The 53,213-nt window shown below is 57.6% G+C and carries 46 protein-coding genes and 1 rRNA gene (1 of these 47 running past the window's edge); 25 read left to right on the top strand and 22 right to left on the bottom strand.

Annotated features, from left to right (window positions below):
• The first annotated feature begins 137 nt into the window (after positions 1 to 137).
• Together rrf and tcdA are read left to right on the top strand one after the other, a co-directional pair.
• Positions 138 to 252 (top strand): 5S ribosomal RNA (gene rrf / locus AB5Y83_RS08420).
• 193 nt (positions 253 to 445) lie between these two features.
• Entirely contained in the window at positions 446 to 1,282 is an 837-nt protein-coding gene (tcdA, locus tag AB5Y83_RS08415) for a tRNA cyclic N6-threonylcarbamoyladenosine(37) synthase TcdA (protein ID WP_031227701.1), read from the top strand.
• A gap of 21 nt (positions 1,283 to 1,303) precedes the next feature.
• Here the strand turns inward: tcdA and AB5Y83_RS08410 are convergent, their stop codons facing one another.
• Together AB5Y83_RS08410 and AB5Y83_RS08405 are read right to left on the bottom strand one after the other, a co-directional pair.
• Positions 1,304 to 1,738: a SufE family protein gene (locus AB5Y83_RS08410; RefSeq protein ID WP_368175001.1), complete on the bottom strand. Its 435-nt coding sequence runs from the start codon at positions 1,736 to 1,738 to the stop codon at positions 1,304 to 1,306.
• Positions 1,739 to 1,751: 13 nt separating this feature from the next.
• Positions 1,752 to 2,972 carry an aminotransferase class V-fold PLP-dependent enzyme gene (locus AB5Y83_RS08405; protein WP_368175000.1) on the bottom strand — a complete coding sequence of 407 codons (1,221 nt, stop codon included), beginning with the start codon at positions 2,970 to 2,972 and terminating at the stop codon, positions 1,752 to 1,754.
• A gap of 181 nt (positions 2,973 to 3,153) precedes the next feature.
• Here AB5Y83_RS08405 and rep point away from each other — a divergent pair, with 181 nt between their 5' ends.
• A complete protein-coding gene (rep, locus tag AB5Y83_RS08400; RefSeq protein ID WP_368174999.1) occupies positions 3,154 to 5,166 on the top strand; it encodes a DNA helicase Rep in 2,013 nt (670 codons plus the stop codon).
• Between the two features lie 2 nt (positions 5,167 to 5,168).
• On the opposite strand, the gene AB5Y83_RS08395 is transcribed toward rep, so the two are convergent.
• The 5 genes from AB5Y83_RS08395 to AB5Y83_RS08375 form a co-directional block, all read right to left on the bottom strand.
• A complete protein-coding gene (locus tag AB5Y83_RS08395) occupies positions 5,169 to 7,445 on the bottom strand; it encodes a bifunctional diguanylate cyclase/phosphodiesterase (protein WP_005355671.1) in 2,277 nt (758 codons plus the stop codon).
• A gap of 84 nt (positions 7,446 to 7,529) precedes the next feature.
• Entirely contained in the window at positions 7,530 to 7,985 is a 456-nt protein-coding gene (locus AB5Y83_RS08390) for a cytochrome c5 family protein (protein WP_368174998.1), read from the bottom strand.
• A gap of 197 nt (positions 7,986 to 8,182) precedes the next feature.
• A complete protein-coding gene (tdh, locus tag AB5Y83_RS08385) occupies positions 8,183 to 9,211 on the bottom strand; it encodes an L-threonine 3-dehydrogenase (protein WP_005340852.1) in 1,029 nt (342 codons plus the stop codon).
• 55 nt (positions 9,212 to 9,266) lie between these two features.
• Positions 9,267 to 10,457, bottom strand: a complete 1,191-nt coding sequence (locus AB5Y83_RS08380; protein WP_113740206.1) for a glycine C-acetyltransferase — start codon at positions 10,455 to 10,457, stop codon at positions 9,267 to 9,269.
• Positions 10,458 to 10,572: 115 nt separating this feature from the next.
• A complete protein-coding gene (locus tag AB5Y83_RS08375) occupies positions 10,573 to 11,217 on the bottom strand; it encodes a TetR/AcrR family transcriptional regulator (RefSeq protein ID WP_005340848.1) in 645 nt (214 codons plus the stop codon).
• Positions 11,218 to 11,375: 158 nt separating this feature from the next.
• On the opposite strand from AB5Y83_RS08375, the gene rfaD reads away from it, so the two are divergent.
• From rfaD to AB5Y83_RS08345, 6 genes are all read left to right on the top strand, one after another.
• Entirely contained in the window at positions 11,376 to 12,335 is a 960-nt protein-coding gene (rfaD, locus tag AB5Y83_RS08370; protein WP_021230709.1) for an ADP-glyceromanno-heptose 6-epimerase, read from the top strand.
• Positions 12,336 to 12,399: 64 nt separating this feature from the next.
• Complete coding sequence (locus AB5Y83_RS08365; RefSeq protein WP_368174997.1) at positions 12,400 to 13,581, top strand: glycosyltransferase; 1,182 nt, start codon at positions 12,400 to 12,402, stop codon at positions 13,579 to 13,581.
• Positions 13,578 to 15,344, top strand: a complete 1,767-nt coding sequence (locus tag AB5Y83_RS08360; RefSeq protein WP_368174996.1) for a polysaccharide deacetylase family protein — start codon at positions 13,578 to 13,580, stop codon at positions 15,342 to 15,344. The genes AB5Y83_RS08365 and AB5Y83_RS08360 overlap by 4 nt, the downstream gene beginning before the upstream one ends.
• Positions 15,341 to 16,543, top strand: coding sequence for an O-antigen ligase family protein (locus AB5Y83_RS08355; protein WP_368174995.1), 1,203 nt, complete (start codon positions 15,341 to 15,343; stop codon positions 16,541 to 16,543). The genes AB5Y83_RS08360 and AB5Y83_RS08355 overlap by 4 nt, the downstream gene beginning before the upstream one ends.
• A 2-nt stretch (positions 16,544 to 16,545) precedes the next feature.
• Positions 16,546 to 17,211: a glycosyltransferase family 25 protein gene (locus tag AB5Y83_RS08350; RefSeq protein WP_021230713.1), complete on the top strand. Its 666-nt coding sequence runs from the start codon at positions 16,546 to 16,548 to the stop codon at positions 17,209 to 17,211.
• A 14-nt stretch (positions 17,212 to 17,225) separates the two neighbouring features.
• Positions 17,226 to 18,293, top strand: coding sequence for a glycosyltransferase family 9 protein (locus AB5Y83_RS08345; protein ID WP_234880018.1), 1,068 nt, complete (start codon positions 17,226 to 17,228; stop codon positions 18,291 to 18,293).
• A 27-nt stretch (positions 18,294 to 18,320) separates the two neighbouring features.
• Here AB5Y83_RS08345 and AB5Y83_RS08340 read toward each other — a convergent pair whose 3' ends face one another.
• On the bottom strand, positions 18,321 to 19,382 hold the full coding sequence (locus tag AB5Y83_RS08340) for a glycosyltransferase (protein ID WP_021230715.1): 1,062 nt from the start codon (positions 19,380 to 19,382) through the stop codon (positions 18,321 to 18,323).
• A 236-nt stretch (positions 19,383 to 19,618) separates the two neighbouring features.
• Here AB5Y83_RS08340 and AB5Y83_RS08335 point away from each other — a divergent pair, with 236 nt between their 5' ends.
• A complete protein-coding gene (locus AB5Y83_RS08335) occupies positions 19,619 to 20,818 on the top strand; it encodes a 3-deoxy-D-manno-octulosonic acid transferase (protein WP_368175004.1) in 1,200 nt (399 codons plus the stop codon).
• Between the two features lie 46 nt (positions 20,819 to 20,864).
• Here AB5Y83_RS08335 and AB5Y83_RS08330 read toward each other — a convergent pair whose 3' ends face one another.
• Positions 20,865 to 21,401, bottom strand: coding sequence for a hypothetical protein (locus AB5Y83_RS08330; RefSeq protein ID WP_368174994.1), 537 nt, complete (start codon positions 21,399 to 21,401; stop codon positions 20,865 to 20,867).
• Positions 21,402 to 21,700: 299 nt separating this feature from the next.
• Here AB5Y83_RS08330 and AB5Y83_RS08325 point away from each other — a divergent pair, with 299 nt between their 5' ends.
• From AB5Y83_RS08325 to AB5Y83_RS08295, 7 genes are all read left to right on the top strand, one after another.
• Entirely contained in the window at positions 21,701 to 22,417 is a 717-nt protein-coding gene (locus tag AB5Y83_RS08325) for a substrate-binding periplasmic protein (protein ID WP_368174993.1), read from the top strand.
• Positions 22,418 to 22,477: 60 nt separating this feature from the next.
• Positions 22,478 to 23,299 (top strand): AraC family transcriptional regulator, encoded by an 822-nt coding sequence (locus AB5Y83_RS08320; protein WP_005357044.1) that lies wholly within the window; start codon positions 22,478 to 22,480, stop codon positions 23,297 to 23,299.
• A gap of 40 nt (positions 23,300 to 23,339) precedes the next feature.
• Positions 23,340 to 23,975, top strand: a complete 636-nt coding sequence (locus AB5Y83_RS08315) for a LysE family translocator (RefSeq protein WP_058059345.1) — start codon at positions 23,340 to 23,342, stop codon at positions 23,973 to 23,975.
• 57 nt (positions 23,976 to 24,032) lie between these two features.
• The gene (locus tag AB5Y83_RS08310; RefSeq protein ID WP_368174992.1) at positions 24,033 to 25,163 is read left to right on the top strand and encodes a PotD/PotF family extracellular solute-binding protein; all 1,131 of its coding nucleotides are present in this window, start codon (positions 24,033 to 24,035) and stop codon (positions 25,161 to 25,163) included.
• Positions 25,164 to 25,553: 390 nt separating this feature from the next.
• Entirely contained in the window at positions 25,554 to 26,210 is a 657-nt protein-coding gene (locus tag AB5Y83_RS08305) for a DUF3313 domain-containing protein (RefSeq protein ID WP_100644777.1), read from the top strand.
• 100 nt (positions 26,211 to 26,310) lie between these two features.
• Positions 26,311 to 26,673: a cystatin domain-containing protein gene (locus AB5Y83_RS08300; RefSeq protein WP_026034886.1), complete on the top strand. Its 363-nt coding sequence runs from the start codon at positions 26,311 to 26,313 to the stop codon at positions 26,671 to 26,673.
• Positions 26,674 to 26,798: 125 nt separating this feature from the next.
• A complete protein-coding gene (locus AB5Y83_RS08295; protein ID WP_019445003.1) occupies positions 26,799 to 27,311 on the top strand; it encodes a cupin domain-containing protein in 513 nt (170 codons plus the stop codon).
• Between the two features lie 101 nt (positions 27,312 to 27,412).
• Here AB5Y83_RS08295 and AB5Y83_RS08290 read toward each other — a convergent pair whose 3' ends face one another.
• Positions 27,413 to 27,913 (bottom strand): DUF1993 domain-containing protein, encoded by a 501-nt coding sequence (locus tag AB5Y83_RS08290; protein ID WP_368174991.1) that lies wholly within the window; start codon positions 27,911 to 27,913, stop codon positions 27,413 to 27,415.
• Between the two features lie 311 nt (positions 27,914 to 28,224).
• Here AB5Y83_RS08290 and ydfZ point away from each other — a divergent pair, with 311 nt between their 5' ends.
• Both ydfZ and AB5Y83_RS08280 read left to right on the top strand, forming a co-directional pair.
• Entirely contained in the window at positions 28,225 to 28,422 is a 198-nt protein-coding gene (gene ydfZ, locus AB5Y83_RS08285) for a putative selenium delivery protein YdfZ (RefSeq protein ID WP_005342516.1), read from the top strand.
• Between the two features lie 203 nt (positions 28,423 to 28,625).
• Entirely contained in the window at positions 28,626 to 29,063 is a 438-nt protein-coding gene (locus AB5Y83_RS08280; protein WP_064339120.1) for a DUF2846 domain-containing protein, read from the top strand.
• Positions 29,064 to 29,186: 123 nt separating this feature from the next.
• Here the strand turns inward: AB5Y83_RS08280 and AB5Y83_RS08275 are convergent, their stop codons facing one another.
• On the bottom strand, positions 29,187 to 29,450 hold the full coding sequence (locus tag AB5Y83_RS08275) for a hypothetical protein (protein ID WP_368174990.1): 264 nt from the start codon (positions 29,448 to 29,450) through the stop codon (positions 29,187 to 29,189).
• On the bottom strand, positions 29,447 to 29,926 hold the full coding sequence (locus AB5Y83_RS08270; protein WP_368174989.1) for a hypothetical protein: 480 nt from the start codon (positions 29,924 to 29,926) through the stop codon (positions 29,447 to 29,449). The genes AB5Y83_RS08275 and AB5Y83_RS08270 overlap by 4 nt, the downstream gene beginning before the upstream one ends.
• A 14-nt stretch (positions 29,927 to 29,940) precedes the next feature.
• On the opposite strand from AB5Y83_RS08270, the gene AB5Y83_RS08265 reads away from it, so the two are divergent.
• Positions 29,941 to 30,231, top strand: coding sequence for a DUF2396 family protein (locus tag AB5Y83_RS08265; protein WP_368174988.1), 291 nt, complete (start codon positions 29,941 to 29,943; stop codon positions 30,229 to 30,231).
• 1,154 nt (positions 30,232 to 31,385) lie between these two features.
• Here the strand turns inward: AB5Y83_RS08265 and uvrD are convergent.
• Positions 31,386 to 33,557: a DNA helicase II gene (uvrD, locus tag AB5Y83_RS08260; protein WP_041209786.1), complete on the bottom strand. Its 2,172-nt coding sequence runs from the start codon at positions 33,555 to 33,557 to the stop codon at positions 31,386 to 31,388.
• 507 nt (positions 33,558 to 34,064) lie between these two features.
• On the opposite strand from uvrD, the gene AB5Y83_RS08255 reads away from it, so the two are divergent.
• From AB5Y83_RS08255 to AB5Y83_RS08240, 4 genes are all read left to right on the top strand, one after another.
• Entirely contained in the window at positions 34,065 to 35,063 is a 999-nt protein-coding gene (locus AB5Y83_RS08255) for a BMP family protein (RefSeq protein WP_005340803.1), read from the top strand.
• Between the two features lie 85 nt (positions 35,064 to 35,148).
• Positions 35,149 to 36,714, top strand: a complete 1,566-nt coding sequence (locus tag AB5Y83_RS08250) for an ABC transporter ATP-binding protein (protein WP_368174987.1) — start codon at positions 35,149 to 35,151, stop codon at positions 36,712 to 36,714.
• A complete protein-coding gene (locus tag AB5Y83_RS08245) occupies positions 36,714 to 37,832 on the top strand; it encodes an ABC transporter permease (protein ID WP_005357011.1) in 1,119 nt (372 codons plus the stop codon). Before AB5Y83_RS08250 ends, AB5Y83_RS08245 begins: the two co-directional genes overlap by 1 nt.
• Positions 37,833 to 37,834: 2 nt before the next feature.
• Positions 37,835 to 38,800: an ABC transporter permease gene (locus AB5Y83_RS08240; protein ID WP_005340795.1), complete on the top strand. Its 966-nt coding sequence runs from the start codon at positions 37,835 to 37,837 to the stop codon at positions 38,798 to 38,800.
• 266 nt (positions 38,801 to 39,066) lie between these two features.
• Here the strand turns inward: AB5Y83_RS08240 and AB5Y83_RS08235 are convergent, their stop codons facing one another.
• Positions 39,067 to 41,058, bottom strand: coding sequence for a bifunctional 2',3'-cyclic-nucleotide 2'-phosphodiesterase/3'-nucleotidase (locus tag AB5Y83_RS08235; protein ID WP_107683294.1), 1,992 nt, complete (start codon positions 41,056 to 41,058; stop codon positions 39,067 to 39,069).
• Between the two features lie 348 nt (positions 41,059 to 41,406).
• Between AB5Y83_RS08235 and AB5Y83_RS08230 the strand changes: the two genes are divergently transcribed.
• A complete protein-coding gene (locus AB5Y83_RS08230; RefSeq protein ID WP_368174986.1) occupies positions 41,407 to 42,348 on the top strand; it encodes a hypothetical protein in 942 nt (313 codons plus the stop codon).
• 81 nt (positions 42,349 to 42,429) lie between these two features.
• Here AB5Y83_RS08230 and mgtE read toward each other — a convergent pair whose 3' ends face one another.
• The 8 genes from mgtE to AB5Y83_RS08190 form a co-directional block, all read right to left on the bottom strand.
• Positions 42,430 to 43,854 (bottom strand): magnesium transporter, encoded by a 1,425-nt coding sequence (gene mgtE, locus AB5Y83_RS08225; RefSeq protein ID WP_123172126.1) that lies wholly within the window; start codon positions 43,852 to 43,854, stop codon positions 42,430 to 42,432.
• 146 nt (positions 43,855 to 44,000) lie between these two features.
• Complete coding sequence (gene cysG, locus AB5Y83_RS08220) at positions 44,001 to 45,401, bottom strand: siroheme synthase CysG (RefSeq protein ID WP_368174985.1); 1,401 nt, start codon at positions 45,399 to 45,401, stop codon at positions 44,001 to 44,003.
• Between the two features lie 12 nt (positions 45,402 to 45,413).
• A complete protein-coding gene (gene nirC / locus AB5Y83_RS08215) occupies positions 45,414 to 46,226 on the bottom strand; it encodes a nitrite transporter NirC (protein WP_368174984.1) in 813 nt (270 codons plus the stop codon).
• Between the two features lie 57 nt (positions 46,227 to 46,283).
• Positions 46,284 to 46,601 (bottom strand): nitrite reductase small subunit NirD, encoded by a 318-nt coding sequence (gene nirD, locus AB5Y83_RS08210; protein ID WP_236297635.1) that lies wholly within the window; start codon positions 46,599 to 46,601, stop codon positions 46,284 to 46,286.
• Entirely contained in the window at positions 46,601 to 49,147 is a 2,547-nt protein-coding gene (gene nirB, locus AB5Y83_RS08205) for a nitrite reductase large subunit NirB (protein ID WP_368174983.1), read from the bottom strand. Before nirB ends, nirD begins: the two co-directional genes overlap by 1 nt.
• Positions 49,148 to 49,441: 294 nt before the next feature.
• Entirely contained in the window at positions 49,442 to 50,530 is a 1,089-nt protein-coding gene (locus AB5Y83_RS08200; protein WP_368174982.1) for an ABC transporter permease, read from the bottom strand.
• A 3-nt stretch (positions 50,531 to 50,533) separates the two neighbouring features.
• Positions 50,534 to 51,643 carry an ABC transporter permease gene (locus AB5Y83_RS08195; RefSeq protein WP_368174981.1) on the bottom strand — a complete coding sequence of 370 codons (1,110 nt, stop codon included), beginning with the start codon at positions 51,641 to 51,643 and terminating at the stop codon, positions 50,534 to 50,536.
• Positions 51,640 to 53,213 carry the 3' portion of an ATP-binding cassette domain-containing protein gene (locus AB5Y83_RS08190; RefSeq protein ID WP_368174980.1) on the bottom strand. 181 nt of this gene lie beyond the right edge of the window, so only the last 1,574 of its 1,755 coding nucleotides appear in the window; the start codon falls outside the window, past its right edge; it ends in the stop codon at positions 51,640 to 51,642. The genes AB5Y83_RS08195 and AB5Y83_RS08190 overlap by 4 nt, the downstream gene beginning before the upstream one ends.

Raw genomic sequence — 53,213 nt, 5'->3', positions numbered from 1 at the left:
TACTAATTACCCGTGAGGCTTAACCATACAACACCCAAGAAGTGTTCTAAGGCTTGTAACAAACCTAAGCGAACTACTAATTCAGTGATAATGACCAAGTCGTTATTCACATCAGCTTTCCAAGATTGAAGAATTTGCCTGGCGGCCATAGCGCCGTGGAACCACCTGATCCCATGCCGAACTCAGAAGTGAAACGCGGTAGCGCCGATGGTAGTGTGGCATTCGCCATGCGAGAGTAGGACACTGCCAGGCACCCAATTTAAGAACCCCGCTCGATGAGCGGGGTTTTTTATTGCCTGCAATTCAGAAAGTCGTCTGATAACTGACCTTTTATTCCCTCTTCTCTGCCGTTTTCCCTGTTTTTCCTCCCCGATTTTCTCCGGTTATGCCATCGCGGCTGGCGGTGGTTGTCGCTATAATGGCCGCCCTCAAGCAAGGTGGTGGTATGAAAGCAGAATATCTACAGCGATTCGGGGGCATTGCCCGTCTTTATGGTCAGAACGCCCTGCGTTCCTTTAGCCAGGCCAAGGTCTGTGTGGTGGGGGTTGGCGGCGTGGGCTCCTGGGCTGCGGAGGCGCTGGCACGCGCTGGTATCAACCAGATCACCCTGATCGACATGGACGATATCTGCATCACCAACACCAATCGCCAGATCCACGCCATGAAGGGGACGGTTGGTCGCCTCAAGACCGAGGTGATGGCAGAGCGCATTCGCGCCATCAATCCGGATTGCGAAGTGATCGAGGTAGACGACTTCGTCACCGCCGACAATCTGGCCGAGCATATCAAGCGGGAGTTTGACTATGTGGTGGACGCCATCGACTCGGTCAAGGCCAAGGTGGCGCTGATTGCCTTCTGCAAGCGCAACAAAATCCCGGTGATTGTGGCGGGTGGTGCTGGCGGACAGATGGATCCGACCCAAATCACCGTGGCCGATCTGGCCAAGACTATTCAAGACCCGTTGGCGGCCAAGGTGCGCTCCGACCTGCGCCGGTTACACAACTTCAGCAAGAATCCGGCGCGCAAATTCGGGGTGGAGTGTGTTTTCTCAACCGAGCAGCTGAGCTATCCAGATGGCAATGGTGGCACCTGTCAGGCCAAAGCGGCCAGCGATGGCACCATGAAGATGGATTGCGCCTCCGGCTTTGGCGCCGTGACGCCGGTGACGGCAACCTTTGGGCTGGTTGCCGCGTCCCGGGTATTGAAGAAGATTGCCGAGCGGGGTGCCCGCGCCGAGAAAGAGGCAGGGAATGAAGATGTTGGGTCGATTGGCGAAGCCTAATCGACCACTGAACAAGGCGGGTTAGACCGCTTGTTCCCGGATCGCCAGCACGATCGCTCTGAGCCCGTTACCTCGTGACGGGCTCAAGTGTTTCTCAAGTCCCAGTTCGCTGAAATACCCTTCCATATCAAAAGCCTGGATCGCCGCAGAAGATTGGTGGTTGAGTGCCGCCAGCACGATGACGATAAGGCCCCGCACGATGCGAGCATCGGAATCACAGGCAAAGTGCCAGCAGCCATCCTCGCTTTGTTCTCCCTTCAGCCAAGCCTGGCTTTCACACCCCTTGAGGCGAAACTCCTCCTGCTGCCATTCGCCGGGTAGCTCCGGCAGCTGCTTGCCGAGCTGGATGATGAGCCGGTACTGGTTCTCCCAGCCGTGGGCGGCGGCAAACAGTTGGCGGATTTTGTCGGCGTTGGGCTCAAGGCCAATCTGGGTATAGCTTGCGAGGTCACTCATTCGGTTATCTGCCTTAGAAGAAGTCACTGAGTTTGTGCAGGGCGGCCAGCAGGGCGTCGACATCATCCCGATTGTTGTAGCAAGCCAGCGAGGCACGCATGGTACCGCCGATCCCGAGCGATTCCATCAGTGGCATGGCGCAGTGATGGCCGACTCGCAGGGCGATCCCCTGCATGTCGAGCAGGGTAGCAGCATCTTGCGGGTGGATGTCGTCGAGCAAGAAAGAGACAGCACCGGCGCGTTGGCTGGGTTCGCCGACCAGACGCAGCCCCGGCACCTGTTGCAGGCCAGCGACCAGATAGTCGGTCAGTGTCTGCTCATGGCTGGCGAGCCATTGCCGATCTTGCGCCATCACAAAGTCGATGGCGGCGGCGAGGCCGATTGCGCCAGCGATATGGGGGGTGCCCGCCTCGAATTTGAAGGGCAGGCTATTGAAGGTGGTGCCGCTGAAACTGACCCGGTCGATCATTTCACCACCTGCTTGCCAGGGCGGCATCAGCTCCAACAGCTCGGTGCGGCCCCATAACACGCCGATGCCGGTCGGGCCATAGAGTTTATGACCGGAGAAGGCGTAGAAGTCGCAGCCGATGGCTTGCACATCCACCTCGAGATGAGCCACCGCTTGGGCGCCGTCGATCAGTGTCACGGCGCCAACCGCTTTGGCGGCAGCCACCATCCAGGTGACCGGATTGACAGTGCCGAGGGCATTGGATACGTGGGCCACGCTCACCAGCCGGGTGCGTGGTCCCAGCATGGCGTGATAGGCGGCCAGATCGAGATCGCCCCGCTTATCGAGTGGGATAACCCGGATCACCGCGCCGGTACGCTGGGCGACCAGCTGCCACGGGACGATATTGGCGTGGTGCTCCAGCGTGCTGAGGATGATTTCGTCCCCTGTCTTGAGTTCGTTCATCCCCCAGCTCTGGGCTACCAGATTGATCGCTTCTGTGGTACCACGGGTCCAGATAACTTCGTGGCTGCGGGGCGCATTGATAAAGCGGGCGACCGTTTCGCGGGCGGCCTCGAAGGCGCGGGTCGCGCGGCCACTCAGGGCGTGGGCGGCACGGTGCACGTTGGCGTTGTCGACCCGATAGTAGTGAGTGATGGCATCCAGTACCGCTTGCGGCTTCTGGGTGGTGGCGGCGTTGTCCAGATAGACCAGAGGGTGGCCGTTTACCTCCTGCGCCAAGGCCGGAAACTGGCTGCGCAGTTGGTCATGCTGTTGCTGATTCATGCTCCCCTCATCATCTGGAAAAAGTCATCATCTCGAAAGGTCGGTCATGATCCTGAAAATAGCGCCCGAACACAAGGCGCGATAAGCCCGATTGGCGGTTGCCTGCCGTGCAGCAGGTACGGCTCGTCGGGTGATTTCTGGTACAATGCCGCCCCTCATCATAAGCCAAGAGATCCGGCCCATGAAGCTCAACCCCAATCAGAACGAAGCGGTCAAGTATGTCTCCGGCCCTTGCCTGGTGCTGGCGGGTGCCGGATCGGGCAAGACCCGCGTCATCACCAACAAGATTGCCTATCTGGTGCAGCAGTGCGGCTACAGTGCGCGCAACATCGCTGCGGTCACCTTTACCAACAAGGCGGCGCGGGAGATGAAGGAGCGGGTCGGCCAGACCCTGGGACGTAAGGAGGCGCGGGGGCTGATGGTCTCCACCTTCCATACCCTGGGTCTCGATATCATTCGTCGTGAGCACAAGAGTCTGAATCTCAAGGCCAACTTCTCCCTGTTCGATGACACCGACCAGCTGGCGCTGCTGAAGGAGTTGACTGAAGACGAGCTCGACAACGACAAGGACAAGCTCTCGGCCCTTATCAGCCAAATCTCCAACTGGAAGAATGACCTTATTCTGCCTGCCCGTGCCATGCGTATCGCCCGCGGGCCCGAAGAGGTACTGATGGCTCAGCTCTATGAGCGCTATCACCGCCAGATGGTGGCCTATAACGCGCTGGATTTTGACGACCTTATCGTGATGCCGACCCTGCTGCTCAAGAGCAATCAGGAGGTGCGTGAGCGCTGGCAGAACAAGATCCGCTACCTGCTGGTCGATGAGTATCAGGATACCAACACCAGCCAGTACGAGCTGGTGAAGCAGATCGTCGGCGAGCGGGCCCGTTTTACTGTGGTGGGGGATGATGACCAGTCCATCTACTCCTGGCGAGGTGCCAAGCCGCAGAATCTGGTGCTGCTGAGCGAAGATTTCCCCTGCCTCAAGCTGATCAAGCTGGAGCAGAACTACCGCTCCAAGCGGCGGATCCTCAAGTGCGCCAACATCCTGATCGCCAACAATCCGCACGTCTATGACAAGGCGCTCTTCTCCGAATTGGATGAGGGGGTGAAGCTCAAGGTGCTGTTCGCCAAGAACGAGGAGCACGAAGCGGAGCGGATCGCCGCCGAGATGATGGGCCACAAGTTTATGAACCGCACCCGGTTCAAGGATTACGCCATCCTCTATCGGGGCAACCATCAGTCGCGCATCTTCGAGAAGGCGCTGATGACCAACCGGATTCCTTACCGCATCTCCGGCGGCACCTCGTTCTTCTCCCGCACCGAGATCAAGGACATCATGGCCTACCTCAAGCTGCTGGTGAATCCGGATGAGGACACCGCCTTCCTGCGGGTGGTCAACCTGCCGCGCCGCGAGATTGGCCCCTCCACCCTCGAAAAACTGGGTCAGTATGCCAACCAGCGCGGCAAGAGCCTGTTTGCCGCCAGCTTCGAGCTGGGGCTGGAGCAGCACCTCTCTGGCCGTGGCCTCACTGCATTACAGGCCTTCACCAACTGGTTGGTACGCCTTGGCGATCAGGCGTTGCGCGGTAATCCGGTAGAAGCGGTGCGGGACATGATCAAGGAGATCCACTACGAAGAGTGGCTCTACGAGACCTCCCCCAGCCCGAAAGCGGCCGAGATGCGGATGCAGAATGTCTCCACCCTCTATCGCTGGATCACCGAGATGCTGGAAGGGGATGAGCTGGAGGAGTCGATGACGCTGGCTCAGGTGGTCACTCGCCTCACCCTGCGCGACATGATGGAGCGCAACGAGGGGGAAGATGATGCAGATCAGGTACAGTTGATGACCCTGCACGCCTCAAAGGGGCTGGAGTTCCCCTATGTCTACATGGTGGGGATGGAGGAAGGCTTGCTGCCTCACCAGACCAGCATAGATGAAGACAACGTGGAGGAAGAGCGGCGTCTCGCCTACGTGGGGATCACCCGGGCTCAGACCGAACTGACCTTCACCCTCTGCAAGGAGCGGCGTCAGTTTGGCGAGTCGGTACGTCCGGAGCCGAGTCGCTTCCTGCTGGAGCTGCCGCAGGATGACCTTGAATGGGAAAACCAGAAGAAGGTGACTGCCGAGGAGCGCCAGCAGAAGGGGCAGGTCGGTGTTGCCAACCTGCGGGCGTTGTTTAAGAAGGATTAACCCTAAGGATTGGCCGGGGTCAGTAGCGGCACTATGTCTGCTCCCGGCATGGGCGGAGAGATATAGCGCCCTTGCCCCATCCGGCAGCCGATATCAATCAGCTTCTGCAACTGCTGCTGGTTCTCGATCCCCTCGACGACCAGGGTGTAATCGAGATCCTGACAGATATCCCGCATGGCGCGGATCAGCGCCAAATCTTTGGGCGATTGCAGCATCCGCTGGGTAAAGCTGTCATCCACCTTGATGTAATCCACCGGGAAGTGGAACAGAGCGTTGAGGGAGGAGAAGCCGGTGCCGAAATCATCGAGGCTGATCTGGATACCCTTGGCCCTCAGGTCATGCAGGGATGCCAGCGCATCGGAATCTTGCCGCGACAGCTCCCGCTCGTTGAATTCAAAAATCAGATAGCCGGGGGCGACCCCTTCCTCTTCGATGATCCCCATCAGTCGCATGATGTGGTCATGGTTGACCAGATGCTTGCCCGACAGATTGATGGCGACCTTGAACTTGCCCTGCCCGGAGATTGGCAGCCAGTTCTTCAGTTGCTGACAGGTGTGGCGCAGGATCTGGTAATCCAGCTCCAGAATCAGGCCGCACTGCTCTGCCAGCGGAATAAAGTCGAACGCATCCTTCAGAATCCCCTCCTCGGTCAGCCAGCGCGCCATCACCTCCAGTCCGGTCAGGCGGCTATCCTGCAGCCGGATCACCGGCTGGAAGTAGGGGACGATACGCCCCTCCCGCAAGGCTCTGGCCAGCATCTCTTCCGGCGAATTCCAGTTCTGGTTGATGCAATCATCCGAGTAGCTGACGATGCGACTGCGACCATTGCGTTTGGCCTGATACATGGCCAGATCGGCCTGATGGAGCAGCTGGCTGATATCTGAGGTTTGCTCGGAGACGCTCGATACCCCAAGGCTGACGGTAATGCTCAACTCGTTGCCGAGTAGCCGGAACGGGTAGGAGAGACGGCTGATAATGCGGTTGAGCACTGGGCTGATGTCATCGTCGCTCTTGCTGCTGTCCAGATAGATGACAAACTCGTCGCCCCCCAGTCTGGCCACCAGATCGTTTTGCCGGATGCAGGTCTGCAGGCGGCGGCTCACCTCCTTGAGCAGCTGATCGCCAGCACTGTGGCCCAGGGTGTCATTGATCTGCTTGAAATGATCCACATCGATAAAAATCACCGCGAATCCCGGTGACTTGTAGCGGTTGTAGTGGGTCATGGCGTGGTTGAGGTGGTTCATCAACAGTGCGCGGTTGGGCAGCTGGGTCAGCGGGTCGTGAAGCGCATCGAATTGCAGCCGCCGTTCCAGCTCCTGATGCTGCTTGAGCTGCTTTTGCAGCCTGAGGTTGGTCTGACGCAGCTGTTGCAGCCGCTGGTTGATGGAGTCTTCGGTATTGATGTCGTTGAGCTGCTGGCGGATCCGTCTCAGCTCCAGCAGCAGGGTGAGCTGGCCACGCAGGAAGTCGAGAAACAGCTTGTCGTCGGTCTCCAGCGGTTGAGCCGTGCTGATGATGAAGTGGGCGAAGTACTGTTGTTGCAGCCGCAGCGGCATGCTGTGCCAGTAGCGTGACTCCCTGCTCACCTCGATATTGCTGGTGCTGTGGCACAAGCCGCTGATGAACTCGTCTCCTTGATGGGGATGGGCAGGGTAGATCTTTTCCAGCTTCTGACTGGTTAGCCTGACCAGCAGCATGTCCTCGATGGTGAGCATCTGACGCAGTACAGCTTCCAGTTGGGAGAAGAGCGCCTGGGCCGGCAGGGTATTGGCGAGCCGCATGATGCGGCTGATGCTCTCGATTTTCTTTTTCCAGTTCGGGTCTTTGCGGATCAGCGGTGAAGGGAGCTCGGTGAGATGGGATCCCGCCTGGGTTTCGGTCAGCCGCTTGGCCAGACACTCCAGCAGCAGACGCAGGGTCGGCAGGTCGGCGGGGGTGCCACGCGCCAGTAACCACTGTATCTGGCCATGCTCGATGGGGAAGACGCACCACCCTTCGGCCTCATCCAGCTGGGTGAGTTGATCGGTGATGCGGGACTGCTCACGGCCCAGCTGTTGCTTGAAGATATCGCTGACCTTGTAGGCGTAAAGCCAGTTTAGACCGGTATCGGAGAGGCCCAGCATGCCGAAATGTTGCAGCGGGCAGAGTTGGTCAATCTGCTGGATCAGGGCATCGTAATCGTCAGACGTGGCGGTTTGTGGCGCCGGGAAGTCCATAATGGCAGAGACCAACGCCAACAGAGGAGTTGAGTAGTGGGGTTCGATGGATTGGGCCGACATGTGCAACTCCCGATATGTCTACCTTACAAGAGTAGTCGGAAGCCGATAGATTGAAAGGGCCGCAATTGCGGCCCTTTCAAATACTTACAGCTTGTCGATCATGTAGTGGATGGCGTTTTCAATCTCTTCATCACTACAGTTCGCACAGGTGCCGCGTGGAGGCATCATGCCGGACTTGCCGGTAAAGCCTTCAATGGCATGTTTCTTGAGAGTATCAATGCCCTGGGTGATGCGAGGATCCCAGGCGGCTTTGTCACCCCGTTTGGGGGCACCGGCGGCGCCGGTGTCGTGACAGGCAAAGCAGGCGCCCTTGTATACCGTTTCGCCATCGCGGGGACCGGAAGAGGCGGCCGCCGCCGGAGCAGCACTCGCGCCGGCAATACCTTCCAGATCCTTGGCGGTATAGACCTGACCGATTGGTTTGATCCGCTCGGCAATGGCTTCCGGTGACATCTCATCGGCAGCAAGCACTGCCCCAGACAAGCTGGCGGCCGTCATCCCGACAGCCAGCAAATAGCTCAGTTTTTTCAACACGCTCATATACTCCCAGCAGTCTTTTATTATCCATGTAAACGACGGGATTATAACCGAATAGTTACAGCCATTTAAACGCTTGTGTGTGAAGTGTTAAACACTCTGCGTACAAAGTTTTGGGCGATATCACGGCAATTCGGGCGGTGGAGATAAAAAGAAACCCGACATTCGCCGGGTTTCGAGTAACCAAGGGGTGAAATGGGTTATTTATCCCAGCTCAGGATCACCTTGCCGGAGTGGCCGGAGCGCATCGCATCGAACCCTTGCTGGAATTCGTCGATGTGGAATCTGTGGGTGATGATGGGGGAGAGATCCAGCCCGGACTGGATCAGGCTGGCCATCTTGTACCAGGTCTCGAACATCTCGCGGCCATAGATCCCTTTGATAAACAGCCCCTTGAAGATCACCTTGTTCCAGTCGATGGCCATGGTGGAGGGGGGAATGCCGAGCATGGCGATCTTGCCGCCGTGGTTCATCTTGTCGAGCATCTCCTGGAAGGCGCTCGGGACGCCGGACATCTCCAGCCCCACATCGAACCCTTCGGTCATGCCCAGCTCGCTCATCACGTCGGCCAGCTTCTCCTTGGCCACGTTGACCGCGCGGGTGGCGCCCATCTTGCGGGCCAGCTCCAGCCGGTATTCGTTGACGTCGGTGATTACCACGTGGCGCGCACCCACATGGCGGCAGACCGCGGCGGCCATGATACCGATGGGGCCTGCCCCGGTGATGAGCACATCTTCACCCACCAGATCGAAGGAGAGGGCGGTGTGTACCGCATTGCCGAACGGGTCGAAGATGGCGGCCAGCTCGTCCGGGATGTTGTCCGGCAGCTTGAAGGCGTTGAATGCGGGGATCACCAGATACTCGGCAAAGGCGCCCGGGCGGTTGACGCCAACACCAATGGTGTTGCGGCAGAGGTGAGTGCGGCCAGCGCGGCAGTTACGGCAGTGACCGCAGGTGATGTGCCCTTCGCCGGAGACCCGATCGCCGATGGCGAAGCCGCGCACCTCCTGACCGATGGCGACCACTTCCCCAACATATTCGTGGCCGACCACCATGGGTACCGGAATGGTCTTCTGGGACCACTCGTCCCAGTTGTAGATGTGGATATCGGTGCCGCAGATGGCGGTTTTGCGGATCTTGATCAGCAGGTCGTTGTGGCCGAGCTCGGGGGCCGGCACATCCGTCATCCAGATGCCGACCTCTTTGTGCAGTTTGGAGAGTGCTTTCATGGCTGTTCCTTCAATATGAATGCAGAAAAAAGGGGCTGCAGCCCCTTGATTCAAATCAGATAACGCCGAGTTCACGGCCGATGCGGATAAAGGCGTCGATCGCCTTGTCCAGCTGCTCGCGGGTGTGAGCGGCAGACATCTGGGTACGAATGCGCGCCTGACCCTTGGGCACGACCGGGAAGGAGAAGCCCACCACATAGATGCCGGCTGCCAGCATGCGGCTCGCCATTTCGGAGGCCAGTTTGGCATCCCCCAGCATCACCGGAATGATGGCGTGGTCGGCGCCAGCCAGAGTGAAGCCAGCGGCGCTCATCCGCTCGCGGAAGTAACGGCTATTCTCTTTCAGGCGGGCGCGCAGGTCGTGACCTTCCGCCAGCATGTCGATCACCTTGATGGTGGCAGAGACTATGGAGGGGGCCAGCGAGTTGGAGAAGAGGTACGGGCGGGAGCGCTGACGCAGCCAGTCGATCACCTCTTTCTTGCCGGAGGTATAGCCACCGGACGCGCCGCCGAGCGCCTTGCCCAGGGTGCCGGTGATGATGTCGACCCGATCCATCACGCCGCAATATTCGTGGGTGCCACGACCGTTTTCGCCGATAAAGCCGACGGCGTGGGAATCATCCACCATCACCAGCGCATCGTATTTGTCGGCCAGATCGCAGATGGATTTGAGGTCGGCGATGACCCCATCCATGGAGAAGACGCCGTCGGTGGCGATCAGCTTGAAGCGGGCGCCATCGGCGTCAGCCTGCTTGAGCTGGGCTTCCAGCTCGGCCATGTCGTTGTTGGCGTAGCGATAGCGCTTGGCCTTGCACAGCCGCACGCCGTCGATGATGGAGGCGTGGTTGAGGGCATCGGAGATGATGGCATCTTCGGCACCGAAAAGGGTCTCGAACAGGCCGCCATTGGCGTCGAAGCAGGAGGAGTAGAGGATGGTGTCTTCAGTGCCGAGGAAGGCAGACATCTTCTGCTCCAGCGCTTTGTGCTGATCCTGGGTGCCGCAGATGAAGCGTACCGAGGCCATGCCGAAGCCGTGGCTGTCGAGTCCCTGATGGGCGGCGGCGATCAGATCCGGGTGGTTGGCCAATCCCAGATAGTTGTTGGCACAGAAGTTCAGTACCTGCTCACCGCCGACGGCGATGCTGGCCTGTTGGGCGGAGGTGATGATGCGCTCCTGCTTGTACAACCCTTCAGCTTGCACCTGGTTCAGTTGCTCGGTCAGGTGACGATAGAATCCGTTAGACATCCTCGATCCTTATTGGCTATTTCAGCTGCGTATCAACAGAGGGCGACATTTTACTGCAATCTGTTGCGGTAAATTCAAATGATTGTGCTGATATTCAACAAATGTGAAACAGATCTCACCCAGCTGGTTGGGCCAGCTGACGGTAGTGCTGTTCCAGTTGCTGGATCTGTCCGGCCACCTGGGGTTGCACATAGGGGCGCAGCAGGAACAGCACCTTTAATACGCCCTGATAGAGCAGCGGTTTGGTGATGCGAGTGTTGGGGGCCTGAGCGATCTGGAACGGGATCCAGCAGGTCACCACCATCTTGATGGTCTGGCCCAGATCCGGCAGGTCTTCATCGCTGACATCTATGATGCCCCCTTCGCGCAGGCTTCTGAGCAGGGCGACCACGGAGGAGCGCATCTGCTCTTGGGCCTTGAGGTACTTCTGTTGCAGTGGTTCGTCACGGCTCAGGATGTCCGGCAGATTGGCGTAGAAGAAGCGGAACTGCCACATCAGATAGAAGATGGCATCCAGATAGCCCATCAGATCCTGCAGGGTGATTTCACGGTTGCGGGTCGGCACGAAGCTCTCGCTCAGGTGACGGGCATACTGGTCGAAGATGGAGTGGATGATGTCTTCTTTATTGCGGAAGTGGTAGTAGAGGTTGCCCGGGCTGATACCCATGTGCGCCGCAATATGGTTGGTGGTGATGTTGCGTTCACCCTGATCGTTGAACAGCTCGGTCGCGCTGTGAATGATCCTGTCTCTGGTTTTCATCACTCATTCCTCCAACAGGTTCCGCTCGGGGCAGTTTTGAACAAGGTCGAATCCCCAGACGGCCCGTGATAAACTTTTCGGCAATTTCAAATTGGCTCACTATACACAGCTTTAACAAGCAGTCACATGTAGCCATCAACGTACGAGAGGCAAACTCCATGATCGTAGTAACTGGCGGTGCTGGCTTTATCGGCAGCAATCTGGTCAAGCAGCTGAACGCTCAAGGACGGACCGATATCGTGGTCATTGATGACCTGACCGACGGCACCAAGTTCGTCAACCTGGTCGATCTGACCATCGCTGACTACATGGACAAAGACGAGTTTCAGGCGCGCATCGTCTCCGGCGACGAGTTTGAAGAGTGGGACAACGGCATCGAGGTGATCTTCCACGAAGGTGCCTGCTCTGCGACTACCGAGTGGAACGGCAAGTTCATCATGGAGGTCAACTACGAGTACTCCAAGGATCTGTTCCACTACTGCATCGAGCGTGAAATCCCGTTCATTTACGCCTCTTCTGCCGCGACCTACGGTGGCCGCAACGACAACTTCATCGAAGATCCCAAGTTCGAACAGCCGCTCAACGTCTACGGCTACTCCAAGCAGCTGTTTGACCAGTACGTGCGCCGCTGGATGCCGGAGATCAACTCTCAGGTCGTTGGCCTCAAGTACTTCAACGTCTACGGCCCGCGCGAGCAGCACAAAGGCTCCATGGCTTCCGTCGCCTTCCACCTCAATACCCAGGTGAAGAAGGGTGAGAATCCCAAGCTGTTCGAAGGTTGCGATGGCTTCCCGAACGGTGGCCAGATGCGTGACTTCATCTATATCGACGATGTCTGCAAGGTAAACCTCTGGTTCTGGCAGAACCCGCAGCACTCCGGCATCTTCAACTGCGGTACCGGCCGTGCCGAGCCGTTCCAGAACGTGGCCGAAGCAGTGATCAAGCATCATCAGAAGGGAGCCATTGAGTACATTCCCTTCCCGGATCACCTCAAGGGTCGCTACCAGAGCTTCACCCAGGCTGACATGACCAAGCTGCGCAGCGTGGGTTATGACGCCGAGTTTAAAACCGTTGCCGAAGGGGTAGCGGATTACATGGCCTGGCTCAACCGGGCTTAATTATTCGCTCTTGCGGAATGGCCGCCAATCAGGCGGCTTTTTCATTATTTTCTATGTGGTAAGCATGAAGAAAAAAGTTTTATTTATAATGGAAACATTGGGCGGAGGAGGCGCCGAAAAGGTCCTTATTGAAACGCTTAAGCGTTTGGATTTTAGTAAGTACGCTATAACTTTGCTTTTATTGAGGCGTGAGGGTGTATATTTATCTCAGGTTCCCCAAAATGTAACAGTAAAATTTCTGTTGCCGACCGAACCATCGGAGTGGTTTCAGCGGAAAATTTTATTTTCTATTAAAAAACGTTGGTGGAATTTTGTTGTCAATACCAAATGGTTGGCCAGTGTCATATTTAGCGAACGATATGATGTCGGTGTGGCATTTTTGGAAGGGAATAGCTCTCTGTTGTTATCGCACCTGAATTCTGTTGTTCGAAAGATAGCATGGGTCCATATAGACTTGTTGTGCCATCAAATTCTTTCCAGAAAAGTTGAGCGTACCGTTTATAAAAAAATGGATAACATTGTCTGTGTCTCTAAAGGTGCACAGAATGCATTGTTGAAATTGTATCCTGAAGTAAAACCATATACTCAAGTGGTTTATAACCCTGTTGATATAGAAGGCATAATGCGGAAAAGTCATGAGCCTATTACGAGTGAGGGGAAAGTAAAAGTTATTGCTATTGGACGGCTATGCAATGCCCAAAAAGGATTCGACATCTTACTGGCTGCTCATAAAATAAATATTGATGCAGGGGTTAAATATCACCTTACTATTTTGGGAGAAGGTGATGATAGAGCTGGGTTAGAGTCATTTATCAATATTAATAATATTGGTGATAGTGCTAAATTACTTGGATTCAAGGAAAATCCATATCCATATCTTGCTGATGGCGATCTATTCGTTATGTCCTCACATTATGAGGGTTACCCAGTTGTACTCGTAGAAGCAATGGCGTTGGGGAAGGCCATTGTATCGACAGATTGTACTGGGCCTAATGAAGCTCTCGATGGCGGGAAATATGGTGTTCTCGTTCCTGTCGGGGATGCAAATGCGCTTGCATTGGCAATACGAAAAATGATTGATAATCAAAAAATGCTATCAACATATAGTTCCTTATCGAAGGAGCGAGCCAAGATTTTCAATCTCCGAGAGAGTATGAGGCAGATCGAGCAATTATTAGATGGGGAGAGCAAACATCCTTCCAGTTGCTCTCTTCATTCGAGTCTTGTTAACGGAGGTCTAGGGTGAATATATTGATGGCACTCTCCCAGCTCGAGGTAACGGGAGCTGAGGTCTATGCCACCACGGTCGGTAACGAACTGACCCGGCGTGGTCACAACGTTTTTTACGTTTCAGATACCCTGACCAAGCCGACTCTTGGTCTTGTCTTCAAGCTTCGATTCAACAAGCGCAGCATTCTGCGCCGCTTCTGGCACGTCTTCTACCTTATCTATCTCATTAAGAAGCACCATATCCAGTTGGTACATGCTCATTCCCGCGCCTCCGGCTGGAGCAGCTATGTCGCCTGCAAGCTGACTGGCACCCCGATGATCACCACGGTACATGGTCGTCAGCCGGTACACGCATCCCGCAAAGCCTTTCATGCCCTCGGCTATCGGGCGGTTGCCGTTTGTGAGGATATTGCCCATCAGATTGTCGACAATCTGGGGGTCGATCCTGCGAGCGTACAGGTGCTGCGAAACGGTATCGAGACCGACAAGTTTCAGCCTGTGCCGGCGCCGGACAACCCAAAGCTGGTGATCGCCATCATAGGTCGCCTGAGCGGCCCCAAGGGGGAGCTTTGCTACCGCCTGCTCGACGAAGTACTCGATCTGGATGCCTGCAAGGTACGGATTGTCAGCGGTACCCGCGTGCCCGAGCGTTTTGCCCGTTTTCAGGATCGTGCCGAGTTTGTCGGTTATGTCGATGATGTGCCTGCTCTGCTGGCGGGGTGTGATCTGGTGATAGGTGCCGGTCGGGTGGCGATGGAAGCGCTGCTCTGCGGCCGGCCCGCCTTTGCCATTGGCGAAGCCAAGGCCATCGGTCTGGTGACTGAACAGAATCTGGATGAAGCGCTGGCCAGCAACTTCGGCGATATCGGTCCCAAGGATCTGGCCATCGATTTTGCTGCCCTGAAGGGCGAAATCGAATCCGCCCTCGCAAGCAAGGTGGTGCCGGAAGCCATTCGCCAACGCATTCAGGATGAGTATGGCTTGCAGGGGGTAGTATCTGGCCTCGAAACCATCTATCAGGATGCCGTAGTCGAAACACTGCGCCGCGAGATGCCGGTCATCATGTACCACCGTTTTATCGAGCAGGATAGCGAGAAAGGAGTGCATGGCACCTGGATGCCGATCGCCATGTTCGAGAAGCATCTGCGATTGATGAAGTGGCTAGGCTACGAAACCCTGACGTTCCGCGATTTGGCGGACAAAGGCTTTATCCACCGTCTGCAATACGGCAAGAAGTACCTGATGATCACTGCCGATGACGGCTATCAGGACAACCTGACCCGCATGCTGCCGCTGCTGGAAAAATATGGTTATAAAGCCGTGGTGTACGTGGTTACCGGTGAAGGCTATAACCGTTGGGATGTGGAGCATCCGACCAATCCGGATACCAAGGTTTCATTGATGAGTGGTGAGCAGGTCAAGGTGCTGGCTGCCTGCGGTCATGTGGAAATTGGTGGTCATACTCTGACTCACCCCCGTTTGAGCAAGCTCACACCCGAACAACAAGCCCATGAAATTCAGGAGAATAAACGCCAACTGGAGGCCCTGCTTGGCCATCCGTTGCTCTCGTTTGCCTACCCTTACGGAGATATGAACGAGAGTGCCAAGGAGCAGGCTATCGCCGCCGGGTATCGTTTTGCCGTCGCTACCAATAGCGGCCCCAAAGCAATGCACCAGGACCCTTTCCAGATCCGCCGGATCGCCATCTTTCCCCGCACAGATGTGTTTGGGTTATGGCGCAAAATTCGCGGAAATTATGTCTTCAGGAAATCAAAGTGATATCAAAAAATGCCATAAGCATGGAGCGATTTGCTCTTCTGATCTTTTCATGCACCCTGATTTTTGCATTCAGCGTAATGTTTTTCTTTACTGATGGAAAAACATATCTATCTAACCTCATTGTTGTGGCATCCATAATTGGCATGGTTTCTTTTTACATCCATCGTTATCCGGTGGGGTTTAAAAATTGTCATATAATATGGGTTTTATTATTCTATGCCATTTATCTATTTGTAAATAGACAAATTCATGGTGATCAATATGGCATTATGCGTGCCATAATTTATGTCATATTTTTCACATTTTTAATTCCACGGAATGTTTTTTTATTAAAAGCTGGTTGTTATGGGGTTATTCTTGGTGGATTTGGCTTGGGGGTTATTAGTATATGGCAGTATAATCATGGGGTCGCTAGGGTAGAGGGTTTTACAAATGCGATAATTTTTTCTCAAACAGCCCTAACATTGGCTATTCTCAATTTTTGGTTTTCGGTTTCTTTCTCAGAGAATCGCCTTGAAAAATGGTTTCATATCATTTCGGCATTATTCTCTCTGGGGGCACTATATCTTTCACAAAGTCGTGGTGTTTGGCTAGCATTCATGGTTGTGATTACATGTTTTTTATTGTTTAAAATAAAAACAAAACCACTGAAATATATTTCAATCACGCTAGGTTTGTTGTTAGTACTCGGAATGCTATGTTTAAACAGCAGTATCGTGAAAAATAGAATAGACTCTGGACTTTCTGATGTTATAAACATGGAGAATGGAAATTACAGCACATCTCTTGGGCTAAGAGCGGTAGCATGGGAAAGCGCTTGGTTGGGGTTTCTCGACTCGCCATTAATAGGTGTGGGCACTGAAGGTTTTGATGCGTTAAAGCAAGAGCAAGTGAAGCTGGGTCTTGTGCCACAAGCGTTGCTAAACCCCGAACTTGCGCATGCACACAACCAGTATTTACAGACTTTAGTTATTCGGGGTGGTATAGGATTCATTTTCTTACTAGGTATACTTATATTGCCGGCAATATTTTTTGCGAAAGAAATGGGGTTTGTGTCTGCAGGCGTCTTTATCCCTATATCATTCGCTGTCGGAGCAGTTTTTGATGTGCCTTTTGAACACCAAAGCATGATGTATTTATACTCATTCAGTCTGATTTTTATTTTATTTTGTCATGAACTCAAGCAGGATTTATTATAGCTATGATACCCGTATTTATTATTAGTTTAACACGTAGTGCTGACAGACGGGCCATGGTAGAGCGCCAGATGTCTCATTTGGGGATTAACTTTGAGTTTTTCGATGCTGTAGATGGTAAATCATTACCATCAGATCGCTTGGCGAAAGTAGATTTCAATCTGGCAAGAGAGACTTGCGGTCATGATCTTAGCTTGGGTGAGGTCGGTTGTGCCATGAGTCATATCAATATATATGAAGTGATGGTGGAGCGAGATATCCCACGCTGTGTAATTTTAGAAGATGATATATACGTCCACATGCATTTCAAAGCTATCGTCAACGAGGTCACTAATAAAAATAGCTCTGACATTGTATTCTTACATCATGGCAAGGCGAAACACTTCCCAATATACTCATCTTTGCCAGAGGGGTATCGTTTGGCAAAATATTTAACACCTAGTAAAAATTCAAAAAGAGGAATTATATCGACAGGTGGATATATTCTTACATTGGCTGGCGCTCACAAGCTGCTGAAAATAGCTTATCCAATCAGAATGCCTGCTGATTACCTCACTGGACGGCTGCAGTGGAATAAATTGAGTGCCGCTGGTGTGGAGCCGTGCTGTCTGGATGTTGGACTATTCCAATCGACGATTGATGACAGAAATTATGGTCAGCATATAGAGTGATGGAGGTGATTGCTATGATTAAAATATTTCAATTATGGAGGGACGTCCTTCGCCGCAAGCTGGGTATTTTACTTTTTGATCGTCATTCATCAGTGAGAGCGTCATCACATGGTGCCACTGTTTTTGTTAGGTGGGATGCTAAGCTTGGTGATGCAATCGTCTCTTCCTGGGTGGCAAGGGAGATTAAAAATAAATTTCCGGAGCGGAAAGTCTATGTCATTACCAGCTCTGAAATGGCGCCATTTTTTAGAGATTTTTTTAACTTTGATTGCGTCTTTGAAATGCCCAAGAGGGCTGGCTATATAGAGCTCAAAAAATTAGCCAATGAAATTGGGGGGGTAGATTATCTTGTGCATTTTAGCCAAAAGATGAAGATGAAAGACCTTTATTTCATCTCCAAAGTTGGGAGCAAAAATGTAGCAGGACTCGATGATGAGCTTGACTGTATTAATATCAAGTTGGGCCAAAAAACAGCAGGGATGCACTTCGCTAAGAAATTTAAGGTGCTGCTGGAGCATATGGGGATTGCTAACCCTGATACCAGTTATATAGTACCTTCGTGTCAGGGGGCTGAGGATAGGGTTGGCTCTTGGTGGCCAAGTAATAAAACGTTGTGTTTCAATCCATATGGCAGTGGGACATCCCGTTGTTTCAGTGTTGAAAAAATTATAGCGTTAATTAACACAATGCTTGATTCATCAAATTACAACATTTGTCTCTTGTATCCACCTGGGCGTGAGAGGGACGTTGAACGAGTTTTATCTCATGTTTGTGACCCAACCAGGGTTGTTAGTGATCATGAGAAACCATCTCTGGCTGCACTCTTTGCACAGACAAGGCAGTGTGCCGGTATGGTGTCTGTGGATACAGCAACGGTGCATATTGCAACAGGTTTGAATAAACCTGTTCTTGGTATTTACAATGATAATTTCGGGATGCCAGAAAATGTGGAGTGGCATCCCAATAATCCTCGCTCAAGTGTTATCTACGCAGAAACTAGGTCTGCACAACAAGACGTAAATTTTATAAACGTTGATGAATTTAAAACAGTATTTAACAAATGGGTGGCTGATTATCTATAGAGAGTTGGGGTTTTCCCCAACTCTTTCTCATAAAGATATAAACTGTTCGGTCACACTTTCACTAGAAAATTGTTGATAACAGTTTGAATCAATGGAAATTCTCCTTCGATCAACACCTGTAATTGCCATGGCCAGTCCATGGATATCTTCTATCGGGATTAGAAATTTATCGAGTGGTTTCGTCAATATCTCTGCCGGTCCAGACGGACAATCCACGCTGATCACCGGGGTGTGGCAGATAAGTGCTTCAATAAGCACTGTTGGCAGCCCTTCAGCATCGGATGTCAGGATGAGCGCCTGAGCTGCTTTGATATAGGGGTAGGGGTTCTTCTGAAAGTCGATGATCTTCACCTTGCTTGCAAGATTCATCTCCTCGATCATGGCTTCAATGTAAGGGCGTCGCTCCCCTTTGCCCATCAGGACGAGTGGCGTATCAACACCGCTTAGCTGATATGCCTGCAAGAGACGATCATGGCGTTTCCGCTCTTCGAAGGTGCCAACATGGATAAAATACTTGTCGAATGGCTTGCTGAAAGGCTCATTGGCCAACGCCTGAATTTTCTCGATATCAAACGGATTGTAGATAACCTGACACGATTTGGGTGTAGCTTTTACATTTTGCAAAATGTCGTCCGCGATGCCACGAGATACGCAGATCAGTTTCTTGCCATTATAGAAGCGCTTGAATTTTCCATATCCTTTGGCATGGTCTTTGGCAAAGCCGGTGACATTTCCGTGGATCCAGTAATAAATATTCAGTGTATCAGGCAGGTGTCTGGTAATTTTGTCACATGAGCATGAGATAATTACGTCAGGCGAGATCTCTTTGACTTTTTTAAAGATCAGAGATGCTTGTATTTTTTCAACCGCAACATTGGATATGGCTTTAGTCAGCTTTGTGACAATGCCAAGATTAATCGGGTGAATGTTGTCAGGTAGCGTATGGTCTATTTTTTCTCGCAAGGTAAACAAGGTTACATCTGCACCGGCATCTTTTAGCAATGATGCGGTATTGAGCAAAACCTTTTCCGCACCACCACCATACAAGTCTTCAACAATGAATAAAAACTTTTTAACTGGTGGGGTCATAACTGCTCCGCGGGTCTCATAACTGACTGGTAAATCTACTAAAAATGTGAATCGTAAACGAGCAAAATCAGGTGGCAACTGTTAAAGTCGTTAGCAATTTTTTCAATAGGTGTGGATCAATGATTGGTCTTAGTGGGCGCTACCATAACGCATTATTCGCGGCCTGTATATTTGCCGGGCTGCTGCTTTCCTGGTTGTTTTCCGATCACCAACTCCTCACCGGCGACCAGACCCAGATGCTCTACAAGGGTTACCTTGGGGCTTATGAGGGGGTCTGGCTCAGCTATGGCAATGCGGCGAGTGCGGTGGGCAATGTGCCGGGGAGTTTGTCGGCCTGGCTGATTGGCGGGCCGCTGCTGCTGTGGGATTCTCCCTATGCCCCCATGGTGTTGTTGCTGGCGATGCGGTTGGTCGGATTCCTGCTGTTTGATGCAGTGATCCGTCAGGTGTTTGATGACAGGGTACGTCTGCTGTTTCTGGTGCTCTGCTGGCTCAACCCCTGGTTCCAGTACGAGAGTCTGCTCTACAACCCCTCTTATCTGTTCCTTTTCTCGGCCATGCACTGCTGGTCTGCCTGGCATATGCGCGAGCGGGCCTCCTTCTGGCACATGATCGTTCACCTGCTGGCCATCGGCATGGCGATGCAGCTGCACTACTCCTGGCCGCTGCTGGCGGTAATGTCCACCTATCTGTTCTGGCGCCGCATTCTCAAGGTGAGCTGGAGCGGGGTGGTGGTGGCGACCCTGCTGATCGGTGCCTCCCTGATCCCTTACGCCATGGAAGTGATGAGCAACAGCCACATCACCCAGAACGTCGATCCCGAGGCGCGCCAGCGCTATATCGGCTGGGGGCTGGTGCATGTCTATCCGGTGTTGAAATCAGTGCTCTACTGGCTGCGTTACGGCTCCTGGCTGTTTGCCAGCAAGCTGGTCAATGACACCCAGTTCATCTGGCTGGCGGGGCACGAATACCTGCAGATGGCGGCAGTCTGGCTGTGGCGGGTGGTGATCTACGGGGTAGGCTCGGCGACCGTATTGCTGGCGGCCAAGGCCAACTGGCAGCTGTGGTGTGAACTCAAGCCGCGTCTGTTGCGCAGCGACCGTGCTCCAGTGGATGGTGAAAGCTGGCTCGGCCTCTATGCGCTGGCGGCGGTGCTGGCTGTGCTGGTGAGTGCGGCGCTCTCGCCCATCATCTTCAACTACTGGCACCTGATGCTGATCTTCCCCTACGCCCTGTTCCCGATCCTGCTGTTACTGGTGCGTTGGGGCCGCCGTTACCCGCAGTGGGTTGGCAAGGGGCTGCTGGCAGCCACCCTGTTCTGCACCGCGGTGAACCTGATCGCGGCGTGCGACAGCACCAAGTTCTCCTATCAGGCGGACTACAAAACCCAGGTGCTGGAGTATCTGCAAGCGATGAAGCTGCAACCCAAGCAGTGAGTCATTCACGGCCAGCCCCCCGATCTCGGGGGGCTGGCTGTCACTATTAGAAACGGTCCATATGGGCGAAGTTTTTGGCTTCGGCAACCCAACCCTCACGTCCCTGCTTGTCCCGGATTTTTACCCACCACTGGTTCTGCGGTGACCGGCCGTATCTGATCTCTTTGCGCGCATAGTCATAATCGAGAATGTAGGTTTTGCCCTTGTACCAGAACAGGCTATTGCCTTCGCCCAGTCCGCCGAGGATATAAAGCGTTTCCCCTGCCTTCATATTCAGCAGCGGCCCTTTGCCCTCTTTGCTGTAGCCCAGCTTGACCGACCTGAGTATCTCGACGATCCCCGGTTGTTCGGTAATGACGACCCCGGTCAGTCCTTCCACCTGCTGGCCGCGGGGTAGCCGGAACAGCGCTTTGGCCGTCAGGGATGGCTCGGCTCTGACGATCACCTCTTGCTTGGTGGTCCATGTCTTATAGGTACAACCTTCAAACGGGCAGCGACCCCAGTCGTAATAGGGCAGGCGCGGCTTTTCATCAGAACTTACGGTCGCAGCAAACAACGACAACAACAGCAAAAACAGTCTCATGAATTTACCTGTCCGGCGGGGCGCTCACCCGCCGGTTTGATGAATGGGGCCGCACTATATCTCAAGAGACCAAAATCCATCAAAGCAGCGGAATTATTGATTTTCACCGCAATAAAACGGGGGCCCATTGGTCATGGGAGTAGGGGGCACAAGAGGTCGAAGCGCGGCATGAGCGGATAGCCCGCTCATTTGCCTTGTGCCATGCTGATGGCTATCAGGGCATCGGGTCGGCACTTATGGGCATCTCTCGTTCGGGCACGCGTTTGGTATTACTGCTATCGGCACTTCTTCTCCCTCTTATGACCATCAGCCAGGCGGTGGCGATCAACGCGCCACTGCGGGGATGTGTCTTTCAGCTGGCGCCGCTGGTCACCATCGATCGGCAGGACGAGGTCTCCGGGCCGGTGATCGACTACTTTCGCCGTCATATCGAACCCGCGATCGGGCGCACCATCGAGTGGCAGGGGCTCAATGTGGCGCGGCTGCTCAGCAACCTCGAGAGCGGCGAGTGCGATCTGACCCCGCTGCTGAGTTACAGTCCCGAGCGTGCTCGTCACTTTCGCTATATCGACCCCCACCTGTTGCTGCTGCGGCCGGTGCTGGTGGTACTGGTACCATCGCGACTTCACTCGGTCGAACGGCAGGAAGATCTCTTCGGCACCACCATCGGCTGGTCGAGTCAGGCGATCGTGCCGCTGCTGTTGCAGCATCCGCAGATCCATATCGACACCCTCTCCCAGCTCAGCTGGGAGCATGGCAACATGCAGAAGTTGCTGCGCGGGCGCATCGATGCCGCGCTCTTCTCCAACGATATTTCCGCCAACCATTTTCGTGCCAAGCTCCCTGCGGCGACCCGCCTCATCTACCTGCCGGTCACCCCACTGCAGGTGCATATCGTGCTGAACAAGTCGCTGGGGGATGGCAATCCCGAACTGGTGCAGCGTATGCGTCAGATGGTGGAGCGGGTGCCGCTCGCCTCGCTGGTGGAGCCAACCCCGCGGCTGTGGGGGCGTTGAGAGGGGGTTGCGTGCAATAATCTACAAGTCCAAGGCCCGCTTCTGGTGTATCTATAACCCATGAATACCACCGATTCCCTCATCCGCTACTGGCAATCCCCGCACCTGCCGGGGGTCGAGCTGTCACACTCCCACCACAGGGCGTTCAGCTACGGCCGCCATGTCCATCTCGACTACCATATCGGGCTGGTGCAGCGGGGTGGCCAGAAGTTTATCCACAAGGGGAACAGCCACCATCTGGTGCGCGGGGTGCTCTCTACCGTCAACCCGGATGAGGTGCACGACGGCCTCAGCCTGCTGCCGGAAGGTTACGAGGTGCGGGTCTTCGCCATCGATCCGCAGCAGCTGGCGCTCTGGCTGCCGGAGCAGCCGGAACCCTTCTTCGACAAGGGATTGCAGAGCCGCCCCGACCTCTATCAGGGTTTTGCCCAGCTGCACGGCTATCTCGATAACCCCAAGGCCGATGGCCTGTTGATCGAGAGCCAGCTGCTGGCCCTGCTGGGGGAGCTGCTGCATCTGGCCCCCGAGGTACACCAGCTGGCGGATCCCCAGCTGAGATTCCTGCGCGACTACCTGATGGCCGCCCTCGACGAGCCCCACTCGCTGGAAGAGCTGGCGGGGCTGCTCGGGCTCGACCGTTTCGCCTTCCTGCGCCAGTTCAAGAAGCGCAGCGGCATGACCCCCTACGCCTGGCTGAAACGGCTGCGGCTGGAGCAGGGCAAGCGACTGCTGGCGAGCGGCATGGCGGTGAGCGAGGTGGCGCTGGCGGTCGGCTTCTTCGATCAGAGTCACTTCCACCACGGCTTTCGCCAGGCATTCGGTCTGACACCCGCCGAATTTCGTGCCCAGATGCAATCTTTTACAAGCCGCGCCCCCCGCTGATCCGCCATGCTGGCTCTCCGTCGTTAAAGCGAGAGTTGTTATGCTGACCAGTCTGTTCGTTACCCTCGGCCTGATGCACCTGATTGCACTGGCCAGCCCCGGCCCCGATTTCGCCCTGATCCTGCGTACCAGCCTGCACCGGCCGACCGCCCTTGGCGCGGCGCTGGGCATCTCGCTGGCGATCATGGTGCACGCCACCCTCAGCCTGACCGGGATCAGCATGCTGATCGCCAGTCACCCGCTGCTGTTTATGGTGATCAAGTGCTGCGGCGCCCTCTATCTGGGCTGGTTGGGGTGGGGTGCCTTGATGGCGGCTCGGCAGCAGAGCAGTACCGTGATGGCCAGCGCCGCCAACGAGCTGCGCGGCTGGGGCAGGGGCGTGCGCACTGGCCTTGCCACCAATCTGCTCAACCCCAAGGCGCTGGTGTTCTTTATCGGTCTGCTGGCCGCCATGGTGACACCAGAGGTGGATGGAATGACCCGCAGCCTGCTGGTGGGCGAGCTCTTCATCATCTCCCTCTGCTGGTTCGGGTTGCTGGCGTGGAGCCTCTCCACCGATCGCGCCCAGCGCCTGCTGCTGCGGGTGCAGCGGCCGCTCAATCTGGTGACCGGCGTGCTGTTTGCGGTGGTCAGCCTCTCCATTCTGGCGAGCATGGGAGCCGAGCTGGTGGCCTGACGAGTCGGCGCATGGGCCTATACTCCAGCAAGGTTTACCTGTCAGGAGTGCCCGGCCATGCGTCTACTGCCTCTTTGCTGGTTGTTGGGGATGACCCCGGCGCTGGCGGCCCCGGTTCAGCTCAAATTGCTGGAGTGGGGCTATCTGCCTGCGGGTTATGAACAACAGTTTGCCGACTACGCCAAAGCCCATGGGGTGGAGGCGACGGTCAGCCGGATCGAGCCGCTGCTGACCGATTTCGACAGCGTCTACCGCTCCCTGCGCACCCGCAGTGCCGACGTGGTGCTGCCGACCAGCTACTTCTACAAGGCCCATCACCAGCCGCTGTTCAAGCTGCTGCTCCCCATCGATTTCAGCCGCCTGCAGCACTACGCCGAGGTGAAGCCCGCCCTCAAGAACACCGAGTATGACAAGCAGGGGGAGCGCAACTACTCGGTGCCCTTCTCCTACGCCATGTTCAGCCTCGCCTATGACAGCAAGCAGGTGCCGCAAGCGCCCACCAGTTGGCAGGTGCTCGCCAACAGCTCGCCGTCGGGCCAGTTTGCCGAGTTCTGCGACCAGTTCGAGCCACTGCTCTTTTCAGTGCTGCTCTCCCTTGGCAAGTCGCCCGCCCTGTTTGCCAGCGGCGAGATGCTGGCCGACAAGACCTTGCAGCAAGAGGTGGAGCAGCAACTCTCGCAGCGGCTGCGAGCCAGTCGCGGCTTCTGGTTCAATCAGGCCAACCGCTGCGAGGATCTGCGCCAGCAGACCTTTGCCACCACCTGGGGGCTGGAGCTGGTGGAGTGCAATAAGCAGAACGAGCAGCAGTGGCGGATCGCCATGGTGCAGGAGGGGGCCATCTATGCCCTCGATGCGATCTCCATCGCCCGCCATGTCGGAGATGATCCCGCACGGCTCAAGGCCGCCTACCTGCTGGTGGATTTTCTGCTGAGCGCGCCGCTGCAACGCCAGATGCTGGTGGGCACGCCCACCATCTCGGCCAGCAATATTGCCTCCCGGCCACCCCTCAGCCCGCAGGAGCAGGCGGTGCTGCCGGATCGCCCGCTGCCGGAGTTTGACGAGCGGCTGCTGGTGCCCGCGTTGCCCGCCCATATCAAGAATCGCTACAAACGGATGGTGCAGCAGGCGATCGTCGCCAGCGGCAAAGAGGGGCTGGTCAAGCTGTGCCCCTGGGATCTCGATAACTGATGAATGAGCCTGCTGCTTCTCCGGCGGCAGGCAAGTTTGCGCAAGATGGCTGATGATCGGTCATCGCGCGTTCCAGAGTATTCCCCCGTTCAACTCACGCCGCTCGCGGGCCTCTATCGTTTGAAAAAACTGAGCGCTTTCCGCCGCCCCATTTAGCCGGATTAAACAACCGAACCCTCGCCAGATTGCCGTTCGTACCCTGGCTGACCCTGTACAAAAGTGCCTCAATTGTGACAACTTGGATGTGAGCTGAACAATCCTGATCTGTCCCTTGTAGGAAGGTGATGAATAGGTTATTTCTCTGTGACATTGGCGGCATCCGGCACGGGTTCTCCAGCCATGTGGTGCGAAATCCACAGCAAAAACAAACAGTAAAATGCAGGAGCAAATATGAAAAAGGTCGTGATGGTCGCCGTGGCTGCGGCCCTTCTGGGTGGCTGCGCCGTCAAGAATCAGGTATCCCACAGCTTGCAGGCGATCCCGCTGACAGCCTTCCAGCAGAGCGAGAGCAACCCCAATCAGCGCGTCTACAAGGAGCCGGGCGTTGACCTGCGCCAATACAATGAGGTGCTGCTCGATCCGCTGCAGTTTATCCGGCAGGAGAACGGTCAGTGGTATCTGCTGACCGCCAACGAACAGAACCAGATTGGCCGCTACTACCACGACAAGTTCCAGAGCGAGCTGATCAAGCAGGGCGTCAAGATCGCCACGGCCCCCGGCCCGAAAGTGATGCGGATCCAGGCCGCTGTCACCAACTTCGACCTGACCCGCCCCGACCCCAAGCTGCGTGACCTGCTGCCAGCCAAGATCGCCATCAATGTCACCCGCGAAGTGATCGGCAAGGAGCCTTACCTGCTCAAGGTGGGCAGCATGGCCCAGCTGCTCGACTCCCGGAGCGGCAAGCTGCTGGTACGGGTGATGGATGCCCGTGAGAGCACGGATACCACCCACAAGGATGAGCCCATCACCGCCGAGGAGATGGAGAAGATGATCGACCAGTGGGCGGCCAGCCGCGCCAAGCAGCTGGCGGACAATCTGGGGCGCTGATCGATTGGTGCGTCCAAGCGGGGCGCAGCGGGAGCCTTTTGGGCTGCAATAATGGCAAGATGTTGATAAGGTGGTCATTTTTCAGGCAGGAGAAAATGATATGAAACGTGTGTTGTTACCCATCCTTGTTGCTGGCCTGTTGAGTGCCTGCAGCACCTCGTCACCCACGCCTGAGTGTGCGCCGATGGCGGGTGGCTGGCAGAGTCAGCCGTTGCCCAATGCGGAAGGAGAGGCTGCGCTGGCCAGCGTGCTGGCTCGCATGAACACGGCCGCCAAACTGCAGAGCATCCGCGAGGTGCGCAGCCAGGTGGTCTCCGGGGTCAACTACGACATCGAGTTCCAGCTCGACAACGGAGAGGTGTGGAACACCCGTGTCTATCGGGATCTTGCCGGCAACTACCAGATGACCCGCACGGCTGCACAGGGCGAGCTTCCTCCCTTGCCTTGCGTCAAGGCCAAGTAATTCGTGCTTGTTGAGCCCCTCGTCAGAGGGGCTCATCTGACCAGAAAATTTCTGCTTTTCTCCCCGCATTCTGACAGTCAGGATGACCCTTCCCGTGACTGCATCCTCATGGAAAAGGAACCGCTATGAATCGCCACCCCTGCATCAAACACTGGAGCGAGCTGCAAGAGCAGACGCCGCGCTACTACTCCGGCAGTCAGGAGCCCCTTTCCCGCGGCTGCGCCCTCGGCAAGCACTTTGGCTTTAGCCGCATCGGCATCCACCACGAGATTGTCGAACCCGGCCATCGCACCAGCTGGCCCCATGCCGAAAAGACTGAAGACGAGTTCGTCCACGTGCTGGAAGGAACACCCGATGTCTGGCTCGATGGCGTGCTCTATCGCCTGCAACCGGGTGACTCGGTGGGCTTCAAGGCCGGTGACGGGCTGGCCCACGCCTTTATCAACAATACCGAAGAGACTGTCCGGCTGCTCTGCATTGGCGATACCGATCGGGAGGACAACCGCATCCACTACGCCGTGCATCCCGAGCGCAATATCACCCTCGGCAAGCTGCACTGGGATGACGTACCCGAGCGTGAGTTGGGTGATCACGACGGCCTGCCCGACAAGCTGCGCGAGAGCAACGGCCCCTTCTAGGGCGCAGCTCTTCTGCGCACCAGATCTGCACCACCCGATATAAAAAAGCCTGCCGCGTGGCAGGCTTTTGCTATCTCTTGGCCGCCTGTGGCGTGCAGCGCTTATTGCAGGTTGAGCCCGCCCAGATAGTCGCGCTTGCCGAGATCGACCCCGGCCCGGCGCAGCAGGGCGTAGGCCATGGTGAGATGGAAGTAGAAGTTGGGAATGCCGTACTCATGGACGCAGGTATGGCCATCCATCCCCTTGCCGCCCGCCCAGTGGGGCACGTAGCGACCGCTGGCGTACTGGCTGTAGTCCGCGTCCAGCATGCCTTGCAGATAGGTGATGGTCTTGCTGATATGGGCGCGCAGATCGGCGATGGTTTTGGGCTCATCGCCCATGGCCGGCAGCTCGCTGTGGCTGGCGGTGGCGACCACGGCGCGGGCCGAATCGCAGCAGATCAACACCTGCTTGGACAGCGGCAGCATATCGACGATCAAGCGCTCGCCGAAGAAGTTATCCACGTTGAACTGCTTCGCCGCGGCGTGGGCCTCGGCCTTGGCCAGACAGTGATCCAGATTGGTCAGCATCTTGATGAACTGGGCGGTGATATCGCGATTCATGAGCACTCTCCATCTTGTTGAAACAGCGGCCCGCGTGTGCGGCCACAGTGAATGAGACTGGCTAATCGGCCACCAATATACCCCAACCGCTGCCGGGTTCGAGCCCGCCACGACGAAAAGGGCAGGGTAGCGCTACTTTGCGCGACAGCCGTTGGCCAAGGGGGCGTGCTCGCTTTTTGAACATGCGAGTCCCTTATCGCCCCTTTTTTGATCTGTGACATAAATCACCTTTTTTCAGGGGCGTAGGCTGAATGCCGTTGTCCTGGACAGACGCCTGCGCATTCGCCAGGACACAAGAAAAGGAGAATGAAATGAAGATCTATGACCGTAACCGCAATGTGCTGAACCTGGGTCAGCGCGTGATGATTGCCGCCACTGGCGCAGTCGACTTCCTGAAAGAGGCTCATACCGACAACATGACTCCCTATCAGGCGGAGCATGAGAAGTGTGTGCTGCTGGCAAACTCCGGTGAGCGCTACGCCCCCATCGAGTTGATTAGACTAGGCTGATCCCTTTCCCTGTCACCCTACTCTTTACAATTCACCCGGCCACCGCGCCGCATCTGGCGGCCGGGTTTCTGAGTTCCCACCTTCATCCCACCAAATGCCGAAAAATTGAACCGGATCACACCCCGACCGATTTGAGCGATTGTCAGCCAGCGCAGGCTCATGCGAACCTTTAAATCCCGTTAACTCACTAAAAAATAACGACTATGTTCAGGCAAATAATGATGGGTGCCGCCCTGCTGTCGGCGGCGCTGCTTTCCGGTTGTGCTTCCGTACCCATGGCCGATGCCACCGCAGACGCGCAGGCCAAGCAGTTTGTAGCCCCCAAGGATGCGGCCAACCTCTATATCTATCGCAACGAGACCTTCGGTGCGGCGGTGAAAATGCCGCTGCTGGTGGATGGTGTGGCGGTCGGCGATACCGTGGCCCACACCTACATCCTCAAGCAGGTGACGCCGGGCAGCCACACCATCACCTCCAAGTCGGAGAACGATGCCACCCTGACCCTCAGCACCGAGGCGGGTAAAAATTACTACGTCTGGCAGGAGGTCAAGATGGGCCTGCTAATGGCCCGCTCCAAGTTGAGTCAGGTCAGTGAAGAGGAAGGCAAGCAAGGGGTGATGGAGAGCAAGTTGGTTAAGTGACCAGATGCCTTCATCAAAAACATGGCGTAGCTTCATTCGCTACGCCTTTGTCATAAAGATGGGTGTCCCGGATTTCGTAGATTTGTAAATCTAGGCCTCTGTCATTCTTAATAACTTTTGTTTTTATCTTTTGGCCATAGATGATGCACTGATAAATATCTCTCTGGTGTCTTTATCTGAAATCTTATTAATTTGTTCTAATATTTCATCCTCTGAAACATTACCATCTTTTTCGCCTAGTAAATCAATCAAGTGCCTAAGCGGATTGAAAATATCCATTTTTGCAATATCAGGCTCTTTGAAAAACTCTGAAGCTAACTTAGGTCTATTTAAAACTAAATCCGCAACAGAGCGAAGAAATTGCTTATCAACTAATGTCATGCTCATTTTTTACCTCCGTTGCGAATTGTTTTCTCAAGTTTGGCCTTTAAATAGCTAACTGGAGCATCAAACTCTAATGGTATACTACTATGAAATTTTTTCCTAAGTACAGGTTTCTTTTTAATTCGGCCGTCAAGAGACCACATATCGTGTTCACATATTTCTAGTTCAACAATAATTCCAATGCCATTATCGGCAAGTTCTAGAGTTTCTGAACCATTATTTGGCTCACTCCAAAGTGCTACACCTCTACTTGGAGAGTCACCTAGGCCCGTTGACCGCATGGTCATGCCTAGGGCTGTTACAGAAAAAACAGAGGCCCCAGGGTCATCGGACAATACGGCTGAATATTTCCCAGGCCAACGACCTTTCAGTTGTGGTCCATCCAGTAATAGACTAACGACTAAATTAGGACCTGTAGCTCTTACCGCTTGAGCAACAGGCTCTTGTCTAGCAAGATCCTCACAAATCAACGGACACAATCTAACACCATCTAATGTATGTACAATTAAAAGGTTTCGCCTATCAACAGATATATTCTCCCACCATTTTTTGCCCGGATCCAATGCGCCAGATAAATTATAAGCCCTTAGTTGGCTTCTATCTAAAAACCACCTATGGTGCTTTTTCTGCTCAACACTATCAAAACTTCTTGCTTCACCTACAAAGGCAAGCATTGCGGCGTTTTTTGCACAAGAATTGTCTTTATCATCACCATATATACCTGCCAGCAATGATGGAGAGTTTTCTCCAAAACAATCAAAGAGAATTTCCTTCAAACGGTTAAACATCTTGTCATTGATTGCACATTCAGGCAGAACGATTAGATCAATTTTCCCTACTCTTTCGATAGTGCTTATTAATGAAGAATAAAAATGTGGTATCTTTATTTCATTGGTTGGAGAGTAATCGAAAAAATCGAAATAATCATCCATATATATTTGCTTGTTTTTAGATTGGCGAAATGACTCTGAGTCTACTTCAAGTGGCCAAGGTAAAAAAAGTATATTGTATGACTTCTTATCGAATGATGCGTTTATTAATTTGTTTGCAATCACTCTGGGCTTTACTGATGGTTTAATTACAGTAAGATTATGAGAAAGATTGTTTATAGTTAAGCCTGTTTGCGGCACACTTGTTTTAAATGTGACAAAACCAAATTGTGCATTATTATCTGCAAGATTTGGTGAGCTAATGGCATCGGCACCACTTGCAACAGAATTTTTTAGCATGCCTGTTCGCAACAAAAGCCAAAAGCTTAATGCACTTTTAAACGTATAGTCACATATGTTTATTCCACAAAATAACTCGTCTACGGATATCAATAATTTGAATGCCGATTTAGAGAAGCTTGGGTCATTTAGTAAATCATAAATATTTCTATTTAGGTTGATGGGTGAAAAAACATTAGCTAATTCATTTTGTAAAGAATGAAAATTGTTGTTTTGATTATTTCCACTAGAAAAGAATCTATATGTCACATTGCCGAGAGATGCATTTTCAAGAAAACACTTCCATTCTTCGGCTAGTATGAGTGACTCTGCACGGTCGTTTTTATCCCATGCGAAATGTTTCTGTGGTGAAACCATCAATCTATATTTATCTGTGTACTCACATAATGTATATAGAATCAAAAATACATTTGGTGGCCAAGAAAAAATACTTGATAAGTCATTTTTAACAGGGAAATTAAATTTCGTCGATAGCTGAAATGCTGATGTGCTATCACAGTCTGGAAAGTAGTTCTCAATGTACTTAGATAATTTCACGCTATTTCTCATCAAATAGTCAACTACGTCTAATCGGCGACAATACCACAGCCGCAATTCTAGGAACAGAACCGTCTCGTCGCATGGCGTAGCGAATTTAAGGTTATCTCGATGGGTAATATAAAAACCAACCCGGCCTAAGCCGGGTTGATTGCATCAAGAGCGGGAAAAATCACAGCGCTTCCAATCTGGCATACGCCGTTACCAGCCACTTGGCGCCGACGTCATCGAACTGGATCTGCACCCGGCTCTGCTGGCCGACCCCTTCGAAGTTGAGTACCACCCCTTCGCCGAATTTCGGATGGAGCACCCGCTGGCCGAGCTTGATGCCGCTGGCGTCGAAGCTCTGCTGCACCTCGTTCTGGCTAAAGCGGCCGTACTGGGTGGGGCGGCTGACCTGGGTGCGCAGCCGGATCTCTTCGAGGCACTCGGCGGGCATCTCGCGGATAAAGCGGCTCGGCTTGTGGAACATCTCGCGGCCGTAGATGCGGCGGCTCTCGGCATAACAGATGTAGAGCTTCTCCATGGCGCGGGTCATGCCGACGTAACAGAGGCGGCGCTCCTCTTCCAGCCGGCCCGACTCTTCGGTGGACTGCTGGCTGGGGAACATGCCCTCTTCGACGCCGACCAGCAGCACCAGCGGGAACTCCAGCCCCTTGGCGCTGTGCAGGGTCATCAGCTGCACCGCGTCGGCATATTCGTCCGCCTGATTCTCGCCGGACTCCAGCGCCGCGTGGGCGAGGAAGGCGGAGAGATCGCTCATATCCTCCAACTCGTCCGGGCGCTGGTACTGGCGGCAGGCGGTGACCAGTTCGTCCAGGTTCTCTACCCGTGCCTGGGATTTCTCGCCTTTTTCCGCCAGATACATCGCCTTGAGGCCGGAGTTCTGGATGGCGATATCCGCCTGCTGGTGCAGCGGCAGCATGGCGACCTGCTCCTCCAGCGCGTCGATCAGCTCGACAAAGCCGCGCACCGCATTGCCGGCGCGACCGGTCAGCACCTTGTCGTTGAGCAGGGCCTTGGCCGATTGCCACAGGTTGAGCCCCTGATCGCGGGCGTTGCCGCGCAGGATCTCGAGGGTGCGATCGCCGATGCCGCGGGTCGGGGTGTTGACCACCCGCTCGAAGCTGGCGTCGTCGCCACGGTTGTTGATAAGCCGCAGGTAGGCCATGGCGTCTTTGATCTCTTGCCGCTCGAAGAAGCGCAGGCCGCCGTAGATGCGATAGGGCATGGCGTCCTGCATCAGCGCCTCTTCCAGCACCCGCGACTGGGCGTTGGAGCGATAGAGGATGGCGCAGTCGGCCAGGAGGCCGCCCTTTTCCTTCCAATCCTTGAGGCGGCCAACCACGAAGCGCGCTTCGTCCACCTCGTTGAAGGCGGCGTAGAGCGAAATCGGCTCGCCCTCGGCCCCTTCGGTCCACAGCTCCTTGCCAAGGCGCTCGGCGTTGTTGGCGATGACGCTGTTGGCCGCTTTGAGGATATTGGCGGTGGAGCGGTAGTTCTGCTCGAGGCGGATGGTCTCGGCGCCCTGATAGTCGGTCAGGAAGCGCTGGATGTTCTCGATCTTGGCGCCGCGCCAGCCGTAGATGGACTGGTCATCGTCGCCAACGATCATCACCTTGCCGCTGTTGCCCGCCAGCATCCGCAGCCAGGCGTACTGGATGCCGTTGGTATCCTGAAACTCGTCCACCAGGATGTTCTGGAAGCGGTCACGGTAGTGCTCGAGGATGTGCGGCTTGTTCAGCCACAGCTCGTGGGCGCGCAGCAGCAGCTCGGCAAAGTCCACCAGACCGGAGCGATCGCAGGTCTCCTGATAGGTCTTGTAGATCTGCTGATAGGTGCGGGTGACGGGGTCGCCATAGAGGTCGATGTCGCCGGGGCGCAAGCCCTCATCCTTCTTGCCGTTGATGTAGCCCATCACGGCGCGCGGGGCCCAGTGCTTCTCGTCGAGGTTGAGCGCCTTGAGCACCCGGCGGATCAGCCGGTACTGGTCGTCGGAGTCGAGGATCTGGAAATCCTGCGGCAAGCCCGCATCCAGATGGTGGGCCCGCAGCAAACGGTGGGCGATGCCGTGGAAGGTGCCGATCCACATGCCGCGCACGCCGTCGCCGATCACTTTTTCGACCCGGCCGCGCATCTCGGCCGCCGCCTTGTTGGTAAAGGTGACCGCGATGATGGAGAAGGGTGAACAGCGTTCCACCTGCATCAGCCAGGCGATACGGTGCACCAGCACCCGGGTCTTGCCCGAACCGGCACCGGCCAGCACCAGCAGGTTGCTGCGGGGCGCCGCAACGGCATCTCTTTGCTTGTCGTTGAGCCCGTCGAGCAGGGTTGAAACGTCCATCACCACTCCTGTTTATTTATACAGGCGGGGATTATACGGCCATCCCCCCTGCCAGACCAAATCCAAACTCGGGGGGAGGGGCGAGATGGGCGGTTGCAGGGGCACCGGTGCGGCCATTTTTGGCTGGCGCAGAGAGAACGGGGCGGTGAGGTTTCCAGCTGTAGCCAATCCTTGCTCGCGCGGTTTGTGGGGATTTTGCGAGCCGGATCACGGGCTTGCCGGGGGGCTGGATGAATAACAGGGGAAAACGGTTTACAGTAACTTGCTGAACAATAAGAGAAATGTCGTTTGGGTCTTTTGGCTGTTAGCATAAAAAACTGAAAAATAGCTAAAAAACAACTGCTTATAAGGTTATTTGCTTAGAATTCAAACCGTTAACGCAAACGTTTTTCCCTTATCATTTGCTTGACCCGCATCGGGGCTGACTTAGAGTAAGCCTGCGTGCTAGATAGCCTGCTCTGACAGGCAAGCAAGTTCCCTCACTTAATAACAATCAAGGATACGATCGTGACTAAAGTGCTCAAGCTGGCCACCGTGGCCTCCCTCACTCTCGCGGCTCTCTCTGCTCAGGCTGCTTCCGAGCCAGCCGTCATTTATGACACCGCGGGCAAGTATGACAAATCATTCAACGAAGCCGTGTTCCGTAACGGCGTCGAGCTCTACAACAAGGACAAGGGCGTCAAGGTCAAAGAGTTTGAACCCCAGAACGAAGCCCAGCGCGAGCAGGGTCTGCGTCGTCTGGCCAGCCGTGGCAACGGCCCGATCGTGGCGGTCGGTTTCAACATGGGTTCTGCGGTAGAGAAGGTTGCGACCGAATTCCCGAAAACCCAGTTCACCATCATCGACATGGTGGTCGACAAGCCGAACGTCCAGTCCGTCATCTTCAAGGAGCATGAAGGTTCCTTCCTGGTGGGCGCACTGGCAGCCATCGCTTCCAAGAGCGGCAAGGTCGGCTTCGTGGGCGGCATGGATATCCCGCTGATCCGCAAATTCCAGTGTGGTTACGAGCAGGGTGCCAAGTTCGTCAATCCGAAGATCGAAGTGTTCCAGAACATGGCGGGCTCTACCCCGGCCGCGTTTGCTGACCCGGCCAAAGGTGCCGAGCTGGCCAAGTCCCAGTTCGCCAAGGGCGCTGATGTGGTTTACGCCGCAGCCGGCGGTACCGGTATCGGTGTCTATCAGGCAGCCAAGGACAGCGGCAAGTTCGCCATCGGGGTGGACTCCAACCAGAACCACCTGCAACCGGGCACCATGCTGACCTCCATGGTCAAGTCTGTGGGTCTGGCCGCTTACCAGACCTGGGATGACGCTGCCAAAGGTGAGTGGAAGCCGGGTATCAAGAACCTGGGTCTGGCTGAAGGCGGTGTGGATTGGGCGCTCGACAAGGACAACGAGAAGCTGATCACCCCGGAAATGAAAGCCAAGGTGGATGCCATCAAGGCTGAAATCATCGCTGGCAAGGTCAAGGTTCATGACTACATGAGCGATAACACCTGCAAATACTAATTAGATAGTTGCTACGACTCTCAACGCACCACCGGCCCGCACGGGCCGGTTTTTAGTCTTATTTCATGAAACGCAGGGCTGCATCATGGACCAGACAGATCGCTATGCCATCGAATTAAGAGGTATCGATAAGCGGTTCGGCGAAGTGTACGCCAACAAGCTGATCGACCTTAAGGTTCGCAAAGGCAGTATCCACGGCATTGTCGGCGAAAATGGCGCCGGTAAGTCCACCCTGATGAGCATCATTTATGGTTTCTACCATGCCGACAAAGGCGAGATGCTGATCGACGGGAATCCTTTCAAACCCCATGGCTCACAAGATGCGATTGCCGCAGGGGTGGGCATGGTTCACCAGCACTTCATGCTGGTGAACAACTTCACCGTATTGGAAAACGTCATCCTCGGCGCTGAGAACGGCTGGCACCTTCAGCAGAGTGTGGCGTCAGCCGAAAAGCTGCTGGGCGAACTGGCGCGAGATTATGGCCTCGACGTGCCGTTGCACGAAAAGGTCGAAGATCTGCCGGTTGGCTTGCAACAGCGGGTCGAAATTCTCAAGGCGCTCTATCGCGGCGCTCGCATCCTGATCCTCGACGAGCCGACCGGGGTACTGACCCCGCAAGAGGCGGATCACCTGTTCGAGGTGCTGAAAAAGCTGCGGGATCAGGGGGCGACCATCATCCTCATCACCCACAAGCTGCGCGAGATCCTGGCCATTACCGATCAGGTTTCCATCATGCGCCGTGGCGAGATGGTGGCGCACGTCGCCACCAAGGATACCGACAAGGAGCAGCTGGCCGAACTGATGGTGGGCCGCAAGGTGCGCCTCAAGGTCGACAAGGGGCCAACCCAGCCCGGTGAAGCCAAGCTGAAGATCGAAGGGCTCAGCTATTTCGACGCCAGCAAGGTGGAGCGGGTCAAATCGGTCAGCTTCGAGGTGCGGGCCGGTGAAGTGGTCGGCATCGCCGGGGTCTCCGGCAACGGTCAGTCCGAACTGCTCAGCCTGCTTGGCGGCATTCTCAAGCCGAGCAAGGGCAGCTTCACCATCAGCAGCCGCAGCGGCGTGCACAAGGTGAGCGCAGAGCACCCGGCCGATCCGGAGCTGGTGCGCAACTACGGCCTCGGTCATGTGCCGGAAGATCGCCACAAGATGGGGCTGATCAACCGCTTCGAGGCGAAAGAGGCCTTTATTCTCGGTTATCACCGTCGCCCGCAATACAACAAGGGGTGGCTGCAGAACAAGGAGGCGATCCAGCAGGATTGTCAGGCCAAGATGGAGAAGTGGGACGTGCGTCCGCCCCATCCCGATCACAAGACCGCCAACTTCTCCGGTGGCAACCAGCAGAAGCTGGTGATCGCCCGTGAAGTGGAGCAGGACCCGGATGTGCTGTTGATTGGCCAGCCGACCCGCGGGGTCGACATCGGTGCCATCGAATATATCCACCAACAGATCATCGCCATGCGCGACAAGGGCAAGGCTGTCTTGCTGGTCTCGGTGGAGCTGGACGAGATCATGAGCCTCGCTGACCGGATCCTGGTTATTGCCGATGGTCGTATCGTCGGCGAGCTGGATGGTGCCAAGGCGGATGAGCGCACCATTGGTCTGATGATGGCGAACATAGTGCCTGACGAGATTGCCAAGGAGGCCCACTGATGAGCCAAGTACGTATTCCTGCCTGGGTCTCCGTAGGCGTCTTGTCTGCGGTCAATATCCTGCTGGCCTTCCTGGTGTCGGCCATCCTGTTCTACTACCTCGACATCAACCCGGTCGATGCCGCCAAGATCATGTGGTACGGCGCGTTCGGCACCGGTGAAGGGGTCGGCTTCACCCTCTACTACGCAACCGGCTTTATCTTTACCGGTCTGTCGGTGGCGGTCGCCTTCCACGCCGGTCTGTTCAATATCGGTGGTGAAGGTCAGGCCTATATCGGCGGTCTCGGTGTCGGTCTGGTCTGTCTGATGCTCGGCGATGTGCTGCCGTTTGCACTGCTGTTGCCGCTCTCCATCATTGCCGGTGGTCTGTTCGGTGCGGCCTGGGCCTTTATTCCGGCCTGGCTGCAAGCCAAGCGCGGCAGCCATATCGTGATCACCACCATCATGTTCAACTTCATCGCCGCCTCCCTGATGGCCTATCTGCTGGTGGAGGTGTTCAAACCGCCCGGTTCGATGGCGACCGAGAGCAAGGTGTTTGCCGAAGCAAGCTGGCTGCCCAAGATGAGCGGGCTGGCGAACCTGTTCGGGATGGAGATCCCCAACAGCCCCCTTAACATCAGCTTCTTCTGGGCGCTGATCTGTGCGGCGCTGGTGTGGGTCTTTATCTGGCACACCCGCTGGGGTTACGAGATCCGCTCGGTCGGGGCCAGCCAGAGCGCCTCCGCCTACGCCGGTATCTCCTATCCCAAGGTGGTGATCCTGGCGATGGTGATCTCCGGCATGCTGTCGGGCTTCTTTGCCCTCAACGTGCTGCAGGGTGAGCTGCACCAGATCAAGCTCAACTTCGTGGAAGGGTTCGGCTTCACCGGTATCGCGGTAGCGCTGATGGGGCGCAACCATCCGGTCGGCGTCATCATCGCCAGCCTGCTGTTCGGTTTCCTCTATCAGGGGGGCGCCGAGCTCAGCTTCGAGTTCGGTGTCGACCGCAACATCGTGGTGGTGTTGCAGGGTCTGGTGATCCTGTTCTGTGGCGCCCTTGAGCACATGATGCGTCCGCGCATCGAGCAGCTCTATCTGGCGTTTGCCAACCGCTCAGCCGCGCAAGCTAAAGGAGTCTGATCATGTTTGAAATTCTGATCCTGATGCTGGATGCGACCATTCGTACTGCGCCGCCGCTCATTCTGGCGGCCATGGCGGGTATGTTTTGCGAGCGCTCCGGGGTGGTCAACATCGCGCTGGAAGGCAAACTGCTGGCGGCGGCGTTCGCCAGTGGTGCGGCGGCGGCGGTCTCCGGTTCTGCCTGGGTAGGTCTGGGGGCCGGGGTGGGTGTCTCCATCCTGTTCGCCCTGATGCACGGTTTTGCCACCATCACCCATCGCGGTGATCAGGTGGTGAGCGGTATGGCCATCAACATTCTGGCGGCCGGTCTGACCGTCACCCTGGGCCGTTACTGGTTCGATCAGGGGGGCCAGACTCCGGCGCTCTCCGGTGATGCCCGTTTCGCCCCCATCGATCTGCCCTATGCCAAGGAGTTGTGGGATGTGCCGGTGATCGGCCAGCTCTACAGCGAGCTGTTGAGCGGCCACTCCCTGCTGGAGTACGTGGCGTTCGCCTGCGTGCCGCTGGCCTGGTGGGTGATGTTCCGTACCCGCTTCGGTCTGCGTCTGCGGGCGGTGGGCGAGGCGCCCGCAGCGGTCGATACCGCCGGTATCTCGGTGGTGCGGATGCGCTACACCGCGCTCCTCATCGGCGGTCTGCTGGCCGGTATCGGTGGCACCTATCTGGCGGTGGCCCAGACGGCCCAGTTCATCCCCAACATGAGTGCGGGCAAGGGCTTTATGGCACTGGCGGCGCTGGTGTTCGGCAAGTGGCGTCCCTGGAATGCCATGGCCGCCTGTCTGCTGTTCGGCTTCCTCGATGCGGTCGCCATCCGCCTGCAAGGGGTCAGCATCGGTGGCTTCGCCATTCCGGTGCAGGCCATCGAGGCACTGCCCTACATCCTGACCGTGTTCCTGCTGGCCGGTTTTATCGGCCGCGCGGTGGCACCCAAGGCACTTGGTACACCTTATGTGAAGGAGCGGGAGTAACGCTCTTAAGTGCGATATTCCCGATCACACAGATAACAGCAGGCCCACTTCGGTGGGCCTGTTTTTTTATGGGCGGTATGGGGCAGGCCAGCCGGGAGCTGGATGGTGTGATAGAGGGAGGCGATGGCGTGAAGGGATAAACGGGCTGCGCGATCTGCTGCTGGTCGTGGTTGGCGTACAGGCGCTGACCCCCTTGTCAGCTCCATCAAAAACCCCCTCGTATCAGGAGGGGGTTGCAGAGGTTATTGCCAGATTAGCCCTGAGGATCAGGGTGCCAGCACCAGCTTGTAGACACCAAAGCCGGGGTGTTTGGCATCGGTGGGCGGCAGGGTCTCCACATAGTTCAGCTTGCTGCCAGTAAGGGCTTGCGCCTCGCTGCGTGGCGAGCTGTAGATGCGCAGATCCAGATTGGCGGGCAGGGGGGCCAGCTGCCAGTTGTTGTCTGCCGGGGGCTCGAAACCGGCCGGATTCTTCTCTGCCAGATCCTTGAGGTATTCGGAGAGCACTTCGCGGGTTTCGAACTGATCTTCATGGACGATCACCTTGGCGTTGATGCCGGGGAAGTTGCCACCACCACTGGCGCGGTAGTTGTTGGTCACCACGTAGAACATCTGGGCCGGGTCGATTGCCTTGCCCTGATAGGTGAGGTTGGTGATGCGGTAGCTGTCGCTCACCTTGTTGCCATCCACATCGTAACGGGCGGGTTTGGTCACATCGACCTGATAGTTCACCCCGTCGATCACGTCGAAGTTGTAGGTGCGGTACTTCTCGTTCACCAGCCACTGGGTAGCGGTGCTGGTAGCATCGATCTTGTTGAACTGGACGGCGCTCTTCTCCAGCCACTCCTGTACGGTCGCGCCATTGATGGCGACCACCTGCAGGGTGTTGGGGTAGACATAGAGGTCGGCCACGTTGCGCAGGGAGATATCGCCAGCCGGTACATAGGTGAAGTCGGTCGGGCCGTTGCGACCGCCACGGAATGGCGCGGCGGCGGAGAGAATGGGCCATTTCTCCTTGAGCTGACCATCCTGTTGCAGCTTCTTGGCGTGCCACAGTTGGGCGTCGCTGACGATCTGGATGGAGGGGTCATCCTGCACCAGCGCGAAGAAGCTGTGGATCGGCTTGGTGATCTTGCTGAGGGGCTCGTCCAGCCACTGGTTGGCCTGCTCGTGCTCGGCAATGACCTGATCGACCACCGCCTGATCTTCGGTGCTGCTGGCGCTGCTGTCGATTTTGCGCAGCTGGGACTGGCTGGAGGCCACTTCCCAGCGACCCTCTTTCCAGGTCATGTGCAGGTCGATGATGCCAAGGTGGTTACCCCAGACGCCCGGCATCACGGTCGGTACACCCGCCAGGGTGCCTTTCTCATTGTCCACGTCGGTCATGTTGGGGTAGTCGCCCGGGAAGGTGCGGTGGGCGTGACCCAGCAGCAGGGCATCGACCCCTTTTACCTTGGCCAGCGGCAGAGCGGCGTTCTCCATCATGGGTTCGCGCGGGTCACCTATGATGCCGGTATGGGCCACGACCACGACGATGTCTGCGCCCTTGGCGCGGATTTCGGGTACATAGTGCTCGGCGGTCTCGACCATATCGGCCACCACCACCTTGCCTTCCAGATTGCGCTTGTCCCACTGGGTGATCTGGGGCGGAGTCAGCCCCAGCACCCCGACCTTGATGGTCTGGGTATTGCCGTTGGCATCCTTCACCTGACGATCCAGCACCACATAGGGTTTGAATTTCTGCTTGCTCCAGTCGATGGTGCCCTTGCCATCACGGCTGAAGGCATCGGCCTGGAAGACGTTGGCGTTGATGTAGGGGTAGTTGGCCCCTTTCAGGGTCTCTGAGAGGAAGTCGAGACCGAAGTTGAATTCGTGGTTGCCCAGGTTGCCGACATCATAGCTCATGGTGTTGAGCGCCTTGATGGCGGGGTGGGTTTGCTTGCTCAGCCACTGCTGTTTGACCTGTTGGTCGTGGATATAGTCGGCCAGCGGGGTGCCCTGGATCAGGTCGCCGTTGTCGATCAGCAAGTTGTTGGCGTTCTCTTCGCGGGCCTTGCGGATCAGCACAGCGGTGCGGGCAAAGCCCAGCGAGGCATCCGGCTTGTTCTGGTAGTAGTCGTAACTCAGTAGGTTGGAGTGGATATCAGAGGTTTCGATCAGCCGCAGGGTGAGATCACCGGGGGCCTGAGAGTTGTTGTCGTCACAGCCGGACAGCAAAAAGATAACTGCCACCGCGCTCAGTTTGAGGGTGGTTTTCATTGTTGGATTCTCTTGTTATGGGTATGCCAGCGTGGTGCATTCTATCGACAGCAAAAGAATCCGATTGTGAGCAGGCTGGCAATTCGGGCTAATTACCCTCCTGTTAATAGAGTTATGACTCTGATTTTCATCTGTTTTTTCGGGTCGCTACCCTCGCTGCTTTTCCGCCGTTAGTCACCCTGTAGTCACCGCAGTGCGGTCGGGGCAAGCTGCGCGGCCTGCCGTTCCTGCGAGGCTGTAATGGTTGGTTACAGATCTCCATTCGACTGATAGATGACCTTTCCCTTAAATTCAGCGGCGATTGATTGCATCTAAAAATTACAAAGCGACAGCAAGGAATAAAAACTCATGAAAATGCACAACAAAGCGCTGCTGGCCATCGCCTGCGCCGCTGCCCTGTCTGCCTGTGACAGCGAAAAAGCTGCCAACAGCATCGCCAAGCGGGTGCCACTGGCCCTGCCGGAGGCGGGTCTTTACCAAGCGAATCTGATGAGCCGCGACGGCGACAAGGCGACGCCGCGCATGATCAAGGATCTGGATGGTCTGGCGCTGGTCTACCCGAAGGGTGAAACCGTGCAGCACTGGGGTGTCTGGGTGGATCATCAGGTGGGCAAGGTCGAGACCAACAGCCAGTGGTTGGGGCAGGCTGACCAGAAAGCCGACAAAGACGGGATCTACCCGGTGCAGTTGATCCGCAACAGCGAACGGCTCGGCACCAGCACTGCGCTCAGCTCGGTGACCAATGACCACAACCTCATCACCTTCCAGGATCAGCCGGTCATCGATCTGCAGGGCAAGGAGAGCAAGCGCTGGGTTTTTGATTTCACCCGGAGCGGCACCAAGTTCTCCGACAACTCCCCCATCTATTCCGGTTTCAGCGGTCATGTGGCGGTGACAGCCCTGACCACCAAAGCGGTGACCACGGCCAGCTGGAGTGCTACGGGCAGCGATGGCTTCAGCAGCGACATGGTGGGCAAGGTGGATACCACCAACAACGGCGGCAAGGTGACGGTAGCGATCGAGTTCCCGGCGGCAGGTTGTACGCTGGTGGGCGAGGGGAGTGCCACTGCCGGGTTGAGCAAGCTGACCATGACCGGGTTTGGCAAGTGCAACTTCAAGCAATCCGCGGTAGCCACGCCGATCGAAAACCTCTGGAATGCCGCTCTGGCCCGGGCGATGGATAACCGCATCGCCTATGTCACCACCTATACCACGGATGCCAAAAAAGAGGCGCTGGTCATCGGCTTCCCCGACACCAATGGCTTGCTGATCACCGCTGACAAGCGATAAGCAGCCCAACGGCAGGGGTGGGCAAACGCGCCTGAAACAACAAGGGAGCCAGTGGCTCCCTTGTTGTTTTCAATGCACGGTTTACAGCAGGAACAGGGTCGCCAGCCCGAGGAAGATAAAGAAGCCGCCGGTGTCGGTGATGGCGGTGATCATCACGCTGGCGCCCACGGCCGGGTCGCGGCCGAGGCGGGTCATGGTCATGGGGATGATGACCCCCATCAGGGCGGCCACCAGCAGGTTGAGCATCATGGCCAGGGTCATCACCGCGCCGAGCGCCGCATCCTGATAGAGCAGATAGGTGGCAATGCCCATGGTGCCGCCCCACACCAGCCCGTTGATAAAGGCGACGCCGAGTTCCCGCAGCAGCAGGAAGGAGAGGTTGCCCGCCTGAATGTGCTGCAGCGCCAGCGCCCGCACTATCATGGTGATGGTCTGGTTGCCGGTGTTGCCGCCGATCCCGGCGACGATGGGCATCAGGGCCGCCAGCGCCACCAGTTGGGAGATGGTGTGCTCGAACAGGCCGATCACCCGCGAGGCGACAAAGGCGGTGCAGAGGTTGATGGCGAGCCAGGCCCAGCGGGTCTTGACTGCCTTGGAGACGGGCGCGAATACGTCTTCATCCTCGCTGATACCCCCCATCCGGCGCAGGTCGGTGTCACTCTCCTCATAGACCAGATCCACCACCTCTTCGACGGTGAGGCGGCCCATCAGCTTGCCCTTGCCATCCACCACAGCGGCGGAGAGCAGGTCATCCCGCTCGAAGGTGCGGGCCGCCGCTTCGTCGTTATCCTCCGGATCGAAGGTGACCGGATCCCGTTCCATCACGTCGCTCACCAGGGTAGCGGGTTTGTGCAGCAGCACTGTGGTGAGGGCCAGCTCCCCCAGCAGATGGTTGCGGCGATCGATGACGAACAGCTTGTCGGTGTTGGCGGGGATCTTGCCGCGCAGGCGCAGATAGCGCTGCACAGTGGCCAGACTCACTTCGGGGCGGATGGTGATGATCTCGAAGTCCATCATGGCGCCGACGGTGTGCTTGCCGTAGCGGATCACCTCCCGCACCCGATCCCGGTCGGCGGGGGCCATATAGGTGAGCAGCCGCCCCATCAGGTTGCGTGGCAGGTACTGGCCCAGATAGATCTGGTCGTCGATATCCAGGGTGCGCAGGGCGTGCAGCAGCTCCTTGTCGCTCATACCGCTGATGAGGCTGTCCCACACCGTCTCCGACGCTTCGACCAGAATCTGGCCGCGCTTCTCCTCCTCCACCAGTGCCCACAGGGCATGACGTTCATCGGGCGGCAGCGACTCCAGCGCATCGGCGACGTCGGCGGCGGGCAACCCGTTGACCAGAGTGGTGAGTTCGCTGGTCTGATCGCGCTGCTCGGCATCCTGCACCGCCTGCGGGTCGAGCAGGCTGTCGGTGAGGGCATCATCGCGCAGCAGCAGGGTGAGAATGCGGGATCTGTCATCCGCGCGCTGCCTGGCGCTGTTCTTGATGGGAAGAGACATGGGATGAATTCCTGAGATGGTAGCCAAGGGCTCAATGCCCATAGGATACCAGACTTAAAACAACAGGTTATGACCGTGATGGGAGAAGAGGGAGGTAAAAGTGAGGCCACCTGCTGGTGGCCTCATGGTGAGTTGCCGAGGATCCCTCAGGCGAGGGCTCGCTGGCGCTGCGGGGCCTCGCCAAACCAGGCGAGCCGGTCGGCCAGGGTCACTACCGAGCCCACCATGATCAGCGCCGGGCTCTCGACCCCCACCGCCAGTGCGGGCAGCTCATCGAGGGTGCCGCGAATGACCCGCTGGCAGGGCTGGGTGCCACGCTCGATCAGCGCCACCGGGGTGTTGCTCGCCTTGCCGTGGGCCAGCAACTGCTCGCGGATGGTGGCGCAGGAGGAGAGCCCCATGTAGAAGACCAGCGTTTGCCGATCTTTGGCCAGCAGCGGCCAGTCGAGATCCCGGGCGCCCCCCTTGCCGTGGGCGGTGACGAAGCGAACGCTCTGGGCGTGATCGCGGTGGGTGAGCGGAATGCCGGCGTAGGCGGCGCAGCCGCTGGCCGCAGTGATCCCCGGCACCACCTGAAAGCCGATGCCGCTGCCGACCAGCGTCTCCAGCTCTTCGCCGCCACGGCCGAAGATAAAGGGGTCACCCCCCTTCAGCCGCACCACCCGCTGGCCCTTCTGCGCCTCCTCCAGCAAGAGCTGGTTGATCCCCTCCTGCGGCACGCAGTGGTTGCCCGCCTGCTTGCCGACGAAGATGCGCTTGGCATCCCGGCGCACCAGCGCCATCACTTCGTCAGAGACCAGTCGGTCATAGACCACCACGTCCGCCTGCTGCATCTGGCGCAGGGCGTTCAGGGTGAGCAGACCCGGATCACCGGGACCGGCTCCCACCAGCACCACCTCGCCAGCGCTCTGGCTCTCGTCGGCAAACAGGTTGTCGGCCAGCTGGTTGGCAGAGGCGCTATCGCCCCGCGCCAGCGCCTGACCGAGTCGGTCCGCCCCGAGCAGCCGCTCCCAGAAGCGGCGCCGCTCTCCCATGCTGGCGAAGCGGGCCTTGACCCGCTCCCGCAGGCTGCCGGCAAAGGTCGCCACGGCCCCCAGATGTTGCGGCAGCAGGGCTTCCAGTTTTTCCCGCAGCAAGCGGGCCAGCACAGGCGCCTTGCCGTCGGAGGAGATGGCCACCATCAGCGGCGAGCGATCGATGATCGACGGCATGATGAAGCTGGAGCGTTTCGGGTCATCTACCACGTTGGCAAAGATCCGCGCCTGATTGGCGCTCTGGTAAACCAGCGCATTCACCTCGCGCCGATCGGTGGCCGCCACCACCAGCCACTTGCCCGCCAGTTGCTGCGGCACAAATTCACCGGCCAGCCACTCGATGCTCCCGTTGGCAGCCAGTTCCGCCAGCTCGGGGTCGAGCTCGGGCGCGACTACTGTGAGCTGGGCACCGGCATCCAGCAGCAGGCGCGCCTTGCGCTCCGCTACCTCGCCGCCGCCGACCAGCAGCACGGGTTTGTTGTCGAGTCGGCAAAAGATGGGCAAGTAGTCCATGGGGCCTCCGGATCAGGCGGTTCGGGTCTGGTTGGCGGTGCTGGTGGTCTCGCGCACCGCGACCGGGCGCTCAGCTTTCGGGGTGGCATACCAGTAGCCGAGGCCCATAAAGAGGACGCCGGAGACGGTGTTGCCCAGCGTCACCCACAGTAGGTTGTGGCCGATGCCGCTCAGGGTGTAGGCCTCCGAGTGGGCGCCAAACCAGGAGAGGGCGAACAGGGTCATGTTGGCGATGGAGTGTTCGTAGCCGGAGGCGATAAAGGCCAGCAAGCACCACCAGATGGCGATGAAGCGGGCGGCTCCTTCAGTGCGCAGCGCCATCCAGATGGCGAGGCAGACCAGCCAGTTACAGAGGATCCCCTTCATAAACAGGGTCAGGGCCGGTGCCTGGGTCTTGGCCAGCGCCACCTTGTGGGCCAGACTGCCTGCATCCGGTAGCAGGCTGCCGCCGTAGGAGTAGATGAGCGCCACCACGATGGAGCCAATCAGGTTGCCGGCCCAGGTCTGCGGCAGGATGCGCAGCAGGTCGGCCATGGTGATCTTGCCGCTCTTCACCCCGAAGGTGAGGAACATGGTGTGGCCGGTAAACAGCTCGGAGCCAGCGATGATGACCAGCGTCAGGGCGATGCCGAAGGTGGCTCCCATCACCAGCGGTCGGATGGCGGGATCCACCAGATTGCCGAGGGTGAAGATGAGGATGATGCCGAGGCCCACATAGGCCCCCGCCATGGCGGAGCTGAGCCAGAAGCCGAGCTTGTCGCTGCGCTCGAAGCGGTTGATGCGGGCCGCGTTGGCGGCGCACTTGTTAATGGTTTCCGTGTACATCTTGTGAGTCCTTGAAAGGGCTGCCCTCTGGCAGCCCGAAAGAGAGTGAAATCGGCGTTAGACGGCGACCCAGACCTGCTGATCGCGCACTTCAACGGGGTAGCTTTGAACCGACATAGCGGGGTTGTCGAAGCAGTGGCCGTCGCTCAGGCGAAAGCGCTGCTTCTTGAGCGGGCTGGCGACCCAGAGCTCGCCGTCGTGTTCGCAGATCAGGCCCCGCGACAGCACGTTGGCGGCGAAGAAGGGATCCCGGTTGTCGATGGCGAACACCTCGGCGGCCGCACTCGGGCGGAACAGGGCGATCTGATGCCCCTCGAGCAGAGCGCAGACGCCGGTTCCCGGCAGGATGTCGTTGAGTTGGCAGGCAAGTTTCATCATTTGGTTTCCACCTCGATCTGGTAGACAGGGATGCGCTCGGCCGGGGTCGCAGGTCGGTGCTGGTCGCGTTCGCTGACGAACTGAACGTCCGGGTCGCGCTTGTCGCTGTTGATGAAGTGGCTGAAGCGCTTGAGCGCCTCCTCTTCGTTGAGGGTGCGCGACCATTCGCACTCGTAGCTGTCGATGAGGGTCTGGATATCGCGCTCCAGCGTCTCGGCCAGCCCCAGCTTGTCGTCGACGATCACCTCGCGCAGGTAGTCGACGCCCCCTTCCAGATTGCCGAGCCAGACCGAGGTGCGCTGCAGTTTGTCGGCGCTGGTGACGTAGAACATCATAAAGCGGTCGATCAGCTTGATGAGGGTCTCGCGGTCGAGGTCAGAAGCCAGCAGGTCGGCGTGGCGCGGTTTCATGCCGCCGTTGCCGCCCACATAGAGGTTCCAGCCCGCGTCGGTGGCGATGATGCCGACATCCTTACCTTGGGCTTCCGCACATTCGCGGGTACAGCCGGAGACGCCGAACTTCATCTTGTGCGGGGTGCGAATCCCCTTGTAGCGGTTCTCGAGGAAGACCCCGAGGCCGACGCTGTCCTGCACGCCGAAGCGGCACCAGGTGCTGCCGACGCAGGTTTTGGCCATGCGCAGTGCCTTGGCGTAGGCCTGACCTGTCTCGAATCCGGCTGCCAGCAGCTTGCGCCAGATGGCAGGCAGATCATCCTTCTGGGCCCCGAACAGGCCGATGCGCTGGGCGCCGGTGATCTTGGTGTAGAGCTTGTAGTCGCGGGCCACTTCGGCCACCGCCAGCAGCCCTTCCGGGGTCACTTCGCCACCGGCCATGCGCGGGATGACGGAGTAGCTGCCGTCCTTCTGCATGTTGCCGAGGAAGATGTCGTTGGTGTCCTGCAGCGGGATGTTGCGCGGGCTCAGCACATGCTCGTTCCAGCAGGAGGCGAGGATGGAGCCGACGGTCGGTTTGCACACCTCGCAGCCATAGCCCTGACCGTGTTTGGCCAGCAGCTCGTCGAAGCTCTTGATCCCCTCCACCTTGACCAGATGGAACAGCTCCTGACGGGAGTGGGGGAAGTGAGCGCAGAGGTGGTTGTTGACCTCGATGCCCTGCTTCACCAGCTCGGCGTTGAGCACCTGGCTGATGAGCGGCACGCAGCCGCCGCAGCCGGTACCGGCCTTGGTGTGCTGCTTGATGGCGGCCAGGGTGGTGTGACCCTCGGCCACCGCCTGGGCGATGTCGCCTTTGGAGACATCGAAGCAGGAGCAGATCTGGGCGCTCTCCGGCAGGGCATCCACCCCCAGTGTCGGCTTGGCAGCGGCGTAGGCGGGCAGGATCAGGGTGTCCGGGTGGCTCGGTAGCGGCAGGGCGTTGAGCATCATCTGCAGCAGGTTGCCGTAATCTTCCACATCACCCACCAGCACGGCGCCGAGCAATCGGCTGTTGTCTTCGCTCACCACGATCTTCTTGTAGACGCCGGCCTGATCGTCCTGAAACACATAGCTGTGGCTGCCCGGGGTGCGGCCATGGGCATCGCCGATGGAGCCGACGGAGACGCCGAGCAGCTTGAGCTTGGCGCTCATGTCCGCCCCTTCGAAGCGGCTGTCGCCGCCGAGCAGATGGTCGACGGTGATCTGGGCCATCTTGTAGCCCGGCGCAACCAGCCCGAAGAAGCGGCCCTGCCAGGCGGCGCACTCGCCGATGGCATAGATGTCGGGGTCGGAGGTGAGGCAGTGATCGTCGATGACGATGCCGCCGCGCTCGGCGATGGCCAGATCACCGTAACGGCCCAGGGTATCTTGCGGGCGAATGCCGGTGGAGAAGACCACTACGTCCACCTCAAGCTGGCTGCCGTCGGCAAAGGCGAGGCGGTGTTTCGCCTGCTCGCCGCCATTCATCAGGATCTCGCTGGTGCTCTTGCTGGTGTGTACCTGTACGCCCATGGATTCAATTTTGCGGCGCAGCAGCTGGCCACCCTGACCGTCGAGCTGCTCGGCCATCAGCACAGGAGCAAACTCCACCACGTGGGTCTCGAGACCCAGTGCCTTGAGGGCACCTGCCGCTTCAAGGCCAAGCAGACCGCCCCCGATCACCACCCCGCTCTTGCCGCTCTTGGCGGCGCTGCGGATGGCTTTCAGATCCTCGATGGTGCGGTAGACGAAGCACTCGTGGTGCTGGCAGCCCTGGATGGGCGGCACCCAGGGGTAGGAGCCGGTGGCCAGCACCAGCTTGTCGTACCCGACCACTGTGCCCTTGTTGGAGTGCACTTCGCGGTTGGCCCTGTCGATTTTTTTCACCGCTTCGCCGAGCAGCAGGCTGATGCCGTGCTTGTCGTAGAAGCCGGGTTTGACGAGGGAGAGATCTTCGCTGGTGTGATGGGAGAAGTAGGAGGAGAGATGGACGCGATCGTAGGCGGGACGGGGTTCTGCACCGAAGACGGTGATCTCGTAGCGGCCCGGGTCGGCCCGCTCGATCAACTCTTCGATGAAGCGGTGCCCCACCATGCCGTTGCCCACAACGACCAGTCTGACTTTGCTCATGATTGCCTCTAGTTTGGAGTAATAAAACATCATTCTGGGGCTAGGCTACCCAGTCAGTCGGGGCGGGCAATTGATGCAAATCAAGTGTCTATTTATATATCTCGTCAGGGGTAATTCGATAAAATTCAAAGATATACAAAAATAGGTATACCAGTTGATGATTTCTGCGCTGGCTTGGAGTGCGGGATGGTGGAGAGCAAGAGCGCTTTAGCAAAAGCCGGGGAGTGAAAACTTCTGGCGGAAAAGCCGATCTCGCACTGGGCGAGACCGGCATCAGCCGAGCAAGGTGGCGCGTCAGGCGATATGGCGGCGGAACATGGCGAGCGCCAGCGACAGGGTGACGCCGGCGATGGCGAGCAGCGGCCAGAGCAGGGGCCAGGCGGCCGACCAGTCAAACCCTTTGAGGAAGACCCCCTTGAGCAGCACGATGAAGTGGGTGAGGGGGTCGATGGCCGCCAGCCACTGGAACACCTGCGGCATGTTCTCCACCGGCGAGATGTAGCCCGAGAGGATCACCGCCGGTACGGTGAAGGAGAAGACACCGAGAAAGGCCTGCTGCTGGGTCGAGCAGAACGAGGAGATGAAGAGCCCGATCCCGGCCAGTGCCAGCCCGTAGCAGACCATGCCCGCCATCAGCAGGCTGAGGCTGCCGGCAAAGGGGAGGTGAAAGACGAAGCGGGCGGCCAGCGCGACTATGCACCCTTGTCCCACCGCCACCATGATGCCGGGCACCGCCTTGCCTGCCATGATCCAGCCTGCGGTGAGGGGGGAGACCAGCAGCTGATCGAAGGTGCCCTCCTCCCGCTCCCGCGCGACCGAGAGGGCGGTGACAATCAGACAGCCGGTGGTGGTGATGATGGCCACCAGCGCCGGCAGGATATGCCAGTGAAACTCGACGTTGGGGTTGTAGAGGTTGCGCACCGCCAGCTCGGGTTGGCCCTTGCCCTCACTTTGCCAGCGGGCAATCACCTGACTGATGTAGCCCGCCGCCACCTGACCACTGTTGGAGCGGCGGCCATCGATAATCAGCTGCACCTTGGCCGGTTCGCCCCGCGCCAGCCGGCGCGAGAAATCCCCCGGAATAATCAGCCCGAGCAGCGCCTGCTGCCCGGTGATGGCCTCGGTCATGCCCGCCTCGCCCTGCACCGGGATGATGGTTGTGAAGGCGGGCATATGGGTGAGGCGCTCCAGCAGCTCGCGGCTCTGGGCTCCGCCATCCTGGTTGTAGATGGCCAGCGTGTTGCCGGTCACCTCCAGAGTGGCGGCGAACGGGAAGAGGGCGGTCTGCAACAGCACCGGCATGATGAGCAGAAAGCGCCCCTGAGTATTGCCCATCAGGGCCTGCAGCTCTTTTCGGATCAGCCACCAGAGTCGGATCAGCATGGGTTACTCCAGAGTGCGCCGCGTCTTGCGGGCGGTCAGAGCCAGCCAGAAACCGGCCAGCAGCAGCAGACAGAAACCGTTGACCAGCAGGATCGAGAAGACGCTGCCCGCCTGATAGAGGGTCTGCAGGGAGCTCGCGAAGTAGCGGGCCGGAATGAGGTGGGTGATGGCCCGCAGCAGTGGTGGCATGCTGGCGATCTCGAACACGAAGCCCGACAGCATCACCGCGGGCAGAAACGCAGCGATCAGCGCCGCCTGCGCGGCGTTGAACTGGCTGCGCATCACGGTGGAGAGAAACAGCCCGAGCCCGAGGGCGCTGCCGAGAAAGACGCTGGTGACCAGAAAGAGCAGCAGCAAGGAGCCGCGCCATGGCACGCCCATCACCGCCACCGAGAAGAGCAGGCAGAGCAGCATGGCGATGATGCCAAGGCCATAGTAGGGCAGCAGTTTGGAGAGCAGCAGCTCCCCCTTGGTGACCGGGGTGGCGAGCAGCGCCTCCATGGTGCCGCGCTCCCACTCCCGCGCCACCACCAGCGAGGTGAGCAGGGCGCCTATGATGGTCATCACCACCGCAATGGAGCCCGGTACCAGAAAGTAGCGGCTCACCAGCGCCGGATTGAACCAGGCGCGGCTCTCTATCGACACCGGCATGGCGACCCCCTCGCCAGCGAGCCACCCCTGCCAGATCCCCTGCACATAGTTGGTGACGAAGTTGGCAGTGTTGGGCTCGGAGCCGTCGGTTAGCAGCAGCGCCTGCGGCGTACCATTGCCCTGACCGGCCATGGCGCGGGAGAAGCCGTCATCGATCACCAGCAGGCCGCGGATCTCGCCACGGGCCAGACTGGCGAGCAGGGACTCCTTGCTCGGGCCGCTGTGGATCTCCAGCGCGGTTGAGCCGCGCAGGGCCTGCTCCAGCCGCACCGCCGGGGCGCCGCTGTCGGTACGCCAGATGCCGAGGCGCAGATGGTCCACATCGAGATTGATGGCGTAACCCATCACCACCAGCAGCACCACCGGCATGATGAAGGCGATGAGGATGCTGCTCGGGTCACGGACGATTTGCAGCGTCTCCTTGCGGCAGAGGGCCAGCAGTCGCCGACGGTTGATGCTCATGCGTCCTCCTCGCTGGCCCGCTCGACCAGGGTGATAAAGGCCTCTTCCATGGTCGGCAAGGAGCCGGTTGGCAAAGAAGCAGCCGCCTCTTTGGCGGCCAGCCCCTTGAGATCGTCCGGGGTGCCGAGGGCCAGCAGCTTGCCGCGATAGATGAGGGCAATGCGGTCGCAATACTCCGCCTCATCCATAAAGTGGGTGGTGACCAGCACGGTGACGCCGTGGTCGGCCAGCGCGTTGATGTGCGACCAGAACTCGCGCCGGGTCACCGGATCGACCCCGGAGGTGGGCTCGTCGAGAAACAGCAGCGGCGGCTCGTGCAGCAGGGCACAGGCCAGAGATAAGCGCTGGCACAGGCCGAGCGGCAGGGATTCCGCCTTCTGATCGAGCCAGGGGGCGAGGGCAAAGGCAGTCACCATGGCGTCGATCCGCGTTTGCTGGTGGCGGCCGTACAGGCCGTAGATACCGGCGAAGAAGGAGAGGTTCTGCGCCACGGTAAGCTGCTTGTAGAGGGAGAACTTCTGCGCCATGTAACCGAGGCGCTGACGTGCCGCCGAGGGGCTGTGGGCCAGATCGATGCCGGTCACCAGCGCCTGTCCCTCGCTCGGGCGCAGCAGGCCGCACTCCATCTTGAAGGTGGTGGACTTGCCCGCTCCGTTGGGGCCGAGCAGGCCGAAGATCTCGCCGCGGCGCACCGCAAAGCTGACATCATCGGTGGCGGCAAAATCGCCGAAGCGCTTGGTGAGGTGGCGCGCCTCGATCACCGCCTCGGGGGAGACCCCCTGCGGCAGTTCGGCTTCCCGCATCCCGGCCGCCAGACTCGACTCCCCGCCGGGGCCGCCGCCGAGCAGGTCGATAAAGGCATCCTCCAGCCGGGGCTGGGCCGGTTGAAAGGCGCCGTTGGCTAGATGCAGCTCCGGGAGCGGTGGGGGCGTCATGCCTGGGTGCAGCAGCAGGCGAACTCGCTCCCCCGCCACCGCGCCATCCATCACCGCCGGGTGAGCCAGTGCCCGGCGCAGCAGGGCGCGCCGCTCGCGGCCATCCAGTTGCCCCGCCTCCAGCAGCCAGCAGCGGCTGGCCATGGCTCCCATCAGATCGGCCGGCGTGCCGCTGGTGCGCACCTCGCCATCCGCCATCAGCAGCACGTGGTCGCACAGCTCCGCCTCATCGAGATAGGCGGTACTCCAGAGCACCGTCATCCCCCCTTTTGCCAGCTCGCGTACCATCTGCCAGAGGGCGCGGCGGGAGATGGGATCGACCCCGACCCCGGGTTCGTCGAGCAGCAGCACATCCGGGGTGCCGAGCAGGGCGCAGGCCAGCCCGAGTTTCTGCTTCATCCCGCCAGAGAGCTTGCCTGCCGGCCGTGCGGTGAAGCGGGCGAGATCGGTGAAGGCGAGCAGCCGCGCGAAGGTGGGCGTGCGTTCGGGCTCCAGTACGCCGCGCAAGTCAGCGTAGAGGGTGAGGTTCTCCAGCACGCTGAGATCCTCGTAGAGGCCGAACTGCTGGGGCATGTAGCCGAGGCGCTGGCGCAGCAGATCCCCCTCGCTCACCGGATCCAGCCCCAGCACCCGGA

It is taken from the genome of Aeromonas sp. R5-4 (assembly GCF_040908215.1).
In the GTDB taxonomy this organism is placed as follows: Bacteria; Pseudomonadota; Gammaproteobacteria; order Enterobacterales; family Aeromonadaceae; genus Aeromonas; species Aeromonas veronii.
The sequence above is the reverse complement of the archived record's forward strand: the minus strand, read 5'-3'. Positions and strand labels throughout refer to the sequence as shown.

Bases quoted from the DNA above. Each gene is read 5' to 3' on its own strand.
- AB5Y83_RS08300 (WP_026034886.1), top strand. From the start codon at position 26,311: ATGAAACGTGTGTTGTTACCCATCCTTGTTGCTGGCCTGTTGAGTGCC.
- AB5Y83_RS08390 (WP_368174998.1), bottom strand. From the start codon at position 7,985: ATGAGCGTGTTGAAAAAACTGAGCTATTTGCTGGCTGTCGGGATGACG.
- AB5Y83_RS08240 (WP_005340795.1), top strand. From the start codon at position 37,835: ATGTTTGAAATTCTGATCCTGATGCTGGATGCGACCATTCGTACTGCG.
- AB5Y83_RS08200 (WP_368174982.1), bottom strand. From the start codon at position 50,530: ATGCTGATCCGACTCTGGTGGCTGATCCGAAAAGAGCTGCAGGCCCTG.
- tdh (WP_005340852.1), bottom strand. From the start codon at position 9,211: ATGAAAGCACTCTCCAAACTGCACAAAGAGGTCGGCATCTGGATGACG.
- AB5Y83_RS08235 (WP_107683294.1), bottom strand. From the start codon at position 41,058: ATGAAAACCACCCTCAAACTGAGCGCGGTGGCAGTTATCTTTTTGCTG.
- AB5Y83_RS08230 (WP_368174986.1), top strand. From the start codon at position 41,407: ATGAAAATGCACAACAAAGCGCTGCTGGCCATCGCCTGCGCCGCTGCC.
- mgtE (WP_123172126.1), bottom strand. From the start codon at position 43,854: ATGTCTCTTCCCATCAAGAACAGCGCCAGGCAGCGCGCGGATGACAGA.
- AB5Y83_RS08305 (WP_100644777.1), top strand. From the start codon at position 25,554: ATGAAAAAGGTCGTGATGGTCGCCGTGGCTGCGGCCCTTCTGGGTGGC.
- AB5Y83_RS08345 (WP_234880018.1), top strand. From the start codon at position 17,226: ATGATTAAAATATTTCAATTATGGAGGGACGTCCTTCGCCGCAAGCTG.
- AB5Y83_RS08405 (WP_368175000.1), bottom strand. From the start codon at position 2,972: ATGAATCAGCAACAGCATGACCAACTGCGCAGCCAGTTTCCGGCCTTG.
- nirC (WP_368174984.1), bottom strand. From the start codon at position 46,226: ATGTACACGGAAACCATTAACAAGTGCGCCGCCAACGCGGCCCGCATC.
- AB5Y83_RS08395 (WP_005355671.1), bottom strand. From the start codon at position 7,445: ATGTCGGCCCAATCCATCGAACCCCACTACTCAACTCCTCTGTTGGCG.
- AB5Y83_RS08320 (WP_005357044.1), top strand. From the start codon at position 22,478: ATGAATACCACCGATTCCCTCATCCGCTACTGGCAATCCCCGCACCTG.
- AB5Y83_RS08335 (WP_368175004.1), top strand. From the start codon at position 19,619: ATGCTCTACAAGGGTTACCTTGGGGCTTATGAGGGGGTCTGGCTCAGC.
- nirB (WP_368174983.1), bottom strand. From the start codon at position 49,147: ATGAGCAAAGTCAGACTGGTCGTTGTGGGCAACGGCATGGTGGGGCAC.
- AB5Y83_RS08325 (WP_368174993.1), top strand. From the start codon at position 21,701: ATGACCATCAGCCAGGCGGTGGCGATCAACGCGCCACTGCGGGGATGT.
- ydfZ (WP_005342516.1), top strand. From the start codon at position 28,225: ATGAAGATCTATGACCGTAACCGCAATGTGCTGAACCTGGGTCAGCGC.
- AB5Y83_RS08380 (WP_113740206.1), bottom strand. From the start codon at position 10,457: ATGTCTAACGGATTCTATCGTCACCTGACCGAGCAACTGAACCAGGTG.
- AB5Y83_RS08250 (WP_368174987.1), top strand. From the start codon at position 35,149: ATGGACCAGACAGATCGCTATGCCATCGAATTAAGAGGTATCGATAAG.
- AB5Y83_RS08315 (WP_058059345.1), top strand. From the start codon at position 23,340: ATGCTGACCAGTCTGTTCGTTACCCTCGGCCTGATGCACCTGATTGCA.
- rfaD (WP_021230709.1), top strand. From the start codon at position 11,376: ATGATCGTAGTAACTGGCGGTGCTGGCTTTATCGGCAGCAATCTGGTC.
- AB5Y83_RS08265 (WP_368174988.1), top strand. From the start codon at position 29,941: ATGTATGTACAATTAAAAGGTTTCGCCTATCAACAGATATATTCTCCC.
- AB5Y83_RS08280 (WP_064339120.1), top strand. From the start codon at position 28,626: ATGTTCAGGCAAATAATGATGGGTGCCGCCCTGCTGTCGGCGGCGCTG.
- tcdA (WP_031227701.1), top strand. From the start codon at position 446: ATGAAAGCAGAATATCTACAGCGATTCGGGGGCATTGCCCGTCTTTAT.
- AB5Y83_RS08350 (WP_021230713.1), top strand. From the start codon at position 16,546: ATGATACCCGTATTTATTATTAGTTTAACACGTAGTGCTGACAGACGG.
- AB5Y83_RS08410 (WP_368175001.1), bottom strand. From the start codon at position 1,738: ATGAGTGACCTCGCAAGCTATACCCAGATTGGCCTTGAGCCCAACGCC.
- AB5Y83_RS08195 (WP_368174981.1), bottom strand. From the start codon at position 51,643: ATGAGCATCAACCGTCGGCGACTGCTGGCCCTCTGCCGCAAGGAGACG.
- AB5Y83_RS08245 (WP_005357011.1), top strand. From the start codon at position 36,714: ATGAGCCAAGTACGTATTCCTGCCTGGGTCTCCGTAGGCGTCTTGTCT.
- AB5Y83_RS08295 (WP_019445003.1), top strand. From the start codon at position 26,799: ATGAATCGCCACCCCTGCATCAAACACTGGAGCGAGCTGCAAGAGCAG.
- AB5Y83_RS08375 (WP_005340848.1), bottom strand. From the start codon at position 11,217: ATGAAAACCAGAGACAGGATCATTCACAGCGCGACCGAGCTGTTCAAC.
- AB5Y83_RS08310 (WP_368174992.1), top strand. From the start codon at position 24,033: ATGCGTCTACTGCCTCTTTGCTGGTTGTTGGGGATGACCCCGGCGCTG.
- rep (WP_368174999.1), top strand. From the start codon at position 3,154: ATGAAGCTCAACCCCAATCAGAACGAAGCGGTCAAGTATGTCTCCGGC.
- AB5Y83_RS08340 (WP_021230715.1), bottom strand. From the start codon at position 19,382: ATGACCCCACCAGTTAAAAAGTTTTTATTCATTGTTGAAGACTTGTAT.
- AB5Y83_RS08330 (WP_368174994.1), bottom strand. From the start codon at position 21,401: ATGAGACTGTTTTTGCTGTTGTTGTCGTTGTTTGCTGCGACCGTAAGT.
- AB5Y83_RS08275 (WP_368174990.1), bottom strand. From the start codon at position 29,450: ATGAGCATGACATTAGTTGATAAGCAATTTCTTCGCTCTGTTGCGGAT.
- AB5Y83_RS08290 (WP_368174991.1), bottom strand. From the start codon at position 27,913: ATGAATCGCGATATCACCGCCCAGTTCATCAAGATGCTGACCAATCTG.
- nirD (WP_236297635.1), bottom strand. From the start codon at position 46,601: ATGAAACTTGCCTGCCAACTCAACGACATCCTGCCGGGAACCGGCGTC.
- AB5Y83_RS08365 (WP_368174997.1), top strand. From the start codon at position 12,400: ATGAAGAAAAAAGTTTTATTTATAATGGAAACATTGGGCGGAGGAGGC.
- uvrD (WP_041209786.1), bottom strand. From the start codon at position 33,557: ATGGACGTTTCAACCCTGCTCGACGGGCTCAACGACAAGCAAAGAGAT.
- cysG (WP_368174985.1), bottom strand. From the start codon at position 45,401: ATGGACTACTTGCCCATCTTTTGCCGACTCGACAACAAACCCGTGCTG.